The 57,671-nt window shown below is 49.2% G+C and carries 47 protein-coding genes, 1 tRNA gene, 1 other RNA gene, 2 pseudogenes and 1 riboswitch (1 of these 52 running past the window's edge); of the genes and pseudogenes, 22 read left to right on the top strand and 29 right to left on the bottom strand.

What is annotated here, in order from left to right:
* The 6 genes from ABO04_RS10170 to ABO04_RS10150 form a co-directional block, all read left to right on the top strand.
* On the top strand, window positions 1–682 hold the 3' portion of the coding sequence (locus ABO04_RS10170) for a porin (RefSeq protein WP_160810559.1). Its footprint begins 695 nt before the window's first position; the window shows 682 of its 1,377 coding nt (coding positions 696–1,377); its start codon lies off the left edge, out of view; it ends in the stop codon at window positions 680–682.
* A gap of 669 nt (window positions 683–1,351) precedes the next feature.
* The gene (locus ABO04_RS12335) at window positions 1,352–1,570 is read left to right on the top strand and encodes a pirin family protein (RefSeq protein WP_345853517.1); all 219 of its coding nucleotides are present in this window, start codon (window positions 1,352–1,354) and stop codon (window positions 1,568–1,570) included.
* Between the two features lie 93 nt (window positions 1,571–1,663).
* Complete coding sequence (locus tag ABO04_RS12330; RefSeq protein WP_345853398.1) at window positions 1,664–1,894, top strand: hypothetical protein; 231 nt, start codon at window positions 1,664–1,666, stop codon at window positions 1,892–1,894.
* Between the two features lie 40 nt (window positions 1,895–1,934).
* Window positions 1,935–2,201 (top strand): hypothetical protein, encoded by a 267-nt coding sequence (locus tag ABO04_RS10160; RefSeq protein WP_160810558.1) that lies wholly within the window; start codon window positions 1,935–1,937, stop codon window positions 2,199–2,201.
* A gap of 80 nt (window positions 2,202–2,281) precedes the next feature.
* Window positions 2,282–2,512 carry a hypothetical protein gene (locus ABO04_RS10155; RefSeq protein WP_160810557.1) on the top strand — a complete coding sequence of 77 codons (231 nt, stop codon included), beginning with the start codon at window positions 2,282–2,284 and terminating at the stop codon, window positions 2,510–2,512.
* Between the two features lie 436 nt (window positions 2,513–2,948).
* Window positions 2,949–4,127, top strand: coding sequence for an alginate export family protein (locus ABO04_RS10150; protein ID WP_160810556.1), 1,179 nt, complete (start codon window positions 2,949–2,951; stop codon window positions 4,125–4,127).
* A 67-nt stretch (window positions 4,128–4,194) separates the two neighbouring features.
* On the opposite strand, the pseudogene ABO04_RS10145 reads toward ABO04_RS10150, so the two are convergent.
* The 5 genes and pseudogenes from ABO04_RS10145 to ABO04_RS10125 all read right to left on the bottom strand — a co-directional run.
* Window positions 4,195–4,602: pseudogene (locus ABO04_RS10145) on the bottom strand (transposase); the annotation flags it as partial.
* A 113-nt stretch (window positions 4,603–4,715) separates the two neighbouring features.
* Window positions 4,716–6,182 carry an efflux transporter outer membrane subunit gene (locus tag ABO04_RS10140; RefSeq protein ID WP_160810555.1) on the bottom strand — a complete coding sequence of 489 codons (1,467 nt, stop codon included), beginning with the start codon at window positions 6,180–6,182 and terminating at the stop codon, window positions 4,716–4,718.
* A 14-nt stretch (window positions 6,183–6,196) separates the two neighbouring features.
* Window positions 6,197–9,376, bottom strand: a complete 3,180-nt coding sequence (locus ABO04_RS10135; RefSeq protein WP_160810554.1) for an efflux RND transporter permease subunit — start codon at window positions 9,374–9,376, stop codon at window positions 6,197–6,199.
* Window positions 9,373–12,510 (bottom strand): efflux RND transporter permease subunit, encoded by a 3,138-nt coding sequence (locus tag ABO04_RS10130; RefSeq protein WP_160810553.1) that lies wholly within the window; start codon window positions 12,508–12,510, stop codon window positions 9,373–9,375. The genes ABO04_RS10135 and ABO04_RS10130 overlap by 4 nt, the downstream gene beginning before the upstream one ends.
* Window positions 12,511–12,533: 23 nt before the next feature.
* Complete coding sequence (locus ABO04_RS10125) at window positions 12,534–13,757, bottom strand: efflux RND transporter periplasmic adaptor subunit (RefSeq protein ID WP_160810552.1); 1,224 nt, start codon at window positions 13,755–13,757, stop codon at window positions 12,534–12,536.
* A 342-nt stretch (window positions 13,758–14,099) separates the two neighbouring features.
* Here ABO04_RS10125 and ABO04_RS10120 point away from each other — a divergent pair, with 342 nt between their 5' ends.
* Together ABO04_RS10120 and ABO04_RS10115 are read left to right on the top strand one after the other, a co-directional pair.
* Window positions 14,100–14,636, top strand: coding sequence for an EscU/YscU/HrcU family type III secretion system export apparatus switch protein (locus tag ABO04_RS10120; protein ID WP_240141520.1), 537 nt, complete (start codon window positions 14,100–14,102; stop codon window positions 14,634–14,636).
* 7 nt (window positions 14,637–14,643) lie between these two features.
* The gene (locus ABO04_RS10115) at window positions 14,644–15,354 is read left to right on the top strand and encodes an RNA polymerase sigma factor FliA (protein ID WP_160810551.1); all 711 of its coding nucleotides are present in this window, start codon (window positions 14,644–14,646) and stop codon (window positions 15,352–15,354) included.
* A 76-nt stretch (window positions 15,355–15,430) separates the two neighbouring features.
* Here the strand turns inward: ABO04_RS10115 and ABO04_RS10110 are convergent, their stop codons facing one another.
* Window positions 15,431–16,903, bottom strand: a complete 1,473-nt coding sequence (locus tag ABO04_RS10110) for a helix-turn-helix transcriptional regulator (RefSeq protein WP_205012783.1) — start codon at window positions 16,901–16,903, stop codon at window positions 15,431–15,433.
* 308 nt (window positions 16,904–17,211) lie between these two features.
* Between ABO04_RS10110 and ABO04_RS10105 the strand changes: the two genes are divergently transcribed.
* Window positions 17,212–17,589, top strand: a complete 378-nt coding sequence (locus tag ABO04_RS10105) for a BON domain-containing protein (protein WP_160810550.1) — start codon at window positions 17,212–17,214, stop codon at window positions 17,587–17,589.
* A gap of 66 nt (window positions 17,590–17,655) precedes the next feature.
* Here ABO04_RS10105 and ABO04_RS10100 read toward each other — a convergent pair whose 3' ends face one another.
* The 8 genes and pseudogenes from ABO04_RS10100 to rnpB all read right to left on the bottom strand — a co-directional run bounded on the left by ABO04_RS10100 (window position 17,656) and on the right by rnpB (window position 24,953).
* A complete protein-coding gene (locus ABO04_RS10100) occupies window positions 17,656–18,825 on the bottom strand; it encodes an NADH:flavin oxidoreductase/NADH oxidase (protein WP_160810549.1) in 1,170 nt (389 codons plus the stop codon).
* 194 nt (window positions 18,826–19,019) lie between these two features.
* The gene (locus ABO04_RS10095) at window positions 19,020–20,288 is read right to left on the bottom strand and encodes a pectin acetylesterase-family hydrolase (RefSeq protein WP_160810548.1); all 1,269 of its coding nucleotides are present in this window, start codon (window positions 20,286–20,288) and stop codon (window positions 19,020–19,022) included.
* Window positions 20,289–20,433: 145 nt separating this feature from the next.
* Complete coding sequence (locus ABO04_RS10090) at window positions 20,434–20,571, bottom strand: hypothetical protein (RefSeq protein ID WP_160810547.1); 138 nt, start codon at window positions 20,569–20,571, stop codon at window positions 20,434–20,436.
* 229 nt (window positions 20,572–20,800) lie between these two features.
* A complete protein-coding gene (locus ABO04_RS10085) occupies window positions 20,801–22,612 on the bottom strand; it encodes an alpha/beta fold hydrolase (protein WP_240141519.1) in 1,812 nt (603 codons plus the stop codon).
* A 179-nt stretch (window positions 22,613–22,791) separates the two neighbouring features.
* Window positions 22,792–23,844, bottom strand: a complete 1,053-nt coding sequence (locus tag ABO04_RS10080; protein ID WP_160810545.1) for a DUF4105 domain-containing protein — start codon at window positions 23,842–23,844, stop codon at window positions 22,792–22,794.
* A 21-nt stretch (window positions 23,845–23,865) separates the two neighbouring features.
* Window positions 23,866–24,114, bottom strand: a complete 249-nt coding sequence (locus ABO04_RS11810) for a hypothetical protein (RefSeq protein WP_164504337.1) — start codon at window positions 24,112–24,114, stop codon at window positions 23,866–23,868.
* A pseudogene (locus tag ABO04_RS10075) lies at window positions 24,066–24,194 on the bottom strand (hypothetical protein); the annotation flags it as partial. The gene ABO04_RS11810 and the pseudogene ABO04_RS10075, both read right to left, overlap by 49 nt.
* A 470-nt stretch (window positions 24,195–24,664) precedes the next feature.
* Window positions 24,665–24,953, bottom strand: an RNA gene (gene rnpB, locus ABO04_RS10070) — RNase P RNA component class A.
* Between the two features lie 456 nt (window positions 24,954–25,409).
* Between rnpB and ABO04_RS10065 the strand changes: the two genes are divergently transcribed.
* A complete protein-coding gene (locus tag ABO04_RS10065) occupies window positions 25,410–26,297 on the top strand; it encodes a DUF6733 family protein (protein ID WP_160810543.1) in 888 nt (295 codons plus the stop codon).
* A 44-nt stretch (window positions 26,298–26,341) separates the two neighbouring features.
* Here ABO04_RS10065 and ABO04_RS10060 read toward each other — a convergent pair whose 3' ends face one another.
* Window positions 26,342–26,704, bottom strand: a complete 363-nt coding sequence (locus tag ABO04_RS10060; RefSeq protein ID WP_160810542.1) for a hypothetical protein — start codon at window positions 26,702–26,704, stop codon at window positions 26,342–26,344.
* 413 nt (window positions 26,705–27,117) lie between these two features.
* Window positions 27,118–28,512 (bottom strand): cysteine--tRNA ligase, encoded by a 1,395-nt coding sequence (gene cysS, locus ABO04_RS10055; protein WP_160810541.1) that lies wholly within the window; start codon window positions 28,510–28,512, stop codon window positions 27,118–27,120.
* A 196-nt stretch (window positions 28,513–28,708) separates the two neighbouring features.
* Here cysS and ABO04_RS10050 point away from each other — a divergent pair, with 196 nt between their 5' ends.
* The 3 genes from ABO04_RS10050 (at window position 28,709) to ABO04_RS10040 (ending at window position 30,302) form a co-directional block, all read left to right on the top strand.
* Window positions 28,709–29,263, top strand: a complete 555-nt coding sequence (locus tag ABO04_RS10050; protein ID WP_240141530.1) for a peptidylprolyl isomerase — start codon at window positions 28,709–28,711, stop codon at window positions 29,261–29,263.
* 18 nt (window positions 29,264–29,281) lie between these two features.
* Entirely contained in the window at window positions 29,282–29,773 is a 492-nt protein-coding gene (locus ABO04_RS10045; RefSeq protein ID WP_160810539.1) for a peptidylprolyl isomerase, read from the top strand.
* A 76-nt stretch (window positions 29,774–29,849) separates the two neighbouring features.
* A complete protein-coding gene (locus ABO04_RS10040) occupies window positions 29,850–30,302 on the top strand; it encodes a rhodanese-like domain-containing protein (protein WP_160810538.1) in 453 nt (150 codons plus the stop codon).
* On the opposite strand, the gene ABO04_RS10035 is transcribed toward ABO04_RS10040, so the two are convergent.
* Entirely contained in the window at window positions 30,303–31,124 is an 822-nt protein-coding gene (locus ABO04_RS10035; RefSeq protein ID WP_160810537.1) for an undecaprenyl-diphosphate phosphatase, read from the bottom strand. It lies immediately after the preceding gene.
* A 59-nt stretch (window positions 31,125–31,183) separates the two neighbouring features.
* Window positions 31,184–33,082, bottom strand: coding sequence for a phosphomethylpyrimidine synthase ThiC (gene thiC / locus ABO04_RS10030; RefSeq protein WP_160810536.1), 1,899 nt, complete (start codon window positions 33,080–33,082; stop codon window positions 31,184–31,186).
* A 36-nt stretch (window positions 33,083–33,118) separates the two neighbouring features.
* Window positions 33,119–33,225, bottom strand: a riboswitch (TPP riboswitch).
* Between the two features lie 69 nt (window positions 33,226–33,294).
* Here thiC and ABO04_RS10025 point away from each other — a divergent pair.
* Together ABO04_RS10025 and ABO04_RS10020 are read left to right on the top strand one after the other, a co-directional pair.
* Complete coding sequence (locus tag ABO04_RS10025; RefSeq protein WP_160810535.1) at window positions 33,295–33,951, top strand: protein-L-isoaspartate O-methyltransferase; 657 nt, start codon at window positions 33,295–33,297, stop codon at window positions 33,949–33,951.
* Window positions 33,952–34,049: 98 nt separating this feature from the next.
* On the top strand, window positions 34,050–35,372 hold the full coding sequence (locus tag ABO04_RS10020) for a TolC family outer membrane protein (RefSeq protein ID WP_160810534.1): 1,323 nt from the start codon (window positions 34,050–34,052) through the stop codon (window positions 35,370–35,372).
* A gap of 33 nt (window positions 35,373–35,405) precedes the next feature.
* Here ABO04_RS10020 and ABO04_RS10015 read toward each other — a convergent pair whose 3' ends face one another.
* The 10 genes from ABO04_RS10015 to groES all read right to left on the bottom strand — a co-directional run bounded on the left by ABO04_RS10015 (window position 35,406) and on the right by groES (window position 48,906).
* Window positions 35,406–37,859: an ATP-binding protein gene (locus ABO04_RS10015; protein ID WP_160810533.1), complete on the bottom strand. Its 2,454-nt coding sequence runs from the start codon at window positions 37,857–37,859 to the stop codon at window positions 35,406–35,408.
* Between the two features lie 561 nt (window positions 37,860–38,420).
* The gene (locus ABO04_RS10010) at window positions 38,421–39,635 is read right to left on the bottom strand and encodes an alanine--glyoxylate aminotransferase family protein (RefSeq protein WP_160810532.1); all 1,215 of its coding nucleotides are present in this window, start codon (window positions 39,633–39,635) and stop codon (window positions 38,421–38,423) included.
* Between the two features lie 275 nt (window positions 39,636–39,910).
* The gene (gene lon / locus ABO04_RS10005; RefSeq protein WP_160810531.1) at window positions 39,911–42,337 is read right to left on the bottom strand and encodes an endopeptidase La; all 2,427 of its coding nucleotides are present in this window, start codon (window positions 42,335–42,337) and stop codon (window positions 39,911–39,913) included.
* Between the two features lie 105 nt (window positions 42,338–42,442).
* Window positions 42,443–43,726: an ATP-dependent Clp protease ATP-binding subunit ClpX gene (clpX, locus tag ABO04_RS10000; RefSeq protein WP_160810530.1), complete on the bottom strand. Its 1,284-nt coding sequence runs from the start codon at window positions 43,724–43,726 to the stop codon at window positions 42,443–42,445.
* A 58-nt stretch (window positions 43,727–43,784) separates the two neighbouring features.
* Window positions 43,785–44,429 (bottom strand): ATP-dependent Clp endopeptidase proteolytic subunit ClpP, encoded by a 645-nt coding sequence (gene clpP, locus ABO04_RS09995; protein WP_160810529.1) that lies wholly within the window; start codon window positions 44,427–44,429, stop codon window positions 43,785–43,787.
* Window positions 44,413–45,729 (bottom strand): trigger factor, encoded by a 1,317-nt coding sequence (gene tig / locus ABO04_RS09990; protein WP_160810528.1) that lies wholly within the window; start codon window positions 45,727–45,729, stop codon window positions 44,413–44,415. Before tig ends, clpP begins: the two co-directional genes overlap by 17 nt.
* Before the next feature lie 84 nt (window positions 45,730–45,813).
* Window positions 45,814–45,899 (bottom strand) — tRNA-Leu (locus tag ABO04_RS09985).
* A 125-nt stretch (window positions 45,900–46,024) separates the two neighbouring features.
* Complete coding sequence (locus ABO04_RS09980) at window positions 46,025–46,807, bottom strand: SDR family oxidoreductase (protein WP_240141518.1); 783 nt, start codon at window positions 46,805–46,807, stop codon at window positions 46,025–46,027.
* A 119-nt stretch (window positions 46,808–46,926) separates the two neighbouring features.
* Window positions 46,927–48,570, bottom strand: a complete 1,644-nt coding sequence (groL, locus tag ABO04_RS09975) for a chaperonin GroEL (protein WP_160810527.1) — start codon at window positions 48,568–48,570, stop codon at window positions 46,927–46,929.
* Between the two features lie 45 nt (window positions 48,571–48,615).
* Window positions 48,616–48,906, bottom strand: coding sequence for a co-chaperone GroES (gene groES / locus ABO04_RS09970; RefSeq protein ID WP_160810526.1), 291 nt, complete (start codon window positions 48,904–48,906; stop codon window positions 48,616–48,618).
* Between the two features lie 170 nt (window positions 48,907–49,076).
* Here groES and bioA point away from each other — a divergent pair, with 170 nt between their 5' ends.
* Window positions 49,077–50,387, top strand: a complete 1,311-nt coding sequence (gene bioA / locus ABO04_RS09965; RefSeq protein ID WP_160810525.1) for an adenosylmethionine--8-amino-7-oxononanoate transaminase — start codon at window positions 49,077–49,079, stop codon at window positions 50,385–50,387.
* A 6-nt stretch (window positions 50,388–50,393) separates the two neighbouring features.
* On the top strand, window positions 50,394–51,803 hold the full coding sequence (locus tag ABO04_RS09960; RefSeq protein WP_160810524.1) for an MBL fold metallo-hydrolase: 1,410 nt from the start codon (window positions 50,394–50,396) through the stop codon (window positions 51,801–51,803).
* 44 nt (window positions 51,804–51,847) lie between these two features.
* Here the strand turns inward: ABO04_RS09960 and ABO04_RS09955 are convergent, their stop codons facing one another.
* Window positions 51,848–52,156, bottom strand: a complete 309-nt coding sequence (locus ABO04_RS09955) for a cytochrome c (RefSeq protein WP_160810523.1) — start codon at window positions 52,154–52,156, stop codon at window positions 51,848–51,850.
* Window positions 52,157–52,314: 158 nt separating this feature from the next.
* Here ABO04_RS09955 and xth point away from each other — a divergent pair, with 158 nt between their 5' ends.
* From xth to ABO04_RS11940, 5 genes are all read left to right on the top strand, one after another.
* Window positions 52,315–53,079, top strand: coding sequence for an exodeoxyribonuclease III (gene xth, locus ABO04_RS09950; protein ID WP_160810522.1), 765 nt, complete (start codon window positions 52,315–52,317; stop codon window positions 53,077–53,079).
* Between the two features lie 152 nt (window positions 53,080–53,231).
* A complete protein-coding gene (gene ald / locus ABO04_RS09945) occupies window positions 53,232–54,344 on the top strand; it encodes an alanine dehydrogenase (protein ID WP_160810521.1) in 1,113 nt (370 codons plus the stop codon).
* Window positions 54,345–54,802: 458 nt separating this feature from the next.
* Complete coding sequence (locus tag ABO04_RS09940; protein ID WP_345853514.1) at window positions 54,803–55,276, top strand: CreA family protein; 474 nt, start codon at window positions 54,803–54,805, stop codon at window positions 55,274–55,276.
* A gap of 399 nt (window positions 55,277–55,675) precedes the next feature.
* A complete protein-coding gene (locus ABO04_RS09935; RefSeq protein WP_240141516.1) occupies window positions 55,676–57,130 on the top strand; it encodes a dicarboxylate/amino acid:cation symporter in 1,455 nt (484 codons plus the stop codon).
* A gap of 314 nt (window positions 57,131–57,444) precedes the next feature.
* On the top strand, window positions 57,445–57,671 hold a 227-nt coding region (locus ABO04_RS11940), incomplete at its 3' end, for a hypothetical protein (RefSeq protein WP_205012782.1).

Here is a 57,671-nt window from a genome sequence, read left to right as displayed (position 1 = left end):
CAGTTTGGATGAAAGCTGGGGAACCAGTGCTCGTGCGACGTTTGCACCAATCAATGAAGAGACGAGGATTATCCATCTGGGTGTGGCGGGAAACTATCGTGAGCCAAGTGGCAATGAAGGGACATTCGGAGGCGTCACCGGCACGAAGTTTAGCTATGAAACCGCACATATGACCGATCTTTTCCCAATTAATCGCACCGTACACGATATTAAGGATGTCAAGATGCTGGGCCTGGAGGCCAGCGGCGTCTATGGTCCGTTCAGCGCTGGAGGCGAATATACGCACAGCTGGATCGGACGCAAGAATGGTGTAGATTCACTGAGCTTCAACGGTTGGTACGGAGAAGCCGCATGGACGCTTACCGGCGAATCGCGCAAATACAAGGATGGAAAATTTTACAAAGTGGAACCCAGAAAAAACTTCAGCTTATCTAATGGCGGATGGGGCGCTTGGGAATTAGCGGTGCGAGTTGGCGGACTAGACATGAATGACGGTGCTTTCAAGGGGGGTGAAATGAAAAACTTTACTGCTGCCCTTAACTGGTACGTTAACAGTAATATTCGTTTCATGTTCAATTATGACAGGATACTGGATATCAAGGATTCTCCGCTGGTAACAGCCAGTGGCGGCAAACCGGATGGCCTCAACACCTTTATGTTCCGGAGCCAAGTAATGTTCTGATTCTCGTCAAGTGTAGAACGTAACATCAGCAATATTCTGTTTCCAGCATGCTGCTGACGCACTAAAAAACGTTGGTGATCAAGCGATCTGCTGCCTACGCGGCAGATCGACTACCAAGACCATGCCTGTGTAGATACTCCTGAAAATCCTGTTTGTCTCTCTGACCGCAGACCATTATCGAGCTTCCGGGTAACCCGTAACTTAAAGGGTATCCATGACACGCACTCAAATTTCCGCTACCGCTTCCAGGGTCCTTTTCGCCAGCCAACCTATAGCAGCCGATTATGGTCCTGCAACCTGCGCCCAATTCAAGGCAGTTATTCGCACCAGGCAAAATGATGTACGATGAAAACGGTCAATTGTTCAACGAAGTCTTTCCCCACAGCTACGCAATGAAAAATGTGGCATTCAAGGACTGTAAACAGGTTCGTGCGGAACAGTCCGCAGCTTCCTGTAACACCAATATATCAGTGTAATCCACCGCATGATTACTCTGCGCAAATCTGAGGAATGCGGTCGGTCAACACATGGCGGCTGGCTGCAAAGCGCCCATAGCTTTTCCTTCGGGGACTACTTCGAATCAAGTACCAGGGCCATGGCAACCTGCTCGTCATCAATGACGACACGGTGGCCGGTGGCCGCGGTTTTGGTACCCATGGCCATCGCGACATGGAGATCATCAGCTACGTCCTGGAGAGAGAACTGGCACACAAGGACAGCATGGGCAACGGGGAGGCAAGCGCTATAAACAGCGGCGTTATCCGCCCCGGCGATGTGCAGCGCATGAGTGCGGGTACTGGCGTCATGCATAGTGAGTTTAACAACCTGAAAGATCGCAGCACGCGCTTTCTTCAAATCTGGATCAAGCCAAAGTTCATAGGTATTTGACCTGGCTACGAGCAGAAGCACTTCGATCAGGAACAACGCCGTGGCAAGCTGGTTTTGATCGCTTCGCACACTGGTGAAAACGGTTCCGTTAGTATGAATGCGGACGCTGCCATCTTCGCCGGCTTGTTTGATAATGCCGAAACGACGACCCGGAAATTGAATACAGGTCGCCTGATCTATGTGCATCTGGCTCGCGGCAAACTAACTGTCAATGGGCACGACCTGAAAGAAGGTGATGGTGCGTTATTGGAAGATGAAACAGAATTGCGTCTGACAAATGGGCATAAAGCTGAAGTGTTGGTGTTCGACCTTGTAAAGATGTAAACGGAAAACATCCAACTTAATCTTCTCAATCGTTCTATATATGAAATTACAAGAGTTGAATAAGGTGTTGTTCGACCCGAGCGACGCTGTTGTTTTGCTGCTTGATCATCAGACAGGACTCTTTCAGATCGTCAATGACGTCCCTGTAAGTGTATTGCGAGCGAATACGGTGGCACTTGCCAAGATTGCCGAGCAGGCCATAATCCCAATTATCTACACTGCGTCGGAACCCGATGGCCCTAATGGACCGATCATGGAAGAGTTGCCCGGTGCAGCACGCAAGTTTTTGCCAGGGACAACAAGCTGAGTCGAGATGAGGTACTGAGCCTTTTCACTATTGGCAGCGCGTGATTCTCTCAGGAAGAGGAGATCTTGTTGCTGGAATCGGTGCTTACAGCCACCGGCGGCAATATTGTCCATGTGTCTCAAGAGTTTACGCAGTATGCACCTGCTGCCCTGCTCTCTGTCAGCCCGGCATGGTCCCCCGCGGTGTCTTTTGAGGCCATGCTCAAGAGTGATGGTACTCTACTGGAGGAAACGAGATGGACGAACGGTCTGGCCAATGAACTGAAAAGCAGTCTGGGGATGTTAGATGATCAGCGATGTGCTGCGGAGTAGGAGAGAGAGTCGAAATGAGCCAATATCAGATTGCTGTTGTGACTGGAAGCCTTCGCTGGGATCATTCAACCAGCAAACTGGCTGATGCTCTGATAAAACTTGGCTCACTGGAATTCGCATTCAGACCATGCGCATGGATGGGTATCTCAGGACGCTGTGAATGTCGATGAGCAAAGCGGTTTTCGAGGGGGCTAGGTGCTCTTGCTGGGCAATATGAGTACCTGCCGTCTTTCCTTTGCTTGACAAGCTGGTGGCGCCGTTCATCCTGAAATGCATTGCCATGTTTAGAATGGCAAAGTGCGTACGCACGAGCCTGGCCATTGCGTTGCTGGCAGCTATGATGCCTGCGGCCGATTATAAATCCTTGCGATTCGAGGAAGACTGGGGGTGAATCTGTAACGAAGTCGGCCCCAAGTGCTGGCGCCTCAGCGAGGCCGTGACCTTGACCTTTGGTGGTGACGCGCGAGTACGCGCGCAGGGCTACTGGCCAGACAATTTCGGGATCGGGAGCGGCAATGATGGTTATACCCTGTTCCGGGGTCTTGCGCATGGTGACGTGCGGGTCGGGAAACACATCCAGATGTTCGTGCAATTTGGGGCGTACGACGAAATCAGTCGATCCGGGGGACCCGTCAGCACGGATCAGAGTCTCCCTGACTTGCAACAAGGTTTCCTCGCATGGAATGGCGAGAAGCTTTCCCTTCGCGCCGGCCGGCAGGAAATGACGCTGGGTACTTCCCGTCTGATCGCGGCACGGGATAGTCCCAATATTCGTCGCGCCTTCGACGGTGTACGCGCCATCTGGAAACAGGAATCGACTCGGGTAGACGTATTCGCCTTTCGCCCGGTTCTCAATAAATCTGGTGCCTTTGACGACACCTGGGATAAATCCGAGAGCCTATTAGGTGTGTATGCCACTCTGGCCCCTGCACGGTTGGCTCCCTTCAAGGCTGATCTTTACTGGTTTGGCTATAAAAGGGATGAGGCCATTTTTGCAGCAGCTGAAGGACGGGAATCCCGGCATTCGTTCGGTACGCGGCTTTTTGGTTCCATAAAGGGCTGGGACTGGAATGCCGAAGCTGTACTTCAGACCGGCCATATTGGCGATCGGTCCATCTTTGCCTGGACGATCGCGTCTGACACCGGTTTTACGTTCGATGGCGTTCCCTGGTCGCCCAGGCTCGGCCTGAAAGCGAATATCGCCAGCGGTGACGGAAATCCCGCAGACGGCAAGCTTCGTACTTTTAATCTGCTCTATCCCAATACCACCTACTTCAGTGAAGCGTCACTGCTCTCGCCAGCCAATATCATGGACCTGCAACCGACCTTGACGCTCAGGCCCGTCCGCGGGCTAACATTTGTTCTGAGTTGGAATTTTCTGTGGAAACACCAGAAAGAAGATGCGGTATACACTTCCTCACCCCCAGTGATACCTGAAACAATCGGAACCGGCAGGTATATCGGGGATCAGATCAAACTGGAAGGAAGTTACCGTCTCAACCCGCAATGGGAAGTCCGCGCTGCCGCGGTCCATTTTCGGGTGGGCAGCGCCCTGACCCAGGCGGGCGGCACCGATGTGAGCTTTCTCATGACCAGTCTGGCGTTTCGCTGGTAAACGCTGATAGAGCAAGTGATCTGCCCCGATTATGCCGACAGTAACTGTATAAAGATTTGATTGAATCAAGAAGATTGACGAGGAAATTGGAGAAGGAGCGTATGCTCGATCTGGCAGAGATTTCGAAGACTGCTTCGACAGGGAACAGCGGCGCAGAATGGCTTTCTCGAACTCAGTACGAGGCACAGGCTTCATGTTTTTCTTGAGAGGAGTGATGCGTTGAATGTCTTGCCGGGCCAGTGTCTCAGTAAGCCGGTGAGAAATGTAGCCCTTAGCGGCAACCAACTGGCCGAACAACCCCTGGCAGAGGTCAGGTATGGACTACGGACGTCGACATTGCTCGCAGTGAGCCGCAGACGGATCAGCACCTTTGGAGTTGATAATAGCGTGGAGCTTGAATCCGTAGACAGCCCATCGAGGTTTTTCCGCGTCTGGCACGGTCTGCAAAAAACAGATGGCCGGCGATTCACCGCGAGCCAGAAACGCTCGCGTATCAGGTTCTGTCGATCTCGTTCCACGGTGGCTAGTGAATTCCACCGCTGGCCACGCCGATCTAGTAACAGGATTTCTCCAATCCAGTACTAACTGCTAAAACAGGTTACTTACATCGTTATGTGGCGATTTCTTATCAATATCCAGCACAGGTAACCAGTGTCCCCCTATGGCTTGGATCAACGCGACGGCTGCTGCCTGTTGATTGATTACTGCCTGGATTTGCGCTTGCTGGGCGTTTAATGCTGTGGTCTGTGCAATAATTACCTGAGAATAATCAACCATTCCGCTCAGGTACTGGTTGTTGATGATGGTCTTGGCATGGGCAGCCGCATCCGCTGCTTCCTTCTGGCTGTGTGTGACATCAGCGAGCACGCGTGTTGCAGCCAGATTATCCTCAACCTGTTGGAAAGCACTGAGGACGGTCTGTCGGTAAAGAGCAACGGTTTGATCAAACAGTGCTTTTGCCTGAAGGACTTGTCCCCGACGCGCACCAAAATCCAGTAAGGTTTCAACCCCACTTAAACCAAAAGACCACAGGCCGGTGGAAGCCTTGAAAAGCTGATCCATTACGCTGGTGGTTGTTCTGACGCCTGCCGTGAGCGTAACTTGTGGGAAATAAGCTGCACGTTGAATACCTATATTGGCATTGGCAGCAGCTACCCGGCGCTCGGCAGCAGCAATGTCGGGACGACGTTGCAGAAGTGTTGCCGGTAGTGTTGCTGGTACATCCGGTACAACGGGTTGCCAGGCTTCAGGCGTTAAAGTGAAGGTTGAGGGATTTTCTCCAGTTAATACAGCAATCGCATGCTCCAGTACTGCGCGCTGGCGATCAAGATCCTGTCGCAAGGCAAGTGCGTTACTCAGTGAGGTTTGTGCTTGAAAAACATCTGAACGTGCGACTACGCCGACTTCATACTTATTGGAAGCAATGCTGAGCGCACGTCGATAATCCTGAATAATCTGATCAAGCAGTGTGCGCTGGGCATCAATTCCGCGCAGCTGAATATAATTGGCAGCCAGTTCCCCCTGCGCAGACAGAGCGGCATTGATCAAATCCCCTTCACTGGCGGCTTCACCTGCTTCTGCCTGCGATACGGCATTGCTCAGTTTTCCCCAGAGATCCGGTTCCCAGCTTGCGCCAATGCCAAACATGTAATTGGATGAAGCAGAGAGCGCACCACCCGCGCCTGAAACGAAACCACCACTGCCGGATGAGGAGCCGACAAAAGGAGTCGAGCGGGATCGGCTGCCGGTCAGACTGATCAGAGGAAAAAGTGTAGCCCGTTGTGTAATAACGAGAGCACGCGCTGCCTGATAGGCGGCACGATAAGAGGCAACATTCTGATTCGTGACAATTACTTTGGATTCCAGCTCATTGAGAACGGGATCATTGAACAGTCGCCACCATTCTCCACGCGCGACTGCATCGGATGGTTCTGCCGCTGCCCAGCCGGGTGCTTCCTTATAGTTCACCGGCAGGGTAATGGCAGGTGAGTGATATTTCGGAGCCAGGTTACAGCCGGCTAGAAACAGAACAAATAGCAGCAGAACGGGTTTCATGCAGTACTCATTATTTAAAAAGGTACGGACGTATCATTGTGTCGGGTGAGATGTCGTTCGTAGGCTCCGCGTCGACGGAAGCGATCAAGTGTCAGATAGACGACAGGTGTAGTCAGCAATGTCAGAATCTGGCTGGCAACCAGCCCGCCAAAAATAGCGATACCCAGTGGTCGGCGCAGTTCTGAACCATCGCCAAAACCAAGAGCAAGTGGCAACGCACCCAACGCCGCTGCCAGTGTAGTCATCAGAATCGGGCGGAATCGCAGCAAAGAAGCTTCTCGCACAGCAGCAAGCGGACTTAACCCGCTGCGTTCTGCCTCCAGCGCAAAGTCGATAATCAGGATTGCGTTCTTTTTTACAATTCCTATCAGCAAAATAATCCCGATGAGGGCGATGATGTCAAACTGCCCGCCAGTTACCATTAGTGCAATCATGGCACCGACCCCGGCTGAGGGGAGCGTGGAAAGTGTAGTGAGCGGATGGATCAGGCTTTCATACAGTATGCCCAGCACGACATAAATAGTAACCAGTGCAGCCAGAATCAGAAGCGGCATACTGGCCGTTGTTTCCTCAAAAACTCTGGCGGTTCCGCTGAATCCTCCATGGACAGTGGTGGGCAGAGCCAGGCTGGCCTGGACTTCTTCGATTTTACTGGCTGCTGCTCCGAGTGATTTTCCGGGAGGAAGATTGAAAGAAAGCGTGGCTGAGGGTTCGCCATCAGAATGGTTGATGGATGTACTGGCCGAACCGGTTGACCAGCGGGCAAAAGCAGAAAGTGGAACCATTGTTTTGGCTGTTGTACTGACTGCACTGCCAAGGGCAGTAGCCGAGCCACCACTGGCCGTGCCACCTGTGCTGGCGGAAGGGGCTTCTTCACTGGTTGTTGTCACTGGCAGGTAAATATTGTCGAGTGCATCCGGTGAATTGCGGAACGGGCTTGGAACTTCCATGACGATATAATACTGGTTAAGACCTGAATAGATGCGGGCGACCTGGCGTTGCCCAAAAGCATTATACAAAGCCCCATCAATAGACTGCATTGAAACTCCCAGACGAGCAGCGGTATCGCGATTTACTTCTACAAAAACACTAGAACCTGCATCCAGTTGGTCAATATCGACATCGACCAGCGTATCGCGATGCTGTTTCAGTGCATCCACCAGTTGCTGTCCGACAGTTCTCAGTGTCTCGGTATCATCCGCCTTCAAGACATACTGATAGGTGCTGGTAGTCTGACGTCCTCCAACCCGGAGATCCTGGGTTGGATTGAGGAAAACACTCATACCTTCAACCTGGCTCAGTTTGGGACGAAGACGGGCGATAACGACCGAAGCTGGCGGGCGCTGCAATCTGGGTTTGAGTGTTACATAAAGAAAACCGCTACCCGGGCGCCGTCCCCCCGAGACGGCAATGACAGCTGCCACCGCTGGATCATCTTTGACAGTATTGGCAACCTGGGTCAGTTTGTCTTGAAGTTTATCGAAAGAGATACTTTGATCAACCCGTATGCCCCCCATAATACCGCCCGTGTCCTGTCCTGGAAAAAATCCCTTGGGCGCAATCATAATGAGATAAATGTTGAGTACTACTGCACCTGCTAACAGCATCAGTACTGTTTTGCGGTGTGCGAGCGCCCAGTCGAGCACACCCTCATACCAGGCTTGCATCCAGTCGAAGCTGCGTTGTGCCAGGCGCATAATTTTTCCCTGATCTGTTTCTTTGCCAAGGCAGCGTGCAGCCAGCACGGGTGTGATGGTGAGTGAAACGATCAGACTGATGACGACTGCCACAGTCATGGTGAGCGAGAATTCCCTGAATAACCGTCCCACCAGCCCCCCCATAAAAATGAGTGGGACAAATACAGCAATCAGGCTGAGTGAAATGGAAAGGACGGTGAAGCCGACTTCACGTGCACCTGCCAGTGCGGCCTGGAAGGGTGCTACGCCCTTTTCGATGTGACGACTGATGTTCTCTACTACCACGATCGCATCATCCACAACAAAGCCGGTAGCAACCGTGAGTGCCATTAATGACAGATTATCAAGAGAGTAACCGGCAAGGTACATCACCGCGAAGGTGCCCAGCAATGAAGTGATCACAGCGGCTGCCGGAATCAGCGTAGCGCGCCAGCTTCTGAGGAACAGACTGACTACCAGTATTACAAGGAGCGTGGCGATCAGTAATGTGATTTCCACCTCATGCAGCGATGAGCGAATGGTAAGAGTACGATCCGAGACGATATCCAGATGGATATCGGGAGGCATGGTGGCGCGCAGGGCGGGAATTTGAGCTTTGAGTGCATCCACCACCTGAACAATATTGGCCCCGGGTTGACGTCTGATCAGAACGGGTATTGCCTTGCTGCCGTTATACAAACCCATGGTGTAGATATCTTCCGGGCCATCGACAACCTCGGCTACATCAGACAGCCGTACCGCGGCGCCATTGCGCCAGGCGATAACGATGTCGCGATAGTCAGCAGCCTGCAGTCCGGGTTGATTCAAATAAATCTGCCAGCTCTGATTACCGGAATCTACCGTACCACGCGGACGATTGGCGCTTTCTGACTGAAGGGCGGTACGAATATCTTCCAGCGTAATACCATAACGGGAAAGCGCCAGCGGATTGACTTCCACCCGTACCGCAGGTAAGGCAGCGCCACCCAGTTCGACATTCCCCACGCCCTGTACCTGCAGCAATCTTTGCTGAACGACGGTTGAAACCTGATCATAGATTTCGGATGGGTTACGCGTTGGGGAGCTGAGAACAAGAATCAGAATTGGTGATTCAGCCGGGTTGAATTTACGGTAACTGGGATTGGTTTTAAGTGTGGCGGGCAGATCAGCGCGCGAAGCATTAATTGCTGCCTGAACGTCGCGTGCCGCGCCGTCAATATCGCGAGACAGATCGAACTGCAATGTGATTTGAGTCGAACCGGTAGTGGAACTGGAAGTCATTTCGCTTATCCCGGCGATAAGACCAAGACGACGTTCCAGGGGAGAGGCCACACTCGATGCCATGGTAGATGGGCTGGCACCAGGAAGATTTGCCTCTACCATAATTGTTGGAAAATCAACCTGTGGTAACGCTGCTACCGGCAGCTTGAAAAATGCACTGATTCCGGCCAGTATCAAACCGAGCGTAAGCAGAAAGGTACCTACCGGACGGCGAATAAAGGGTGCGGAAATATTCACGAGACGTCATCCCGAATGGGGACGCGATTCGGCTGTTGTCTGCGTTCTTTCCAGTTTTCCAGCACGAGAAAAATAACCGGAGTCGTAAATAAAGTCAGTATTTGACTCAACAGCAGGCCACCCCCAATGGCAATACCCAGCGGCTGGCGTAACTCATGTCCGGTACCACCGCCGAAGATCAGCGGCAGTGCAGCAAACAAAGCAGCAAAGGTGGTCATCATAATCGGGCGAAAACGCAACAATGCAGCCTGGCGGATAGCATGATGACTGTCGGCCTGTTCATAGCGCATGGCATCAAGCGCAAAATCGATCATCATGATTGCGTTTTTTTTCACAATCCCGATCAGTAATACGATACCAATGATACCAATGACACCCAGCCCCGACCCCGTTAACCACAAACCCAGCAACGCACCGATTCCTGCCGGTGGCAGGGTGGACAGGATGGTGATCGGATGAATAAAACTTTCGTAAAGAACCCCCAGCACGATATAGACAACGCCAATGGCCGCCAGAATCAGCCACAATGTATTACCGAGAGAGGATTTAAACGCGCTGGCCGCGCCGGAGAAGCGGGTCGTCAGAGCGACAGGAATGCCAATTGTCTGTTCTGCCCGTTCGATCGCTTCCACTGCGCTTTCCAGTGAGACACCCGGCGCCGGATCAAAACCAATGATTGCTGCCGGGAATTGATCTTCCCGTGAGATAACCAGGGGCACCGCACCGGTGCGAATCGTTGCGAGCGTAGACAAGGGGATATTGGTTCCGTCAGGTAGTGGAATCTGCAGTATCCCCAGTGATTGCGGATCGGTAATGAATCCGGGCATTGCTTCCAGGATGACGCGATTCTGACTCGACTGAGTATAGATGGTGGAAATAATGCGCTGTCCAAACGCATCATACAGTGCGTTATCGATGGCAAGCACGCTGAGACCCAGACGGCTGGCGGTATCGCGATTGATATCAACCGTGACGGAACGACCGCCTGAAAACAGGCTGGAAGTGATATTACGTACGTGTGGATCTTTGTGAAGCACTGTCACCAGCTTTTCTCCCCACTGTGTAACCTGATTTTCATTCGCGCCCTGCAGGGAAAATCGATAGGTATTGATCCCAGTTGAGGTATCAATGGTCAGATCCTGTACGGGGCGGAAATGGACTTGCACACCCGCAATATTGGCGGTTGCCCGTTCAAGATTAAGCAATACCGATGCCAGGCTGGCGCGTTCCCCATGGGGCCTGAGATTGACGAGCATGCGTCCCTGGGAAAGCGCGGGGTTTTGTCCATCCACACCAATCGAGGAGCTGAGGCTGGCGACGGCTGGTTCGGTTAATAATGCGCGGGCCACCTGTTGTTGCAGTTCCGCCATGCGCTGAAAACCGATATCCTGTCTGACGGAAGTGGTGACGGCGATTTGTCCTGTATCCTGTTCCGGAAACAGATTTTTGGGGATCAATACATAGAGCAGGATGGTGATTACCAGCGTTGCGGCAAACACCAGCAATGTCAGCGTGCGGTGTGCCATGACCCAATCGAGTGCTGTGGCGTAATGCTTGGATAACCACTCGAACCACCGGTGCGTCAACTCTACAATGTAGTGTCCGCGTTCTTCCTCATGTGACCGCAGCCAACGGGCAGACAGCATCGGTACCAGTGTCAGTGCAATTACTGCTGACAGCAGGATGGTGACTGCCAGTGTGATGGCAAATTCTCGAAACAGACGACCGACCACATCTTCCATGAAAAGCAACGGAATCAACACGGCTACCAGGCTGATGGTCAGCGAAATGATAGTAAAGCCGATTTCGCCGGCACCTTTTAGCGCAGCCTCAAAGGGGCGCATCCCGTTTTCGATATGACGGGCGATATTCTCCAGCACAACGATGGCATCATCCACTACGAAACCGGAAGCAATCGTAAGCGCCATCAGCGTCAGATTATTAACGGAGAAATTGAGAAAATACATGGTGGTAAAGGCACCAATCAGGGAAAGGGGTACGGAGACACTGGCAATAACCGTTGCACGCACAGATCCCAGAAACAGGAAAATAACGAGCGTAACCAGAAAAACAGCGAGAATCAGTTCAAATTGCACATCTTTCACTGAGGCACGGATACCAGCAGTGCGATCAGTCAGCAATGTGACATGAACATCAGCAGGCAATTGCGCTTCGAGATCACGCACGACGGTCTTGATCATATCCACCGTGCTGATGACATTGGCGCCAGGTTGCCGTTGTACATCGAGAATGACGGCCGGAGTGTCATTCATCCAGGCTGCCAGGCGAACATTCTCGGTTGCCTCGATGACATTAGCGACATCACTTAACCGGATCGGCGCGCCACTGGCAAAACCGATGACGAGGTTGCGATAGCTGTCAGCATTTATCAGCTGGTCGTTGACATCAATTGTCCAGTTTTTGCTGTCGCCATTGATGTTGCCTTTGGCGGCATTCACATTGGCGTTATTAATCACAGTCCGCAAGCGCTCAAGTGATAAACCACGTGCGGCCAGCGCGGCGATATTGACCTGGATACGTATGGCCGGTCTTTGTCCGGACATCATGGAAACCAGACCCACGCCGGATATTTGCGAGATCTTGTTGGAAAATTGTCGCTCGATGATGCCCTGCACTTCGCCCGGGGGCCGGGTATCCGAGGTGATGCCCAGGCTCAGGATTGGTGCGTCTGCAGGATTGACTTTGGCATAAACAGGTGGCGTAGGGAGTGCGTTCGGAAGCAGCGTACTCGCTACATTGATCGCTGCCTGAACTTCCTGTTCGGCAATGTCGAGCGCAAGATCGAGACGAAATTGCAGGGTAATGACCGATACACCGGAAGAAGATGTGGAAGTCATACGCACGAGGCCGGGCATTTGTCCGAACTGCCTTTCCAGCGGGGAGGTAACAGTTAGCGCCATCACATCCGGGCTGGCCCCCGGATAAAGGGTGGTGACCTGGATGGTCGGAAAATCGACTTCCGGCAGGGAAGACAAGGGAAGAAAACGGTAAGCGATGAGGCCGCCCAACAGCAGCGTGATCATCAGCAGACTGGTCGCAACCGGACGAAAGATAAAAAGACGTGACGGCCCACCGGGAAGTGAGGCCATTGCTTTTTCTGTATCACTATTCATGAATGCTGATCTGCGGATTCAGATTAATGGGGATCGTCCTGATGCGATTTGTCATCATCCGGATTCCTGTTTTCCGTCAGGCGAACAGGCGAACCTTCTTCAAGCCCGTCTGCGCCATCGGTCACAACGATTGCCCCAGCTGCCAGACCGGATGTGATGGCAATCTGTCCATCAGCACTGGGGCCAATCGTTACCGGAGTCAACCTGACTGTATTGTCCGGCTGGACGACAAAGACGAAATCTCCCGGCACTCCGTGCCGAACGGCGCTGACGGGAACAGTGACAGCATCATGCAGTGTGGTGACAAGCAGGGAAATATTGACAAACTGACCCGGAAAGAGTGTGTTGTTTTCATTATCAAAACGTGCCTTGGCACGCACAGTGCCCGTTGTTGTGTCCACTTGATTATCGAAAGCCAGAAAACGTCCTTCGGCCAGTATCTTATTGTCGTTCTGATCCAGCGCTAGTACCAGCAGACCAGCACCACTATCGGCTTGGTGGCCAATGATGGAAAGCTGGGTTTGCGGCAGAAAAAAACTAACATCGATTGGATCGAGCTGGGTGATGACGACAATACCATTGGTATCGGATGGGGTCAGATAATTGCCGATATCCACCTGGCGGATACCAACTCGGCCATCAATGGGGGATTTGATCGCAGTATATTCAAGATTGAGCTCAGCTGTACCAATGGCTGCCCGGTCAGCCGCGACGGTTCCAGTTAACTGACGAACCAGTGCGCGCTGGGTATCAACTTGCTGGCTGGCGATAGAATCCTGACTCAGCAATGTTTCATAACGTGTGAGATCAAGCCTGGCGACTGCAAGCTGAGCCTCATCACGAGCCAGATCAGCTCTGGCCTGCGCCAGTGCCAGCCGATAGGGACGCGGATCGATCTGTGCGAGCATTTGTCCTGCCCGTATCATCTGGCCTTCCTGGAACATCAGCTTGAACAGTACACCGGAAAGTTGCGAACGAACTGTTGCCGTAACCAGAGGCTGTACCGTGCCAAGTGCCGTTGCCATTACGGGCATATCGGTACGGATAGCGGATGCAGTGCCAACAATTGCAGCGGGGCGGGTATGTGTGCTTCCGGCATTACGATCTATCAGACGATAGACCACGGGAGCAATAGCCGCCAGTATGAAAATAATGAGAAGCGTGTTGCGCAGCAAATGCTTGTTTGTGTGTTTTGAGGAAGCATCATCGATCTCGGAAATAACCTCATTTTTATTTTCTGTGGACATACGATTTTGTAAGGACTTCTAAAAATTTTTTTCAGGCGAGCCGTAGTGTTTACGGTGCCTATAAAAAAAGAGAGGTTTGTGCCACCCCTCTTTAAACAGCAGAGTAATGAAAAGTCTATCATTTTTCTCCCGAGATCCCTCAAACATCGTCCTGCCAGAAAGGAAGCCTGCTCGGATACGGATGATACATCCCGGATCGACTATACAAAACATGATTCGTTCGGCAGTGATGGCGCCTTCCCTGCGCTCTGCCGTTAATTAACAACCCAAATCTCTGTTTGTTTGCCGCATCGCTTTTCGGATGAGTGCGGATAATTTCGGTTCATCGAGAGGAATTCCGCTATGGCAGACGATAACGATCTTGAACGCACTGAACCGGCCTCACCTAGACAACGTTTGGGGAAAGCCAGAGAAGAAGGGCCGGTAGCACATTCACACGAGTTCACCACATTTACTGTATTGGTTGCCGCTTCTGGCAGCTTGTGGGTAATTGGTTCGATCATCATTCAGAAATTGTCTGCTGTTTTGGAAAGTGGCCTGCGGATAGAACAGGCGGTTGCCTTCAATTCAGCACTATTGCTGCCCCCCATGTTGAGCGGATGGCTGTTCAGCTCCAAGGCACTGTTCCCGGATTTTAAACGCCTCAACCCGGCCAATGGATTTAAAAGGATATTTTCATCACGCGGATTGATTGAACCGCTCAAGACAATCGTCAAGGCAGTCATCATTGGGGGTGTTGCCACCCATGATCTGGGATCACAAACAGGATGTACTCGATCTGATTGGTATGCCGCTGGATGCCGGGTTGACCAGCATGGGCCGATTGGTCAACCTGATCTTTCTGTTGATTGTCAGTGCCATGCTCCTTTTATGGTGTGAGTAACCTATGTATACAGAAGCGGGAATTATTGACAAAGACCAGTTTGTTACCGAATTTACACCGCTGGTCAAGCGGATTGCCTACCACATGATGGCCAGGCTGCCAGCCAGCGTTCAGGTTGATGATCTCATCCAGGCAGGCATGATTGGGCTGCTGGATGCCATTAATCGTTACGAGGGCTCCTACGGACGCCAGTTTGAAAGCTATGCTGCCCAGCGTATCCGTGGCTCAATTCTGGATGAACTGAGGGAAGCGGACTGGTTGCCACGCAGCCTGCGCCGAAAAATGCGTCAGATTGAAACGGCTATGCGTGCACTGGAGCAGCGTCTTGGCCGTCTACCCGGTGAACAGGAAATCGCAAATGAGCTCAACCTGCCACTGGCTGAATATCAGGAAATGCTGCAGGAAGCAGGTGGTGGACAATTGATCTATTACGAGGATTTTCAGGACGGTGAAGAAGATCATTTTCTCGATCACCTGTGTGGCAATCAAAGCAACGAGCCGCTGGATCAACTGCTGGAGAAAAATCTGAGGGAGTTGCTGGTCGCTGCCATCGAAAAACTGCCTGTCAAGGAAAAGCTGGTCATGGGCATGTATTACGAGCAGGAAATGAATCTGCGTGAAATCGGCAAAGTGCTGGGCGTTAGTGAATCACGCATCTGCCAGTTGCATACTCAGGCCATCTCTCGCTTGCGAACCCGTTTGCGGGATAAATAATGGGATACCTGCATATCAAACCAAACAAACAGGAATATGTTTTTTCCGAAAAAAGCGGAAAAATTTTCTGCTTACATCAATAGCTGGCCAGCCCGCGTTCGCGCCCCCAGACAACCGCAGCGCTTCGACGGTGAACGCCAATTTTGTCATATACTGCTGCAACATGGTTACGCACCGTATTGCGCGACAACTTCAATGCGGTCGCAATGTCGGCATCGCTTTTACCCTGACAGATCAGGTTCAGCACTTCTCTCTCTCTCGCCGTTAGAATCGAAAGCGCCGGCTTTGCGTTGGTTACTCCGGAATGACGCACTTGGGCCAGTTTTTCCATCACAGTCTGACTGAACCAGGATGCGTCCTGCATGACCGCATCAATGGCAGTAATCCATTCAACTTCAGTACGTTTGCGATCCGTGATGTCTTCAAATACACATAACACGCACGCATCATCATCAATTGTGACAGGCTCTGCCGAGATCAGTGTATCCAGCGTGATACTACCCGATCCACGCAGCGACACTTCGTGGTTGCGAATACTGCCTCCCTTATGCAGTTCATCGCGTATGACTTTCAGTATCCCCGCATCTTCCCACAAATCAATTTTAGCTGCGGCCTTACCCTGAATTTCCTTGCTACCGTATCCTGTAACGGATTCAAAAGCGGCGTTAACAGCAACCACGTGCCATGCTGGCTCGACACAAACCATCATCGGGGTCGGTACCAGGTCGAATGCCTTGAAAAAATCCTCTTCGCTGCGTTTCAGCAATTCCTTAGTCTGCTTGCATGTACTCAGATCGATAAAGGTAAACATCATGTACACTTCATCAGCAACCTCGATGGGCTGCCCGGCTACCACTACAGATTTGTCGTTTCCCCCCTGTACCCGCAAAACTGCCTCTTGTTGCGTAATGGGTTCACCTTGCTGCAGGGACTGGATGGCCTGTTCGCGATATTCAGCTTCGCGCAGCACATCCAGTTCATACAGTGATTTGTTAACGACCTGATCACTGTTATACCCCGTCATTTTCAGGAAACCACCGTTCACTTTGACATATCGGGTATCCGACAACCGGCACACCACCGCAGGTGCGGGATTGACTGCGAAAGCCCGCTCAAAGTGCTCTTCTGCACTGGCTTGTTCGGTCTCGTCCCGGATCAGAACGGCCACAGCCTCGACCGTATCATGCTCGCCTGTGAACGGCACACTGCGCATCACCAGCACACGACGAAAATCGGTGTCTTCCCGGCGTAAGGTCAGCTCCACCCTGACATTATCAAATTCCTCACCCGAGGCAGCACGCGCCACCGGATATTGTCTGGCAGTAAGTTTATGGTGATTCAGGTACATTAGCGCAAAGCGCTTATGGTACCGGGCAATAGTCGCACCGAGCTCTGCAAGCTGCTCACAACCATGCATGGCAAGTGCAGCCTTGTTGGCCCATGTAATCTTGCCATTCGGGTCGACCAGAAGAACGCCCTCAACCAGATGCGAGATAAGTTGCTGGAGCTGCTCTCGGCTGGTATCCGGCTCGTTCCGTGTCATATCCATATACATTCCTTCAAAGCAAATTTCTCTACCGGAGTCTGAGGTTTTACACTCAATCACGAAATGATAATGGTATAGAAGTACTATATCATTCAGTAAATTTGAGTCTTACGTGCCTGAATAGTGCCATGCTCTAATGAGCGCGGTTGATCGATAAAGGATCGCTGGTTATTCCGTGCAGGCATCCGGTAGTCACACGCGGCAAAAGTATGACAGGCAGGTAGCCTGATTAGAGGCACAGTTGACTTGTGCATGTGCCGAACACTACAGATCAACTCTACTTTCGATAAAACGGGACAAGGAGAACCATCATGAAAATCAAAATCTTGCTTTCTACCATTGCAGTAATGGCTATGTTGCCTTTCAATGCTGGTGTAGCAACAGCACAACAATATCCGGAAGCACCTCAATATCCGGAAGCACCTGCTGGTGGCAACGAATCTCCGGAGAGCAGTCAGCTATTAGGCGATACGTTGATTACAACCAAAGTCAAGGCGGAGCTGGCCATCACCGAAGATATCAAAAGTGGTGATATAGCAGTTCAGACAATCGATGGGGTCGTTATACTCACCGGGACGCAACCAAACGAAATGTTAATCAGAAAGGCCGAGGCAATCGCCATGAGCGTCCAGGGGGTCAAGAAAGTAGATAGCTCCGGGCTGGTAGTAAATACCACCACAGCTGATTAGGGAATCCCTTCAGAAGACTGGCAGGGGTTCGCTGCTGTGCGGAGGATAATCGTGTAATTTTCAGGATTACTTCGCTCGCCGACTGACAGCGTAGCCATAGGGTGTTGGCCAGGAAGGCTCTGTGCCAAGTTCATGTTCTGCTTTGAGCGCCCAGTACGGTTCCCGGAGCAATTCACGCCCGATGAATACCAGATCGGCGTCTCCGCCGGTTATGATCTCATCGGCATGGCGGGGTTCGGTGATCAGCCCGACTGCGCCGGTCATGATGTCTGCGTCATCACGGATTCTTCGTGCAAATGGAACCTGGTACCCTTTGCTTACCGGGACACGTGCTTTCGGCACCAGGGCGCCGGAGGAGACGTCGATGAGATCTACGCCAATATCTTTCAGATGCTGGCATAAAACCACCGATTGCTCGATATCCCAGCCTCCATCGGCCCAGTCGGTTGCTGATATGCGCACGAACAGCGGCAAGTCCTGAGGCAGCAACTGGCGCAGACACCTGGCGACCCGCAGCAGGAGGCGCATCCGGTTTTCCAGGCTCCCGCCGTAGCGATCTGTCCGATGGTTACTCAGGGGCGAGAGGAACTCATGCAACAGGTAGCCGTGAGCTGCATGAATCTCGATCATCTGGAATCCGGCCGCCAGGGCTCGGCGAGCAGCGGCCTCAAAGTTGGATACAATCTCATTGATACCGGCTTCATCAAGAGCGATCGGTACCGGATCACCCTCGTTGAACGGAATCGGGCTGGGACCGATAACAGGCCAGCCCCCTTTTTCGGGTGTCTTGAGACTGGCTCCCCCAATCCAGGGGGACTCACAACTGGCCTTCCGGCCGGCGTGGGCCAGTTGAATGCCGGCAATAGCTCCCTGGGAGCGAATGAACCGGGTGATACGTGCCAGCGGTTCGACATGTTGCTCACCCCAGATGCCCAGATCACCAGGAGCGATTCGGCCATCCCGGCTGACGGCCGTAGCTTCAACCACCACCAGCGCCACTCCGCCGACAGCCCGACTGCCAAGATGAACCAGATGCCAGTCATTGGCCACCCCCTCTTCTGCGACATACTGACACATAGGGGACATCACGATCCGGTTGCGAAGCGTGATTCCCCGGAGCGTCAGCGGACTGAGCAGATCGATTTCCGGGACTTCCCGGTCGTGCTCAGTACCAGCCGGACAGCCATGGTTTACAGTATGTGACGTTTGATCATCGGTTGAACGAGGCTCATTCATTGTGCGATCTCCGTATCAAGAAAATATAACAAGTTTCGCGATCTGATCTCGGGCATGCATCCTTACAAATACTTGGGATCGCAATAGAAGTTTTCGTGCAGCCTGCCCTCCCTGACCATACACTCAACGTGTGTTCTACACTAATACTCGATTATTGCTGGCAAGCGCACGAATCCCAGACGCATGTACTACATTTATTTAGCTTCAGAAGGAGGCGCACAATCGCCCTCACAGATCAGACTTGGCAGGCTTTGATTCCTGCCATTGGTATTCAAATGCGCCACCCAATCCGCAAGGAAGGTATTTCCCGCACTGTGCTCCTGGTAAAAGTAACCCGGTATCGGCTTGAACATATCAACTAACCCCATATGAAACATACCGGCACCAATATAGTAATGAATGTTTTTGTTTAAGGCCATTGTGCGCAATGATTCGCGCATTTTACGATGCCATTCCTGCCAAACTGCTGGAGAAACCTTGCTCCACTCATCCGGATTGATCGACCCGGCATCTGTTTGCTGCATTATGTTTAGAAATAACACCTGCACGCCATCCCAGGCGGTTGTATAGTGCGCAAACTGACTCGTATGGAAATGATTCGCCATACCAGTCAAAATTTCCTGATAAAACACTTCAGCATCGAATGAGTTTAACTGGCCAATGCCTGGTGTTACGGATGTCAATGTACCCTCAACTCCCCACGGGCTATCCGTAGGCGCAAAAACCAGATCAATAAACCCCTGGGTGAAGATTCCCGCACCCGCATCAGCCAGAAAACTAAACTTTGTCTCTGGTGGAAAAAGACTGTGTAAACGAGGGAAATGCAATAGTGCACCATAGGATCCTACACTGGAACCAGCTATCATCACATGCTTAGCGTAGTATTTTCTGTTAAAAGAATTCCTGATCCATTCCCTGACTGCCATGAAATTATCGAATCCCCGATGCTGAACCACGATCTGGTTGCCGGTATTCGCATCTCTGTACTGCATGTCACGCGAACCAAGATGCGCATCACCAGTACAAGACGGAATAAAAACAATATTCCACTCCCGAACGGGGTTATCTCCTGGCGTCAAATCCATAATGCCGCCCGCTATTTCCGGCGAATTTTCCTGTTCAATGTCTGGGTTATAAACCGGACGCTCGCCGACCACCAAGGAAGTCAAGCAGGTTGCACTATTCCAGCATGCCCCGCCACCATTGAAATAGATCAATGTCTTATCCTTTCGGATACCCTCTCTGAAATAGAAATGAAAAGGCTGATTGGGCATTCCCATTTCATCCGGCAAATAGCTGAATGCGCAGCCTGGTTTGATATTTCTATTTTGACCATTATTATCTATTACGGTCATTGTTGTACTTGGAACTTCTATTTTTTGCCAGCCTTCAGCAGCTGCGTTATAAGCGCACGAACACAATACTAAGACGATGAATCTCAGTAATTTATCAGAAGTATTCATTTTTTCTCTCCGCTAATTCGAAAATGCATACTACATGCATAATGGACACATGCCAGTCAAACCAACAGCAGAATTGTTTTATAAAGTCTGCTTTGTCAGATTATTTCAGCCGATTTCTCGGCGGTGAGCTGATGCTGTTACCACATCATTGACGAATAACATCGGCCATTGCTTGCGCTCCCATTTTTATACCTGGCTTCCTGTACAGCTCCAGCATCGTCAAGCCAGTCTCTGTCTGTTTGAGTGTTTCGATGATCTGATTATTCGTGAACCGTGGCTTCATCTCGTAGAACTCTTCAATAAGAAAATTCTACTTCTGATTACACCTCTTTGGGGGCGAATTGTCTTGTGATGACCGGTTGTTTATGATGGCTATCAGTGGTTGCCTTGTACTTCTTATGGTGTCTTACTCGCATCTCCGTTTTTTACATCAGGCTCTGAAGAGCTTCCCCGAGCTTCTCAAAAATGAGAGCTGGATGAACTGTGTGTCAGCACCTGTAACCGGAACTATGTTACGGACGCTGACGATGCTGCTCTATGTCCTCATGAAGAATCCTGCGTATTTCCAAGATGGCGGCAGCGGTTTCCTGAACGCTATGGCCCGAGACAATCACCTTTTCAGATGCGGCCCCCGGCAGATGAGAGCTTGCATAAGGCACCAACCCATCGTCCGTCTTTTCCAAAGGGCCCTTAGCGTTCAACCGGGCGATGATGGAGTGATAAGGCACGTGTCGGGAAATGGGTAATGTTGCAGCAGCTTTGACGAAGGGATCTTGCTGATCGAGGTTGTCAATGCTGGTGGGTATGGTTTTCAACAGTTCACTCACGTTCGCAGGCCCAGCATAAGCAGACTGGACGGCACCGCCCATATTCTTCAGCATCGTCAGCGGTAGACGGATCAGCCCCGACAGCCACCTCACTATGCGTTGTCCTGCCACTGCCGTGCCACGGTGCGGCGCAGCGATAAATATGACACGCCCAACTTCCGGTAATGGCTCAAACCGTAAGATTGGATCTATATGATCGCGAGCGCTTGTGGTCCCGTTTGCGTCGACGTTGGGAACATTCAGCGCCCAATTCCAGAGTTGTTCGTCGGCGGAAGACACCAATAAGCGGCTGATCATGCCGCCCATACTGTGGCCGATCACAACAACTCCCTGAGAAGCTGCAGTTTGACCTGAAGGGTCGACACTGGCAAGTACGTCTTCAAACAATCGTCGGATGGCAGCATGGTTGAGAACAACGGGCATGTTGGTTGGGTAATAGACTTGCCAGATCTGGAACGCTCTGCGCAAATCTTCATCACCAAGAATTTCATTAGCGACATTCACCCACGCTTCCGGACTGCTGGCCAAACCATGAAGCATCAGGATAATCCGACGATCAGGATCGAACGGCTGCATCATGTACAAATGTGGCCGATCTATACCACGATCACGGCCAAGCAGGCTTCGAAGTGACTGCTCATTAAACCCAGAACGAGCGAGCCATACTCCGTAGCCAGCTGTATAGTTTCCCGCCAGGGGGATACGCTCCCCGTGTAGCCTGAGTTCACTCTCGACCAGCGGGTCATGCACGCTGACGTGGACTTCCTGACGCTGAAGCAGATCTTCAAGATCTTCGCTGTCAAAGCGAAACAGCACGGTCAAATTGGGTGACGGCATCTCACTCCATCTGGGGACTCGATGCCGATACCCTCGGCGTCCACGCGATTCATTCTCATGCCTGCTCTCCGAATGAGTGACTTCCAATGGATGGTTGTCCAACACTGCTACCAATTCCGCTCCAAAACCATCCCGCCGATAAACGCTGCGCAAGCCCTTGAATGACAAGGACGACGCCGGCAACAACTCCTGTGGCATGGAAGCATTCTCGGGCAAACGGACCTTCATTTTGACATGTAATGTCCAGTTACCAATGCGTACAGTGGAATGGCGCTGGTTGATTACCCCCGACTCTTCTGTGCGATTTTTGAACAGCAACGTCACCGCTTGCTGAACAGAGTAGTTATACCAATCCCTAACCTGAGTTTGCCTATCCTCAAGTGCGCGTTCACCAGGTGCACGAGAAGTGAAAAACAGATAAGCGTACGCATAGCGGGTGGCTTCCATCCACGCACCAAAGCTCGCCACAGGATGCAATTGTGAATCCGGGGACTCAGCGATGCGGATTGCCTCCTGCAGCCAAAGTTCTGCAAGAGTCGAGAGGCGTCGTTCTTCTGAAATGCCCGAGGCTTCCGATAACGCTGCCATACATGCAGGAACAGATGTCGATGCGCAGGAGTTCAGATCCAGCCCGGTTACATGGATAGTTTGCTCGGTCATAGCACTTAGTTCTCCTGTGGCGAGAATGTCTCCACGTTGCTGAGCGACATATTCTTCCGGCTCTATTGGATGGATGGAAACTGACGGTTGGAACTCGCTCAGAATGGAGCAACCGTCCAAGCTCACCGTTATGACGGTGATAAGAAGCAATCGATTCAGTAAATGCTTGAAGGTATAAATCATGGTGCGAAGTTGGAACTCGGAAGGGGTATCCCAGGCACGTTCTTTCGAATAGCTCTGGAAAATTGCTCAGGGGTACCATCAAACTGCCGGGCCCGCGTCGTGATGTTTCCTCTAGCCACCAGTGTAGAGAAATTCTCTCCAGAGGTAAGCCCCTGTTGGTCGTAGGCGTACTCGGCAAAGTATCCAGATAATAAGAGTCGATAATCTATCGGCAGGCCCGGCGCAAATTGACGGGCAAGATCAAAAACAATGGTCGTGCAGTTGCTGGTTAAGGTGTTATAGAAACGAGGTCCCTGACGGATATCGTTAGCCGTTCGTAAATACCCCAGTAATGCACTACGCAGCTCGGTTGGACCAAGCGCCAAGCGGTAAAGGAAGACATCCTCGCCTCTGGCATTGGTTCGCACTCTCACGATGTCATTCTCATCTGCCGCGATCAACACCATCTCGTACTGGCGAAAAAAACCCGCAATCGCCGAGAAGGCTTCATGGCGCTCCTTACGGATCTCTAGAGAAAACACCAGTTGCTGCCCGTCCGAGAACCCGAATGAAATAAGGGTGTGCGCTATAGCAGGCCCCATCCAGTACGACAGGAAAAGGTCTGCAGACTCAAGTTGAGAAAGATTGTACTCACGCGTATCCCAGCGGGCTGTATAGTCGGTTTCGCTGCGCCAGTCGAAGTTACGCACGTTATGCAACGTCAATCGGTCTCCGTCAACCTCGACCTCAAGTAAGCGTGAAACGTCGTCTGCCCAGAGCCTCTCGTGAGAGGGAGTCACAGACTGCCACCAAAGCAGCAACAGCACTATCGCGCAGGCCATTACCACGTAAATTTTCAGGCGAGCACGCTGCCACGGGGCCACTGTTGCAGCTATGCCAAGTCCGCACCAAACCAACAATGCCGGGATACGCCAAGGCGGCGCGGCCTGAAACCATAATGCAAGTGTTCCCCACCCTACTATCAGGACGGTCAGAAACGCAACACCTGTGCGCACAGCATGCCGCGCGAGCCTGGTCGCACGAGACGAATCACCCTGGTCTTGTGGCATACACTCTCACGGTTCAAGAATTCATTTACTCGACACGTCCGGCTTTATCATTGCTATTCCCAGACTGTTGCTCCACGATGTGTCAAACGGGTGGTACCAGTTGAGCGGGGTTTGGCGCCAGCGGCTGTCGGATTTGACTCCTGCTTGAACAATACGAAGTGACATGTTGTTGAAAAAGATATCAAAAGGGTCATTCTTGATGGTTTTCTCCCTGTTTTTGTTCAATTTTCTGTTTGAAGACGTAATGAGGTCATGCGTTTCAGATTCCACGCCAGGCAAACCAGCGTCCGTTCTCCTTTGACCTTATCCAGACTCCACAGTGAGAATTGCCGAAATCCAATTACAGATTTGGGGATACCAAACACGGGTTCTACGGTTTGTTTGTGCAGTGGGTACATTTACATCCTGCCTGGCCTTTCAGTGTGTGTGCCATGCGTTTGCCGGGCTGGGGTTATCCGGCAAGGCAAGAAGTTCGGTGAACCGTTCAAACGGGCTGGGGTGGTACAGCTCGCGCCCGATTGCCATCAGCGGTTCAATACCGTGTACTCGCAGGCTGCCGCATTGTCTGCGCTGTAAAAGCCGTTGTCGGTCAGTAAATATTTAACTTTCCCAAGTGCGGCCGTGCGGCCGATAACTGTGTCAGCTGATCTATCAAAGGGTAGAGCCTCCTCAATTTATGGGGTAGTTCACCTTTGTATATTGCTTTCTTATGACCATTTCTTCCCCCAGTTAAGATTACTCTCTCTTAATGGGAGTGTCTGGATCTATTGAACCACGTCACTTTCTCTTTGAAAGCTGGACTATAACTATACCGGTAACAGGGGGAAGCCGGCCGATAAGCCGGGTTCTGTCGTGGACAGTCATTCCTCTAGGCATACAGTTACCTGTGTGCTCAAGCGATCTACCCGCAGACTCGGCGAGCAGCGTCATCATCTGCCTATTTGATCTTGCTCCGGATGGAGGTTGCCGCGTTTCACCGTAACTTAATACGCTCGTCTCTGTGGCCCTGTTCCTCGCCTCACAGCGGCCGGCCGTTAACCGGCATCCTGCTCTGTGGAGCCCGGACTTTCCTCTCCCTGTTACCAGGCAGCGACTGTCTGGCTGGCTTCCTCGGCGATTTTAACAGAGTCGTAAACCAAGCTCATGTTAAAGAAAGGAAAATGTTTGCAGAAATGGATGATCAATCCATATCCAGCCGCAGATTATTTTTGAATAAGACTGATCGCATCGCAGTGCTAAACAGGAAAAGTTACGGCATTGGGAGCGTGATTGCAAATTCTCGGCTATATGAGGGCTGGACTAAATTTCAGCAGAAAAATCTTGACCCACTTTTTTAAATCAGTTATAAAAAATTTCATCCTGATGACAAGAGAGTAATTGTAGGGTGAAAAATGAAATTAACGAAACTCCGGGTTGGCCAATCTGACAGTTTATTAATTCATTAGTTCACGGATTGGTTATACACGGTCAATTATATTATTAATCGTTTTTCTGGATGAAGGCAGTGACGTTGTCTGATACGGAAAAACAACAATTTCAATTTTAATTGAGAAAGGTATTTACCAATGAAAAAGCAGATAGCGGGCTTGGTATTCTCGGGTCTGGCATGTACTGCAATAAATGTATCTGCCGAGGAAGACAGGGAGCTCAGGCAGAAAGTGGAAGCTCTGGAGGCAAAGATTGCTGATCTTGAAGGGCGTTCAAAAAATGAGGAACATGACGATAGCCATGGATTCGATAGCCATAAGTTTCATGGGGGCATAACCCTGAAACAGGACAATTTTTTCGGATTTCAGACTATCGTAGATGCAGGTTATGAAGTTGCTGACAATATTGATTTCATGTTCTACGCGTGGTTGTGGACCAATCCCAATTTCGGGAAAAGCAGCGTGGTAACAGTTGATAGCAGCGGTAATGAAAACAATGTGGGCGGACAGGGGCTCTGGACAGAGTTTGGTATTGGCCTAAATTTCAGGTTTTTTGACAATACGTTGAGTGTCAATCCTAATATCGGGATGCTAAACGGCTCGTTGTTGTCTTCCAGAGTCATCGGTAAGGATATTCGTGCTGGTGAAGGGGTTGTACCTAATCTGGTCGTTAATTACGATAATGATTACGTTACAGCAAACCTTTACGTTGCTTACTACCTGGCTACACGCGGTCCACGTGCAAGGGATTTTCTGCACAACTGGATCAGTGTCGGGGTAAAGCCTGCCTTGTTCGGTTTTGACAAGGTATTGCCGATCAATTCTGTCGGTATTCACTGGGAGCACCTTTGGGCAGCTAAAAATCGTATAGATAGCAGCCTGGAGGGAGTCGTGTATAACTGGGTGGGTCCTTACATCGAATTTGGTCTACCGAAAAATCTTGCTTTGCGTTTTGCGGGTGGATTTGATGTGAAGGATGATGTATCCAGTAATTTTTACCAGGCCAGTATTAAACTTGATTTTTGATAAAAACAATCTGCTGTTCCGTAACTCCATTTGCATCAATGGAGTTACGGAACAATTCCTGCCATTGTCATCAATAAATTATGCCGCCCTGTCACTGGTCTGCTGAGTGCGCGATCTGGTACAGATGACAGTTTCTTCCGCTTGTCATTTGGTTTAAGGGTAGCCAGCCAATATCCGCCAGTTACTGTTCTCTCACCTGCTTGCAATAATCGTTTGATCTGAATCCAGTCGTGAAAACGTTCTCCAGATATCAAAAAGCTCTGTTGTGCTAGATCGTTAAACGAAGCCCAACACTCTGTGCATGAAGACAGGCAGCGTGCGAATCCGTTTGCCTCCGATAAACGTGCTAATTCCTTTGTTTTATGCGGATATGCAAACAGGCAAATCGAAAATACGCTGTTGAGCATGATCGCCAGATTAAAGTCAGCCCGCCAGCAGCTAACAAAATCTGAAATTCATAAGAGGTTTTTCATCATGCTGGTAATTATTAGATATCTTATTGTCATTGTTTCCGTATTTGATGGGTTTGCTCTGGCAGGCAGCCATCTGTTCTTTTTCCCGATATTGTTGTGATAACAACACTGAGTCTGCTTGCTTATGGTATCTCTGGTTTTATTATGCTCATCCTGATTTTTGGCAGGATATATCACACCTGGATACTATTTTTCCTGACCAGTCATGAAGCGGTTGAGACACTGGTTGAATAGTTACCGAAGGATCACGATTTTAATTGATTGACCTGGATGCAGGTTGTGTCCGGTTGGATGATTTCAGTGGCACCATGCTTTATATCTGGCAAACCTTAATACAACACAGAGCATCACTCTCGTCGCCAGCTCGTTCCATGCGAACCGTCTTCCAAGATAATGCCTGCTTCCGCCAGTTGCTGGCGTAGCGCGTCTGCTTGTGCAAAATTCCTTTCCTTGCGCGCCTGCAATCGCTGCTGAATCATGCTTTCGATTTCTTCCGCTGAAAAGCCGTTGTCTTGCTGTTGCACCTGTTGCTGCAAATACTGTTGCGGTGATTGCTGTAACAGACCCAGTACGCCGCCCAAAGCCTTGAGTACGCTGGCGTAATGTGGATCACCCGTCCGATTTGCTTCGCTTGCCAGATCGAACAGCACCGCAATCGCTTCCGGTGTGTTGAAATCATCGTTCATCGCTGCCATGAAACGTTGGGCATAAACATTATTTGCCCAATCAATCACAACAATGGCTGCTTCAGAATCCTGGGATGGATGATTCTTCAACGCCGTATAAAGGCGTTCCAGTGCACTTCTGGCATCGTTGAGATGAGCATCTGAATAGTTGAGGGGGCTGCGATAGTGTGCACGTACAATGAAAAAACGAACAACTTCAGGCTGGTAACGGGTCAGCACTTCCCGTACAGTAAAAAAATTACCCAGTGATTTGGACATTTTTTCATTGTCCACCCGTACAAAACCATTGTGCATCCAGTAATTCACGTGGGGATGGCCATGTACACCTTCACTCTGGGCAATTTCATTTTCATGATGTGGAAATTGCAGATCCTGTCCCCCTCCATGGATGTCAAACTGCTCACCCAGATAATGTTCGCTCATGGCTGAGCATTCGATATGCCAGCCTGGGCGTCCTTTACCCCATGGTGAATCCCAACTGGGTTCATCGGGTTTGGCGGCTTTCCATAATACAAAATCCAGTGGATCTCGCTTATTGGTATCGATTTCTACACGCTCACCAGCACGCAGATCATCGAGCGATTTCCCGGAAAGCTTGCCATAATCAGGAAAACGCCGCACATCGTAAAACACATCTCCGTTACTGGCTACGTAGGCCAGCTCCTTGTTCAACAAGGATTCGATCATTGCAATCATGCTATCGATATATTCGGTTGCCCGCGGCTCGAAAGAAGGGCTGATGACGCCAAGGGTTGCTGCATCTTCTTCCATTGCCTGAATATAACGGGCGGTCAGCGCACTGAAAGGCTCATGATTTTCCAGCGCCCGGCGGATGATCTTGTCATCAACGTCGGTGATATTGCGGACATAAGTCACCTTGTAGCCCAAGGTTTGCAGCCAGCGCACTACACTGTCGAACACGACGAGCACGCGAGCATGTCCAAGATGACAATGATCATAGACGGTCATGCCGCACACATACATTTTGATTTCCCCGGGCGTGAGCGAGATAAATTCGCGTCTGGATCGAGTGAGCGTATCGTAGATTTTGAGCATTGGAGATGTATGCAGAGAGATAGTTGTGTGGAAGTGCTTGCTTTGTTGATAGAATTAGATCTTTTCTTTATAACCGTTCGCTGGGGAGCCAGGGGCAAAACCGTATGAGTATAACATAATGACAATCTTCTCCTTTGAGCAGCACCCGGTAAAAATGGCTGTCTCCGTGACACTATACCTTGCTTTGAGCCTGGCGATGTTGGCGACATCCGTTTTTGCGGCGAATCCCAGAGTTGAAATTAAAACCAATCTTGGCGCAATACAGGTGGAGCTCTATGCCGATCAGGCACCCAAAACAGTCGAGAATTTTTTGGGCTATGTGAATGATGGTTATTATACTGGCACGATTTTTCATCGGGTTATTGCCGGGTTCATGATTCAGGGAGGGGGATTCGATCAAAACTATACCCAGAAATCCACCCGCCAGCCGGTTGAGAATGAGGCGGCCAACAGACTTAAAAATACAATCGGCACTCTTGCAATGGCACGTACTAACGATCCACACTCTGCTTCATCACAGTTTTTCATCAATGTCGCCAATAACAACTTCCTGGACTATACCGCTTCTACCATGCAGGGATATGGTTATGCTGTCTTCGGTAAAGTCACGGCCGGTATGGATGTCGTCAAGAATATTGCCAATGCAGCCACTGGAGCAAATGGGCCTTTTAACAGAGATGTTCCGCAAAAAATGATAGTGATTGAAAGTATTAAGCTCCTTCCTGCTTCTGCTGATTCCGAAAATCCATAAACTTAAGGCAACCCCAAAATGGTTAAAATACATACAAATCACGGTGTAATTACTTTGGAACTCGACAGTGAGAAAACACCCGTTACTGTCGAAAATTTTCTGCGCTATGTCGATAGCGGACATTATGACAATACCCTGTTTCATCGTGTGATTGATGGTTTCATGATTCAAGGGGGCGGCTATGCCTCAGGAATGAAGGAAAAACCGACTCAGGCTTCTATTCAGAATGAAGCTGCACTGGGAGCTGGGAATGAAACCTATTCGATTGCCATGGCTCGTACTTCCGATGTGCATTCGGCCACTTCGCAATTTTTTATTAATGTTGCAAATAACAGCTTCCTGAATCACACCAGCATGACACCACAAGGTTTTGGTTATTGCGTGTTTGGCCGGGTAGTGGAAGGAAAAGAGGTAGTAGATGCGATCAAAAAGGTGAAAACCGGCCGCTTAGCCGGACATCAGGATGTACCGTTGGAAGATGTCATCATTGAGAAAGCAGAACGAGCTTGAGCAAAATCCAGATAAATAGCGCATCTGGCACAAAAAGGAATCTGGCCTGTATTTTATAAATGAACGTTCGGTAGAAATGATGGACATCACTAAAATTCTGGAAACAGCTCAAAATCGAGCAAAGGAGCTGGGGGTTTGCTACAAGGGTGCGCTGCTGCCATCAGAAGCATACAGGGTGCTGCAAGCCGTGCCGGAAGCCAGAATTGTGGATGTCCGTTGTCGGGCTGAACTGGATTGGGTTGGGCGTATTCCAGGGGCAATTGAAGTCGAGTTGCTGACTTACCCTGGAATGCAGTCTAATCCCGGCTTTCCGCATCAGCTTTCCGGGCAGGTTGCGGATGACGCCGTGCTTCTATTTATATGTCGTACCGGTGTACGATCGGACAAGGCGGCAACCCTCATGGGGCAATATGGTTTTACCAATTGCTACAATGTTCTGGAAGGTTTTGAGGGCGAGAAAGATGAAATCGGCCATCGTGGGCTAAAAAACGGATGGAAAGCTGCTGGTTTGCCGTGGATTCAAGGATGATTAGCCGGTAGACCAGTCGACTGCACCAAAATAAGCAGTCAACAATACGATCAGACCAAAACCAATCCGGTACCACGCAAATGGGGTAAAGTCATGATGGCTCACATAGCGGATAAACCCGCGTATTGCTATCAGTGCACTGAAAAAAGCGGCAGTAAACCCCACTGCAAACATTCCCAGATCGTTGCTATGCAAGAACTCCCGATGCTTATAAACATCATAAAACGTTGCTGCAAACATTACCGGGATTGCCAGAAAGAAAGAAAATTCCGCAGCGGTTTTGCGTGAGAGGCCAAAGAACAACCCACCGATAATCGTTGCACCAGAGCGGGATGTGCCCGGAATCAGTGCCAGGCATTGCGCACAGCCCACCTTCAGTGCGCGCTTCCAATCCATGTCATCGACTGTTTCTATTTCCACCCGGTGTTCCCGACGTTCGATCCACAGTATTAATATTCCGCCGATGATCAGTGCAATGGCGACTGGCATGGGATGAAACAAATAGTGTTTTATTGTTTCAATAAATAGCAAACCCAGGACTGCAGCCGGTAAAAAGGCAATAAGCAGGTTCATTACAAAACGGTTTGCCTGCCGGGTACCTAGATTTCGGATGACATTCATCAGGCGTTCCCGATATTCCCAGCAGACTGCTAGAATCGCCCCCAGTTGAATAGCTACAGTGAAAACCTTGGCTTTGTCATCGTTGAAATCAAGCAAATCTCCGGCGACTATCAAGTGCCCAGTGGATGAGATCGGTAAAAACTCGGTGAGCCCTTCAACAATACCAAGCAGAAATGCCTTGAGAAGAAACAGCCAATCCATAACTAATGAGTTCGTTTAATTTAGTTTAGTTGAGGCAAATGAAAAGTTATGGGAAAGCATCACAGTTTGCTGTAAAGCTCTCCGCCCTTTTCAATGAATTCATTTGCTTTCTGGGACATGCCTTCTTTCAGTGCCTCGGATTCAGAAATTCCCTGTTGCGCTGCATAGTCACGTACATCCTGAGTAATTTTCATCGAACAGAAATTAGGTCCGCACATGGAGCAGAAATGAGCAAGCTTGGCACCTTCCTGCGGCAGGGTTTCATCATGAAACTGTCTGGCCTTGTCCGGATCCAGACTTAGATTGAACTGGTCGTTCCAGCGGAATTCAAAACGTGCTTTGGACAGTGCGTTATCACGAATTTGTGCGCCAGGGTGCCCTTTGGCCAAATCAGCAGCATGTGCAGCGATTTTATAGGTAATGATTCCGTCCTTGACATCATCTTTGTCGGGCAGGCCAAGATGTTCCTTGGGTGTGACATAACACAGCATGGCGGTCCCGTACCAACCGATCATGGCAGCACCGATTGCTGAGGTAATGTGATCGTAACCAGGAGCAATATCGGTGGTGAGTGGCCCCAGCGTATAGAATGGTGCTTCATGACAATGTTCGAGTTGCAGATCCATGTTTTCCCGGATCAGATGCATGGGTACATGGCCAGGTCCTTCAATCATTGTCTGTATATCGTGTTTCCAGGCGATCTGTGTTAATTCACCCAGTGTCTTTAATTCCGCGATCTGAGCCTCATCATTGGCGTCGTAAATTGAGCCAGGACGCAATCCGTCTCCCAGCGAAAAGCTAACGTCGTAAGCCTTCATGATTTCGCAAATATTTTCGAAGTGCGTGTACAGGAAACTTTCCTGATGGTGTGCCAGACACCATTTGGCCATGATAGAGCCACCACGGGAGACAATACCGGTCATGCGTCTGGCTGTCATTGGTACGAAAGGCAAGCGTACTCCGGCGTGAATGGTGAAGTAGTCCACACCCTGTTCTGCCTGTTCGATCAGCGTATCGCGGAAAATTTCCCAAGTCAGCTCCTCAGCCTTGCCGTCTACTTTTTCCAGTGCCTGATAAATTGGCACTGTGCCGATTGGGACCGGGCTGTTGCGAATAATCCATTCACGTGTTTCGTGGATATTTTTTCCAGTGGAGAGATCCATGACGGTATCGCCGCCCCAGCGAATTGCCCAGGTCATTTTTTCTACTTCATCCTGAATACTGGAACCCAGCGCGGAATTACCGATATTGGCATTGATTTTGACCAGAAAATTGCGGCCGATAATCATTGGCTCTGCTTCCGGATGATTGATGTTGGCAGGAATAATGGCGCGTCCGCACGCAACTTCGCTACGCACAAATTCAGGAGTAATTCGTTCCTGAATGGCAGCACCAAAACCTTGTCCCGGGTGTTGCCGAACCAGCAGTTCATTTTTCGTCAGATCGGTTACATGTTCTCTGCACTGATTTTCCCGGAGTGCGATAAACTCCATCTCCGGTGTAATGATGCCGCGTCGGGCATAATGCATCTGGGTAACATTCACGCCATTTTTAGCACGACGAGCCGGCCGCTTGAGATTAAAGCGCATCGCTGCTAAAGCGGGATCCTGCAAGCGTCCCAGGCTGTAACTTGAGGATAATTCCGGGAGAACATCCGTATCTTCACGTTCTTCAATCCACTTTTCGCGCACGGGAGGCAGCCCGCGGCGGATATCTATATTGGCGTCAGGATCTGTGTAGGGACCAGAGGTATCGTAGACCCAGATGGGAGGATTTTTTTCGATTCCCCGGCTGGTAGTAGTGTCAGACTGGCTGATTTCCCGCATCGGTACCTGGATATCTGCACGGGAGCCTTGAATATAGATCTTGCGTGAATTCGGGAGAGGCTGTATTGCAGCCGTATCTACCCGTGCATTGTCGCTGGTGAATTTTTCCAATCTGGAAACAGGTGTTTTCATGCTATGCTCCTCAATCAAGAATGCCGCAAGGAGCGGGGAAATGGCTCCCGGCTTCCCTCCGGCGGCGTTATCCGCATCAGGTATTAAGGGACTATCTCACCGACATTCCGGTCTCCCGGAAATAAGGACCCCTAGCCAAAGCAGCCAAGCTAAAGTAAATATGGAATAATTGCAAGTCTGATTCTTTTATTGATAATAAAATTAAATAATCTATGACGAACCTCGAACAAAGTCGCTTCAATATGGTGGAACAGCAAGTCCGGACCTGGAATGTTCTCAATCAGGATGTGCTTGATTTGTTATATCAGATAAAGCGTGAAGAATTTGTGCCCGCGGCCTACCGTTTTATGGCATTCATGGATATGGAGATTCCGCTGGAGCATGATGCTGTAATGTTAACACCCAAAATGGAAGCGCGTATCCTGCAGGAACTGAACATCAATAAGACTGATAAAATTCTTGAGGTCGGTACCGGAACAGGCTATATGACTGCATTGCTGGCCAAACTTGGTGCGCATGTTTATAGCGTGGAAATCGTACCGGAGTTACACGCCATGGCTCGTATCAACCTGCAGGCACATGACATTACCAACATCACCCTTGAGCAGGGTGATGCAGCGCGTGGTTGGCCCGATCATGGTCCGTATGATGTAATTGTTTTGACAGCCTCTACGCCGATACTGCCCGAAGCATTTCAGCAAAGTCTGACGGCAGGAGGCCGACTATTTGCCATAATTGGTGAGGAACCTGTTATGGAGGCAATGTTGATAACCTGTATCACACCTGGTCATTATAGTTCGATTCGCTTGTTCGAAACCTGCACGGCACCATTCAGAAATGCGTTACAGCGCGAGCAGTTTCATTTTTAATCCTGCCCATTAGCTGCTTCATAAAAGCCAAGAGACTGATAGCTTCGGCGAAAATCATCAAGCCACAGAAATATGAAGATAATGAAATCAGCCAGTTAATGACGAAAAGTTTACGCAGTCTGGCTTGTCTGCTATATCTGAGCATGTTTTTTTGTATTCAGTTACAAGCCGCTGATCTGATGCAGATTTATCGTGAAGCTCTGGCAGAGGATGCGCAATACGGTGCAGCACGCGCTGCCTATGTGGCTGCGCAGGAACGGATGCCCCAAGGGAGGGCAGGATTGCTGCCTGATATCCGCCTGACTGGAATCGCTCAGAATCAGTATATCGAACCAAATGGCTTGCCAAGCAGGGAAATCAAGAACCGGGGGTTTACTGCGACGTTAACCCAACCAATCATTCGCTTCGAGAATTTCATTATTTATCAGCAATCAAAAAATGAAGTGGCGCAGGCGGATGCACAATTTATCATTTCAGCACAGGATTTGATTTTGCGGGTCGCACAAACTTATTTTGATGTACTTAAGGCAAAAATTGACCTTGAAGTAGTCGAATCCCAGAAGAAAGCGATTTATGAGCAGCTGGAACAAGCCAGGCGGAATTTTGAGGTGGGTGTTTCGACCATTGTCGATACGCATGAAGCCGAAGCGCGTTATGATTTAACCTTGTCGCAGGAGATTGCTGCCCGAAATAAACTGGAAATCAGCCAGCATGCACTAGAGGTTCTTATCAATCGTCTCCCGAATGATCTGCAGGATGCCAGTCTGGATAAGATTACTACCGATCCGCTTTCTTTGCCTTACTATAGTATGGATGAATGGGTCGGACTGGCAGAAGAACAAAATTTCCAGTTGAAAGTACAACGCATTGCTTATGAGATTTCAGAGCAGGATATTGACCGTGCCAAAGCTGGGCATTATCCGACGCTTGATCTGGTTGCGCAATACAGTGATCAGCATGGTGTTGGCGGTGCTTTTACCGGGCGGGGGCTGGATCTCGTTAGTAAATCGGTCGGATTACAATTGACGGTTCCTATTTTTCAGGGATTGTCAGTGCAGTCTCGAGTCAGGGAAGCGTTGGCCAACCGGGATAAAGCTCGTAAAGATATGGAAAATGTGCATCGCACGATCGCGCTGCAGGTTCGCCAGAATTATCTGAATGTGACCAATGGTATTGCCCAGATCAAGGCATTGAGGCAGGCATTAACATCCAGCCGCAGCCAGCTTGATTCGACTATGTTGGGTCAAGAAGTAGGTGTCCGGATGGAAATAGACGTACTCAATGCGCAGCAACAGTATTTTTCAGCTCGCAGGGATCTTGCTCAGGCTTATTATGATTATCTGATGGCCCGGCTCCAGCTTAAGGCTGAAGTGGGTGATCTGGATGAAGATGACCTGCTGGAAGTTAATGCACTGCTTTGATTTTCCTGTTTTTTAGGGAGTCTATCAAAAAGACTATCTGTCCGATTGTTCACTTGGTCGTTTAGAGGATATTTTTGTGCGCTGCGGTTGCTGATGGCAAGCCATGCGGTAAGCGCGCAACGTCTTTTGTGCATGACCCAGAACTGTATCCTGCGAGTAATTGATAATCTCGTGCGGTCCGACATCATTACTGATTCCGGCAGCAAAACCGGATAATAACTCCAGCCCATCATACATGTAGTCGATAGCGTAAATGTGGAACATTCCTTTGGATACCGCATCGATCACGCTATCATTCAGTATCAGGTGGCGACAATTACGATTCGGGATCAGCACACCTTGGGTACCATCCAGGCCGGCGGTTTCACAAACCCTGAAAAACCCCTCGATTTTTTCGTTGATGCCTCCCACCGGAAGCATTTCACCGAATTGATTGATCGCACCCGTGACCGCGATACTCTGTCTGAACGGCAATCCTGATAAGGCCGAAAGCAGCGCGTACAACTCTGCACACGAGGCGGAATCACCTTCCACGCCATAATATTCCTGTTCGAATACGATGGATGCGTTGAGTGCGAGTGGTGCATTGTGATGAAACAGGGCAGATAGAAAATTCTGCAGGATAAATACGCCTTTATCGTGAATCGGTCCAGACATACCGACCTCACGCTCAATATTGAGCAGGCCGTCTTCTCCGGCAAAGGTGTGCGCAGTGATGCGTGCAGGAATACCGAAGCTGTGATCTCCCAGCTCAATCAGACTCAAGCCGTTGATCTGCCCGATTTTTTCACCATATACGGAAATGACTACATCTCCATCAGCAATAGCCTCCTGTGCACATTGATCCGGGTAATTATGTCGCAGTGTTCGGGCTTGGCGGGCAGTTGTAACATCGCTCTCTTCAACAACAATGCCTCCGCGCGCCTTGCATTGCAGGGCGCTTTCTATAACCAGCATTTCTGTGTGGCTGAAGTTTGCGCTTAATCGTTTCTGATCTTCAGCGGTTCGGTGGCAGGTTTGCAGCACGCGGACGACTGCTTTCTGCGAAAAATGGGGCAGGCAAGCATGCTGACAAAGATGGGATATAAAAACAGACAGCATACGATAGGCTTGTGCACTGGCCAGGAATGAGGCTGCAAAATCAACTTTTACTCGAAATCTACGTGCCAGTTCCGGATTTTCTTCCTGAATTGCATAATATTGCTCCCGCGAGCCGATCAGAATGATTCTGACATCAATTTTTACAGATTCAGGTTCAATGGGTATGACTGGCGTTACTGCATTTGCTGTCCAGGATTCTTCGATTTGCAATATGTGGTTACGCAGAAAACGACAAGTTTTTTCCCACAAATAAGCATCTGTCAGCAGATCATCCAGATGCAGCATCAGGAAGCCGCCATGGGCCTTCAGTAAGCTGCCTGCACGGATACGCATGAAATCTGTAACCAGCATCCCTTCAACGGACTGGTAGCTGATGCTGCCAATCATGGATTTGAATGATGGATTGTCATCGATTACAACGGGCGCGCTGGTTGCATTCCGGTTGTCTACAACAATGTTTATCCGGTAGCGATTGAATAGTTCCTTTAGTGCTTCTGGGTTTTTTTCTTCACTGATGTTGTTTAATTGGAATATATCCAGGTTTTCGAGAATATCGTGCTTGATTCCGTTCAAGTACTGTTTAATCCGGGCATGATCCACAAAAGATTGATCTGACTTGTCCGATAGAATATCCAGCGCCTGATTCAGCAGCGGTTCGATCCAATTCCGGCAGAATGCAGTGAGCTCTTCATCACGTTTTTGTTCAAGGATGCGAATTTTCTGGAGATAAGATGTAATTTCATTGCGTAGTGTTTGTTCATCCTGTTCGAGGATCGCTCTCTGATCTCTTGGCAGCGTTAAAATTTCTTCTTCTGTCAATGGTTTTCCGGACTCATTTAAAAGCGTAAAAACCAGCTGGCCTGATTCACGCCGAATCGCAAATCTCAATGCTTCTGCATATGTATTCAGCTTTTCAAAATGACTGCCTTCTTCCAGTTTGAAACGATTTTCGATACCTTCCGTCTCTGCCTTGAAATCATCTCCGTTCAGGCGCTCGGGTATTTCCTGCAGTAAGTAACTCATGGATGCTGCAAGTTGCTGTCGTAACCAGTCGCCTTTACCTGCGGGTAAGCGTAATGCCAGAGGGCGTTCTGGTACATCGAAATTGTGTACATAGCATAGATCAGGTGGTACCGGCTTGCCTGCGGCAACTTCCGTCATCGCCTGCCGCAGCAGGGATGATCTGCCACTGCCCGTTTCTCCCAATACAAACAGGTTATAGTCCAGGTGCTCCATTTCGAGCCCGAAATAAGCTGCCTGTCTGGCACGCTCCTGACCGATCCAGTCAAGTGGCTGATTAATCAGAGCAGATGTATCCGGGAATTCCAGAGAGCCGGGATCAATCGTTAAACTGAGTGCACCCGGCTCTAATCGGGTTATTGGCATGTCTTCGATTCTTGAGGATTGGAAGTAATTTGAAAATTATCCGGCATGCTCAATATTGTTCGATACCGGAAACAGATAAAAATAACGTGCTTTAGGCAGGATAAGTGGACAGTATTTCGAGGTTTTTATCGATGTCAGCAGTGTTGCCCAAGTGTGTTATAACTCAGTCATCTCATGGCGCTGGGGTAATATTTTATATACTGTCAAAGAAAACTTTGAAATGTGGATGATGATCATCAGGCGTATTCCTGACATTATGTCAACAAGTACACCGACAGCGGGATGATATGAAGTGCATGAAAAATGCTTTGCAACAATGAATGGTGACACACCGGCTTGTTTTCATCGAAAAATCTGATGGCTGGAGATGGAGCAAACGCGAACAAAACGGTTATCCCAAATAATCCATTAAATGACACCCGATGCTTGCCTGGTGTCTATGGACTTCTCTCAAGCAATCAAACTGTCTCATACTCGAATGAATTATTGGAGTTTATCTTTCGCTGGATCCGGGTAAATGTCCCCGGATCCAGTAGACTGTTGGATCAGCTATCTGTCTACCTATACAGCGGGATTGTTTGCGTAATATTGGTGTGCGGCAGATGATGCCGCGCCCTTATTGACTTTCATGCCCAGATCGGCCAGCACATGTTCCAGTGCATCCAGACAGAATATGACATTTTCCAGCTTACTTGAGTTACCCATCAGACCGATACGCCAGATTTTTCCGGCAAAATCCCCTAAACCGGCACCGATTTCCAGATTGTAATCAGCCAGGAGTTTGCGACGCACTTCTTTTTCATCTACACCTGCTGGGACATGCACAGAATTCAGTTGTGGCAGACGATATGCTTCATCCACGACATATCCGATACCCAGAGTTTCCAGACCGGCTTTTAGTGCTTTATGATTACGATGATGCCGCGCCCAGGAACGCTCCAGCCCTTCTTCGTACAAGATCACCAATGATTCATGCAGAGCGTATAGAGAGTTGGTTGGCGCAGTGTGATGATAGGTACGGGAAGCCCCCCAATAGCCGAGTAGTAAACTGATATCCATGAACCAACTGTGTACTTTTTCCGTACGATTTCTGACCAGATCTACTACTCTTTCTGAAAAACTGACAGGAGATAATCCTGGGGGACAGGACAAGCATTTCTGGCTACCGGAATAAATAGCATCAATATCCCATCCGTCCATATAAACCGGTGTTCCACCCAGTGACGTGACTGTATCCATAATTGTCAGACAATCATGCTTTCTTGCTATCTGGCCGATAGTCTTGGCATCTGATTGAACTCCCGTAGAAGTTTCGGCATGTACGAATGCCACAATCTTGGTATCTGGATTTTTCTTCAGCATATCTTCCACTTTTTGAGGATCAACCGGATCTCCCCATTTATCTTCTACCGCTAAGGGAATTCCGCCACAGCGTTCAACATTTTCAATCATCCGTCCGCCAAAGACACCATTCCTGCAAACAACAACTTTGTCTCCGGGCACAATCATGTTAACAAAACACATTTCCATTCCAACCGAACCTGGCCCGGAAACGGGGAAAGTCAGTAAATTGGTTGTCTGGAATACATACCGTAGCAAACCTTTCAATTCTTCCATCATTTCGGTGAAAACCGGGTCAAGGTGACCCAATGTCGGGCGAGCCATGGCAGATAAGACGCGCGAGTGTGTATCGGATGGTCCCGGGCCCAGCAGAGTACGTTGAGGCGGATAAAATGTGGTTATTTTTTTTTCTGGACGAAAGCTGTTAGTGGTCATGGATATTCCTAGTAAGTGTGAGTAAAAAATATTGTTTTTTGAATCCGGTTTCTATTTTTGCGTTTTTATTTTCTATTTTTGACCCCGAATCGGGATAAACAGCATCTTCCTTGGGATCTGTTCGAGATTTCGATCAAGAGAACAATGCAAGGCGAGACTGAGCGAAAGCGCAGAGCGTACTCAAATCAAGCAGGGATTTTATCAAGCGATCGTGAAATTTACTATTGCCTGTCCGTGGAAGGTAGCTTTAATAGCTTGTTAAAAGAAACACGCTATCAGTGTTTGATTGAAGGGGCTCTCGTAACGCTATCTTCAGATGTGGACGCAATGACTTGTCCAATGATTGCCGATGGCGGTATCGCATCAGGTTTATATTCCAAAGCAATTTCCAATACCTGGTCGATCCATTTTACAGGCTGGATATCCAACTTGCTTTTGATGTTTCCAGGGATTTCACTCAAATCCTTGACATTATCTTCCGGGATCAGAACCGTGCCTATCCCACCGCGATGAGCAGCCAGAAGCTTTTCTTTGAGCCCACCGATTGGAAGTATTTCGCCTCTAAGTGTAATTTCCCCGGTCATCGCAACGGATGCCCGCACAGGAACTCCGGTCAGAGCAGAAACCATTGCCAGACAGATACCAATACCTGCGCTTGGTCCGTCTTTAGGTGTGGCGCCTTCTGGCAGGTGAATATGAATATCATTTTTCAGGTAAAAATCATCTGATATCCCTAACACTATCGAGCGGCTCCGAACAACAGACAGGGCTGCCTGAATAGATTCTTGCATGACTTCACCCAGTTTGCCGGTTGTAATCGTTTTCCCCTTACCTGGCAGTACCACTGCTTCGATCCTCAATAACTCTCCACCCACCTCCGTCCAGGCCAATCCTGTGACTTGTCCAACCTGATTTTTTTCATCGGCCATACCATAAGAGTAGCGACGCACACCAAGATATTTATCAAGGTTGCGGGAGTTGATAATGGTTTTTTTCTCGTTCTTTTTGACCAGCAAGGTTTTGACAACTTTTCTGCAAATCTTGGATATTTCTCTTTCCATCGAACGTACTCCCGCTTCTCGGGTGTAGTAACGAACAATGTCGCGCAATGCAGATTCGGAAATGGATAACTCGCCTTCACTTAAACCGTGATCTTTCATTTGCTTGGGCAGAAGATATCGTTTTGCAATATTCAGTTTCTCGTCTTCGGTATAACCTGAAAGTCGGATGACTTCCATTCGGTCAAGAAGTGCGGGAGGAATGTTCAGTGTGTTTGCTGTAGCGACAAACATGACATCCGACAGATCATATTCCACTTCGATATAGTGATCAACAAATGTGTTATTTTGCTCTGGGTCAAGTACTTCGAGCAAAGCAGAAGAGGGATCGCCGCGGAAATCCATCCCCATTTTATCAACTTCATCCAGTAAAAACAGTGGGTTTTTGACACCGACTTTTGTTATGCTTTGTAGAATTTTGCCGGGCATGGAGCCTATGTAAGTTCGACGGTGTCCACGGATTTCGGCTTCATCGCGCATGCCTCCAAGAGACATGCGAACAAATTTACGGTTTGTAGCGCGGGCAATGGATCGACCCAGCGAAGTTTTGCCTACTCCAGGTGGGCCGACGAGGCACAGAATAGGCGCCTTGGATTTTGCAACTCGTTGTTGTACCGCGAGGTATTCAACAATTCTTTCCTTTACCTTTTCCAGGCCGTAATGATCTTCATCCAGGATCGATTCAGCAGTTTTTAATTCTTTACTGATTTTGGTTTTCTGTTTCCAAGGTAGTGCTACCAGTGTATCAATATAATTGCGTACAACTGTTGCCTCAGCAGACATAGGAGACATCAAACGCAGTTTTTTCAGCTCGGATTCTGCCTTGGCCAATGCTTCTCTAGGCAGGGAAGCCAGTTTTATTTTTCTTTCAATCTCTTCAAGATCGGTACCATCTTCCCCTTCCCCCAATTCTTTCTGAATGGCCTTGACCTGTTCATTCAGATAGTAATCTCGCTGGCTTTTTTCCATCTGGCGCTTTACTCTGCCACGAATTCGCTTTTCCACCTGAAGGATATCCAGCTCGGCTTCCAGTAGCCCGAGCAGGCGTTCTAAGCGAGGCTGAATTTCAAAAATTTCCAGAATTTCCTGTTTTTGTTCCAATCTCAAGGGAAGATAGGCGGCGATCGTATCAGCCAATCGCCCTGCTTCATCAATTCCTGTCAGGGAAGCGAGAATTTCTGATGGAATTTTTTTATTTAATTTGACGTATTGATCAAATTGAGAAAGCAGTGCACGCCGCAATGCCTCAATTTCTGATGTATCAATTTCATTGATCTCAACTGAAACAGCTTTGCCTGAAAAGGAGGTTTCGGAGTCATTAAAACATTCGATCTCTGCTCGATAGCTTCCTTCCACCAGCACCTTGACTGTTCCGTCGGGGAGTTTCAGCATTTGCAAAATGCTTGAAACACAACAGACCTTGTAAAGATCCTGAGGAGAAGGATCATCTTTAGTGGCTGATTTTTGAGCGACTAACAGAATGTTTTTTCCAGCTTCTGTCGCAGCTTCTAAAGCTTTGATGGATTTGGGTCGCCCCACAAACAGCGGAATAACCATATGTGGAAAGACCACTACGTCACGTAGCGGGAGCAAAGGTAAATCTAACTCGTTTGATTCTTTAGTTTCGAGAGTATCCGATGTCATATCATTTGTATCCTGCAGAAAACATGGGGTGCAAAGGTATGGTAACACTGTTGAAAACAGATACTCATAATGCCCTAAGAAGCAAACCTTTAAAAGAACTTGTACTTATTTCAAACCTCTGGCCAATTTGGGTTTTTCGGCATAAATTATGATGGGTTGAAGATCATCATTGGTGGAGTTGCTTTCAATCACTACTTTGGAGACGTTCTCAATTGAAGGCAAATCATACATAATATCCAACAGTGTTTCTTCAAGGATGGAACGTAATCCTCGTGCTCCGGTTTTTCGTGCAAGTGCCTTCCTGGCAATTGCTACAAGCGCCTGCTCGCGGAACTCCAGTTCAACGCCCCCTTCCATACTGAATAGTTTGCCGTATTGTTTAACCAACGCATTCTTGGGTTCGACCAGAATTTGAATCAACGCTGCCTCGTTCAATTCACGTAGTGTTGCCACAACCGGTAAGCGTCCGATAAACTCTGGAATCAGACCGTATTTAATTAAATCTTCCGGCTCAATGTCATTCAGTATCTTGTTCAGTTCCTTGCGATCGTTCTGATTGATGACATCTGCGCCAAAGCCTATGCCACTTTTTTCAGAGCGTGCACGTATGATTTTGTCAATACCATCAAATGCTCCGCCGCAAATGAACAGTATATTTGTGGTATCAATCTGGATAAATTCCTGGTTGGGATGTTTGCGCCCACCTTGAGGAGGTACCAGAGCGGTTGTGCCCTCAATTAGTTTGAGTAGTGCCTGCTGTACACCTTCTCCCGAGACATCCCGGGTGATGGAGGGATTGTCTGATTTACGCGAGATTTTATCTATTTCGTCGATGTACACAATTCCGCGCTGAGCTTTTTCAACATCGTGGTTACTTGCCTGCAGCAGCTTCTGAATAATGTTTTCTACATCTTCACCAACATATCCTGCTTCCGTTAGTGTTGTTGCATCGGCAATAACGAACGGGACATCCAGCAATCTTGCCAGTGTCTGCGCCAGTAAAGTCTTGCCGGATCCGGTCGGTCCTATCAGTAGTATGTTGCTTTTGGCAAGCTCAATATCATCGCTACCATTATTAATTTTTGATAGATTTCTTAATCGTTTGTAGTGGTTGTAAACAGCGACAGACAGTATTTTTTTCGCGGATTCCTGTCCGATGACATATTGATCCAGGGTTTCACAAATTTCATGTGGGGTTGGCAAGCTTGTTTTAGATAACTTGGCAGTTTCATCAACCTGAATTTCTTCACGAATGATGTCATTACAAAGATCGATACACTCATCGCAAATGAATACAGATGGTCCGGCGATTAACTTCCTGACCTCTCGCTGACTTTTTCCGCAAAAAGAACAATACAAAAGTTTTTCGTCATTTGTTTTTTCAGACATTATCCCACCCCACAATCGTCATACGAATACTGCTCTTGTTCAGCAAGAGCAATTTATATTACTCCTGTTTCACTTTTCTGCTCGTTAACACTGCATCCACCAAACCATATTTGACTGCAGCTTCTGCACCTAGAAAATTGTCACGATCAGTATCCTTCTCAATGGTCTTGATCGTCTGACTGGTATGTTTTGCCAGAATTTCATTTAAACGTCCTTTCAACGCCAGGATTTCCTTGGCGTGTATTTCTATGTCGGATGCTTGTCCCTGAAATCCTCCCAGCGGCTGGTGAATCATGACGCGTGAATTAGGCAGACAATAGCGCTTATCCTTGGCACCTGCAGTAAGCAGCAAGGCACCCATGCTGGCAGCTTGACCTATACAAAGTGTGCTGACATCCGGTTTAATGAATTGCATCGTGTCGTATACAGCCAGTCCTGCTGTGACAAGCCCGCCGGGAGAATTGATATATAAGGAAATATCTTTTTCTGAATTTTCAGACTCTAAAAACAAAAGCTGTGCTATTACCAGGTTGGCAGATGTTTCTGTAACCGGGCCCACCAGAAAAATGATTCTTTCTTTGAGCAACCTGGAATAAATGTCGTAGGCGCGCTCTCCTCGACCGCTGGACTCGATTACCATAGGAATCAGGCCCAAGCCTGTCGTATTCAATTCGTTTTTCTCCCAATCAAGCATTGGTTGCATGTGAATAACCCATTAATTCATCAAAGGTAACATTTTGATCAACGATATTGGCTTTGTCCAGTATCCATGATACGGCGTTATCCTCCAAGACAAGCGGCTCTATTTCCTTGAGCCGTTCAGGAGAGGTGTAGTGCCACTTGACAACCTGTTCGGGGTTCTCATAACTTTGGGCATGTTCCTCAATAAAACTTTTGATTTGCTCGGGTTTTACACCCAGCTCATGTTCTTCAATCAGTTTGGATAAAACAAGTCCCAGCCTGACACGTTGTTCAGCCTTTTCCAGAAAGGCATCTCTTTGCAGACTCGGGTCTTTATGAAGACCACGTGCTGCCCGGGTGCTTTGTATTTCTTCAATCAACCGATCTGCCTCTTGCTGAACCAGAGTCCTTGGAACCTGTACTGAAACCTTGTCCAGCAGGGATTGCATGACTTGTTCCTTGAGTTTCGCCCGGATGCGCTGGGTAGTTTCACGCTGAAGATTGGCTTTGATTTCCGAATGCATTTTTTCGATGTTGCCATCCTCAACACCCAGTAACTTAGCGAATTCACTGTCAATATTCGGTAATTCGGGGGCTTCAACGCGATTGAGCTGGATTGTAAAGACTACTTTCTTTCCAGCGACCTCCTTGCCTGAGTAGTCTTCAGGAAAAATCATGTCAAACGTTTTTTCCTGTCCTGTACCCATACCCAGGATCGATGCCTCGAAATCTTCCAGAAGACGCCCCTCCCCAAGAATGACGTTGAAGTCCTTTGCCTGGCCGCCAGCGAAATTCTTTCCATCCAGAGATCCCTGGTAATGGATGTTGACCCGGTCACCTGTTTGTGCCAAACGATCTACTGACGTATAGCTTGTCCTCTGTTTGCGTAAAATGTCCAGTGTTTTCTGGATTTCCGCATCACCGATTTGTAAAACGGGCTTGTTTATCGTAATCGAACTTAAATCACCTAGCTCGATATCAGGATAGGTTTCAAAGGTTGCATGGAATTCATAGCTTGAATTATCTGTTCCGGAATTTCGAGATTCAAAGTTTGGAACACCAGCAATACGATAGTTTTCTTGACTGATACGCTCGCTAAACTGTTGTTGCAACAATTCTCCCAGAACTTCATGCTCAACCTGATGGCCATATTGCTGGGCCACGATCTTTATTGGAACCTTGCCTGGACGAAATCCTTGAATCTTGATTTTTGGAGCCAGGCGCTTCAGGCGTTGGCCCACTTCGGCTTCAACTTTTTCCCGTGAAACAGAAAGTTCAATATTGCGTTCCAGTGGATTGGAGACTTTCCCTTGTATTTGCATCTATTTCCCTGAGCGGATACGTAACATTTCGATTAATCAAATGGTATGATCTTGCCGGAGTGATCTGAATATTTCTTGCTCCTGTGGTGCGAAAGGGGGGACTCGAACCCCCACACCTCATCGGCGCCAGAACCTAAATCTGGTGCGTCTACCAATTCCGCCACTTTCGCGCGCCGGTCGTTCAAAAGGCAACAGGATCAGAATTCCTAAAACAATTTTTGCTTACACAGCCATGGCGCAGCTTGTTTTGCAGCGAATCACACCACACCCTTTTATGACCAGATTATACTCTCTTCTAACTGTCAGGACAGATTTCCTGTCCATTGTGCAGTGATTCCTTCTGGCAATTGAAAGTTTTTCCAGTTACTCCACGACTATTTGGCCCCATCAAAAAGAGGTAGGTTTCCATCAGATCTTCCGGTTTGGGTAGCAAGCGATTATTGTTTCCTGGGTGGGTTTTTGTCCGTTGTGGCGTGTCTACGGCACCAGGAATCAGCGCGTTAATGCGCAAATTGGGATAAATCTCCCATTCTTCGGCCTGAATCCTGACCAGTGCACTTATACCGGCCTTTGCTACTGCAAAAGCACCCCAGTAAGCTGCGGGTACCTGTCCGTGAGTATCTCCTGTCATAATCACGCTGGCATCAGAAGCGGCCTTGAGTAATGGAAAACAGGCGCGAGTCAGCAGTGCAGGTATGAGAAGATTGACCTGTAGAGTGGTTTGCCAGTGCTCAAGCGTATGGAACTCAAGCGGCATTGGGCCGTTGATCCAAGCGACATTGTGCAAAATGCCATCCAGTTGGCCGATTTGGGAGTGAATCGCCTCAGTCAGCTTCGTAATGTCAGCTTCAGTAACCTGCTCGAAATCGAATGGCAAAATGATGGCTGATGCCTTGCCAAGTGCTTCGATTTCATCATACACCCGCTCAAGTTTTCCAGCTTTACGCCCATGCAGGATGACTGTGGCGCCATACTCAGCGAAAGTGAGTGCTGCTGTGCGCCCAATGCCCTGTCCTGCACCTGTGACTAGGATCACCCGATCCGCAAGCAAATTCCGGTTATCCGAATAAGTTTTCAAAGTATTCCACTATGGTTATTTCGGCACGATCGATGAAAATCAAAAACCACAACGTCCGGTTTTTGCATTCCGATCCGTTGTGGCTTGTTATTGTTAACAGATAGACTGATTCGGATCGATTACATGTCCATACCGCCCATACCGCCCATGCCGCCCATACCAGCACCTGCTCCGGGTGCATCTTCTTTGGGAAGCTCCGCAACCATTGCATCCGTCGTCAGAATCAATCCTGCAACTGATGAAGCATTCTGCAGTGCGGAGCGAGTTACTTTGGTCGGATCCAGTACACCCATGGCTACCAGATCGCCATATTCACCTGTTGCGGCATTGTAACCAAAGTTACCTTGACCTTCTTTGACTTTATTGACGACCACGGAAGCTTCGTCACCGCAATTGGTTACGATCTGACGCAGCGGTTCTTCCAGTGCACGCAGAACGATCTTGATGCCGGAGTCCTGATCGTGGTTTTCACCTTTGGTCTTGCTCACAGCATCAATTGTACGCAGCAGGGCGACGCCACCCCCGGGGATAATACCTTCCTCAACCGCAGCGCGTGTTGCATGAAAAGCATCTTCAACGCGGGCTTTCTTTTCCTTCATTTCCACTTCGGTGGCAGCGCCCACCTTGATCAGGGCCACTCCTCCTGCCAGCTTGGCCACGCGTTCCTGAAGCTTCTCGCGATCATAGTCGCTGCTTGCTTCTTCAATTTGCTTGCGGATCTGTGTAACGCGCGCTTCAATGGTTTTGGTATCACCAGCACCATCAATAATGGTGGTATTTTCCTTGCCGACTTCAATGCGCTTGGCCTGACCGAGATCTTCCAGTCTGGTTTTTTCCAGGGATAATCCGACTTCTTCAGCAATAACGGTACCACCCGTCAGGATCGCAATATCTTCCAACATGGCCTTGCGACGATCACCGAAACCAGGTGCCTTGACTGCACAGGTTTTGAGAATGCCGCGAATATTGTTGACCACCAGCGTGGCCAGCGCTTCACCATCAACGTCCTCAGCAATGATCAGCAGAGGTTTGCCGGCTTTTGCCACTTGCTCCAGTATTGGCAACAGATCACGAATATTGGATATTTTTTTGTCATGCAACAGAATGAACGGACTTTCAAGTGCTGCAATCTGTTTTTCAGCGCTGCTGACAAAATAGGGAGAGAGATAGCCGCGATCAAACTGCATGCCTTCCACGACATCCAGTTCATTCTCCAGGCCGGAACCATCTTCAACGGTAATGACACCTTCCTTGCCGACTTTATCCATTGCTTCTGCAATGATTTTGCCGATTTCAGTGTCGGAGTTGGCGGAAATGCTGCCAACCTGAGCAATTTCCTTGCTGGTGGAGCAAGGCTTGGACAATTTTCTTAATTCTTCTACCGCAACAGTCACTGCCTTTTCAATTCCGCGCTTCAGATCCATTGGATTCATTCCGGCGGCGACGTAGCGCATGCCTTCTTTGACGATAGCTTGCGCCAGAACGGTTGCAGTCGTCGTGCCATCTCCAGCAGTATCCGAGGTTTTGCTGGCAACCTCTTTGACCATTTGGGCGCCCATGTTTTCGAACTTGTCTTTCAGTTCAATTTCCTTTGCAACCGACACGCCATCCTTGGTAATGGTTGGGGCGCCGTACGAGCGTTCCAGTACAACATTACGGCCTTTGGGGCCGAGGGTCACCTTGACTGCATCTGCCAGTACATTTACACCAGCGATTACGGCGCTGCGCGCTGCATCTCCAAATCTTACTTCTTTAGCTGCCATATCTTTTCTCCTGATTTCAGTTGGTTATTCAACGATCTATTAGTATTAACCTTCAATCACACCCATGATGTCTTCTTCACGCATGACCAGGAACTCTTCGCCCTTGATTTTTACAGCCTGGCCGGCATATTTGCCGAAGAGTACTTTGTCGCCGGTCTTGACTTCCAGCGCACGGACTTTACCGTCTTCGCCAATCTTTCCCTTACCTACGGCGATGATCTCACCTTGATCCGGTTTTTCTGCAGCGGTATCAGGAATGACAATGCCGGATGCAGTCTTGCGTTCTTCTTCCAGTCGTTTAACAATTACACGATCATGCAAAGGGCGAATATTCATAGTCCTTTTCTCCTACAATGGTTAGAAAAAAATAAAAAGTCCATCAATAATAATTTGAATCTGGCTAAGCAAGTCTTATCAACGCGCTTTAAGCCTCACGACAACCCGTTATTAGCACTCAATGCGGTTGAGTGCTAATAATAGAGGCTATCATAAGGAATTTCAAGACAGTGAACGATAAAAATATCTCTTTACACAGCTACCAGGCTGTCTGGCATCCCTGTACCCAGATGAAGCATCACGAAGTGTTTCCGCCTGTATGCATTACTAGGGGGGAGGGTGTGTGGTTGTATGGCGCGGATGGCAAGCGCTACCTGGATACCATCAGCTCCTGGTGGGTCAATTTGTTCGGACATTGTAACCCCCGCATCAATGCTGCAATTATTGATCAATTGGGTAAGCTGGAGCATGTTATGCTGGCCGGACTGGTTCATGAGCCTGTAGCGAGACTGTCAGAACGATTGAGTGCGATAACGCCAGGCGATCTGAGTCATTGCTTTTATGCCAGTGATGGTGCGTCAGCCAATGAGATCGCGCTCAAAATGAGTTTTCACTACTGGCAGCAAAGCGGTTTCTCCAATAAGACCCAATTCATCAGTCTGCAAAATGGTTACCATGGAGAAACCCTGGGAGCATTGTCAGTCACGGATGTCCCGCTTTTCAGACAGATTTATGCGCCGTTGTTACGTCCTGCGCATCCGGTTCCCACGCCTGACTGGCGCTTTGCTGAAGCAGGAACAACGCCGGAAATCCATGCGTTGCAGGCTGCCGCCGCACTGGAGAGTTATCTTGCGGAGCATCATGTCAGTATAGCGGCCCTGATTCTGGAGCCGCTTATTCAGGGAGCAGGTGGGATGGGCATGTACCACCCGGTCTATTTGCAACGTGCACGGGAAATTTGTGATACCTACCAGATACATTTAATCGCGGATGAAATTGCTGTTGGATTCGGTCGGACCGGTACTCTGTTTGCGTGTGAGCAGGCTGCCATTACGCCAGATTTCATGTGTCTTGCCAAAGGATTGAGTGGAGGCTATTTACCCTTGTCGGTGGTGATGACTAATGACACGATCTATCGTGCATTTTATCGTGATGAAACCAGTCAGGCCTTTCTCCATTCCCATTCTCATTCCGGTAATATTCTTGCCTGTCGGGCAGCACTGGCTGCACTTGATATCCTGGAGCAGGATCATGTGATCGAAACAAATCGTAAAAAAGCTGACTTTCTGAATCAGTGTTTGCAGCCTGTCCGGGAACATCCGGATGTCAGAGATTTTCGCAACTGCGGCATGATCTGGGCGTTTGAAGTGGCTGACCCTCGGCCAGGTTTTACACATCGCTTTGCGCAAAAGGGGCTGGAGCGGCAGCTTTTGATACGCCCTTTGGGAAACACGGTCTACATCATGCCGCCATATATCATTAATGAGGAGGAAATGGAACTGATGACCCAAGGCATTCTGCGCATTCTCAATGAGCTGTAAGCAGTTATGCAGATTACCTTTCTGGGCGGGGCAGGGGAAGTAACGGGATCATGCTACTTGATTGAAACGAAGGATGTGCGCTTCCTGGTGGATTGCGGCATGTTCCAGGGCGGGCGGGATGCAGGTCGTAAAAATTTTGCTGCAATCGACTTCAATCCGGAATCAATCGATTTTGTTTTGCTGACCCATGCCCATGTGGATCATTCCGGGTTATTGCCGCGCCTGAGCGTGCTTGGGTTCAGAGGATCCGTCTACATGACTCGAGCCACGGCAGATCTGCTTTCAATCATGTTGAGAGACAGTGCTCACATTCAGGAAAAAGAAGCGGAGTGGCATGCAAAAACGGCGTTACGTAATAAGAAACGTTCGCTGCGTTATGAAAGTGTACCGCTTTACACTGTTACCCAGGCGGAAACGTTTCTCAAGCAAATGCGAGGTATTGATTACGATGAAATGTGCCAGCCACACCTATCGGTGCAGTGTCGTTTCCGTGATGCCGGGCATATTATTGGATCAGCCGTTATCGAGGTTTGGCTGAAATCCGGTACCAGGCAGAAAAAAATTGTTTTCTCGGGCGATCTGGGACAGCCAGGTCATCCCATCGTACGCGATCCAGTATTTATCAAAGAGGCTGATTATCTGCTGATTGAATCTACTTATGGCAACCGCTGTCATCGCAGTATGCAAGACACGCGCGATGAGATGGTGGAAATTATCTGTCAAACGCTGATCCATAAACGCGGCAATATTATCGTGCCGGCTTTTGCCGTCGGGCGTACTCAGGATTTGTTATTTCTGCTGGCAGATCTGCAATGTCAGGGGCGCTTGGGAGCGATGGATATTTACGTGGATTCACCCATGGCACTGGCAGCTACAGAAATCACGCTCAGGCATAGGGAATTATTTGATAGGGAAACAATCGACATCATGAACTGGCACAGCCAGCATAACAAAAACCTGCGGATTCATTTCGTACGGGAAGTTGAGGATTCAATCCGACTCAATTATATGAAATCCGGTGCAGTTGTTATTTCTGCCAGTGGCATGTGTGAGGCTGGACGCATCAAATATCACCTGAAGTATAATTTGCCCAGACCGGAATGCAGCATATTATTCACCGGTTTTCAGGCGGCAGGCACGTTGGGGCGCAGGCTGGTGGATGGTGTCAGAAATGTTCGTATTTTGGGTGAACAAATCCCTGTGCGTGCATCTATTCATACAGTTGGCGGGCTTTCTGCTCATGCAGACCAAGAAAACCTGCTTGACTGGCTAAGAGGATTCAGCCGCCCCCCGCAAAAAACTTTTATTGTTCATGGCGAACCAGGTAACGCTGAGGCTTTTGCCCATGCAATCCGAGAACAGCTGCAGTGGCCTGTGAGTATTCCTCGGCGCATGGCTTCTGAGCGACTGGGCTGATTCTATCTCCGGCTGAAAGTAGAATCAGCATCCGCAGCGGTCGATTATTTGGTTTTACTGTTTTCCAGAATAAATTCCGCCAGACGTTGTGCCGGTTCACCCGTAATATTCGGGAAAGCAGTCATCGTCATGCCGCCTTTTTGGACTTTCTCGATAATTGCTTCCTTGGTATTCATCTTGGCACTCAGGAGCATGACGTTACCGTTTGTTTCCGGTTTGTGACATTTGGTGCAGCTGGCGAAAAAAATATCTTCGCCACTGGCAGTTTCTGCCGGGGTGTAAGTATCAGTCTTCGCACATCCCGTCAGTCCGATTGCTGCAGAAATCACCAATAATCCGATCGTTTCGTTCATTTTTCTCTCCATTTGACAAGGGCCGTTATTATAGCTGCTATCCGCCCTGATTGAATCATTGCTGCAAGCTCATGTGGTGTGCTTGTAAAATACCATTTTTAGCCCGGTTGCTCTGTAGTAGCCGAAAATACTCCCCTTCCATTACTACGGACTGGATCATGAAAATCGCTACCTGGAATGTGAATTCGCTTAAAGTCCGATTGCAGCAGGTAATCGACTGGCTGAACGTTAACCAGCCGGATGTCCTCTGTCTGCAGGAAACCAAACTGCAGGATGAATTTTTTCCGCTGGATGCCATTGCACAGACGGGCTATCAGCCGATCTACACCGGCCAGAAAACATATAACGGCGTTGCACTGTTGGGTAAGGAGGCAGGGGAAGATGTATGCGCAGCTTTGCCCGGCCTGGATGATCCGCAGAAAAGGCTGATTGCAGCAACCTATGGCGATTTACGTATTATCTGTGTATATGTGCCGAACGGAGAGCGCGTCGATTCTGAAAAATATGCCTATAAACTGGAATGGCTGTCGATGCTGAACGTTTTTCTACAACAGCAACGAGCGCGCTACGGCAGGGTGGCATTGCTGGGAGATTTCAATATTGCACCGGAAGATCGTGATGTTTATGATCCTGAAGCCTGGCGGGGGCAAGTGTTGTGTAGTGAGGCCGAGCGACAGGCTTTTCGCGGATTGCTGGATACCGGATTTGTAGACAGTTTTCACTTGTTCGAACAGCCGGAAAAAATATATACCTGGTGGGATTACCGTATGATGGCCTTCCGCCGGAACAGGGGGCTGCGTATTGATCATATCTTGCTGAGTCACGAAACAGCGGACAGGTGTGCTGCCTGGCAAGTGGACAAAGCACCCAGGAAACTGGAGCGGCCATCAGATCATGCACCGGTATGGGTGGAGCTGGCGTAAGCGACAAGTATAAGAATTCTGTGTGTGATTTCATTCCCAAATTAAAAATAACATGAAGGCGAGCCGCAGACAGTATAAGTAATGCGGCAAGGTGAAGCCGACAAAGCCAACTTTGATGTAGAGATGGGATAACAAGCCTGGGGGAGGCGCGAATGATTATTGGATTGCCCAAAGAGACAAAAGAGGACGAGTACCGGGTCGGGCTCACTCCGGGCAGCGTGCATACACTGGTTGAACGGGGACACCAGGTTCTGGTTGAGATCGGGGCGGGTATCGGCAGCCTTATTTCCGATCAGGATTATCGGGAAGCCGGGGCAACAATTGTCATGCACGCTGCGGATGCCTGGGCAGCCGAACTGGTTGTCAAGGTAAAAGAACCAACCGAGGCGGAATATCAATATCTGCGAAAAGATTTGTTGTTGTTTGCCTATCTGCATCTGGCTTCGAACAGAATCTTGACAGAAAAACTGCTCGCTAGCGGTATCAGCGCAATTGCCTATGAAACCGTACAAGTGGCATCCGGCGCATTACCATTGTTGACACCCATGAGCGAGGTGGCTGGGCGAATGGCTGTGCAGATTGGTGCAACCTATCTACTGAAAACACAAGGGGGCCGGGGTGTGTTGATGGGTGGCGTACCAGGCGTTGCGCCCGCCAACGTGGTTATTCTGGGCGCGGGTGTTGTAGGTACCAATGCTGCGGTTGTTGCTACTGGCATGGGGGCGATGGTTACAGTGCTGGATATCAATCATGATCGTTTAAAAGCGCTGGATGACCGTTTTTCCGGGCGATTGCAAACTCGGTATTGTGATGCAGTCAACGTCCGCCAGGCAGTTTACGAGGCAGATCTCGTCATCGGCGCAGTATTGATCCCCGGCGGACGTTCGCCCTGGTTGGTAACCCGGGAAATGTTGCCGAAAATGCACGCCGGTTCAGTGATTGTCGATGTGGCGGTCGATCAAGGCGGATGTGTGGAAACAACCTGGCCGACCACACACAGTCATCCCGTTTTTGAAGTCGATGGCGTGCTGCATTATTGTGTGACGAACATGCCAGGAGCGGTTCCGCGTACCAGCACCTTTGCACTGAACAATCAGACTATCAGCTATGTCGTCTGCCTGGCAGATGGAGGGCTGGCATCCCTGCAGAACAATCAGGCGCTGATGAATGGTCTGAATATCCATCATGGCCAAGTGATGCATTCAGCAGTGGCCGAGGTTTTCGGCTTACCCTATACGTCTCCGCTCGATGTGCTGGTTGCCTGATTATGTTTTCATAAAGGACCGCCTGCAGCACTTTGAATAATGCCCCAGATGTTATTCCGTCATCCTGTATGGAAGCGCTTGAGAGAGGTACAATAACAGGAATGCCTATGCCAATCGTGGAAAAATCCAATGACGCTACTCTCAAAAGCAAAAAGCTGATCAATGCTGTTCCCGGATGCGCAAGATTTATGCAGAGTATCCACTTCTGTGGGTTACAGGGCTGAACCTGATCGAAGATTTGCCATAGAAAGACGTAGGCTTACCAAGTGATAAAAACTACCCTGGTAAAGGGATAGTACCTCTGATTATCGGTTGTCTATCATTCAAAAGTTTCGGCCGCAACCAATTCGTCTGAAAGCTATAATCCTGATTGTCATAGCGTCATTGTCAAAAACAGGAGAGATTTCATGAAACGGCATACAAGGAGAAGAATCAGCCCGATCACTTTGTCAGGCTGGATAAAACGCGGGGGGCTGATCTGGATGGCAGCTGTTATTGGTATCTATTCATTACCCTCTCTGGCAGAAAGTATCGGTAGTGTATCAACCCGGTTCAAGTTGTTGGGTGCCAACGATAAAATCGTGGTGGAGGCGTTTGATGATCCGGAGGTGGCGGGTGCGACATGCTATTTGAGTCGGGCAAAAACGGGTGGAATAAGTGGTACGGTGGGGGTGGCCGAAGACAGATCAGAGGCTTCCATTGCCTGCCGCCAGACAGGGCCGATTGTATTGTCGGAGAAGATAAAAAATGGTAAGTCAGATGGAGATGAAGTATTCAAGAAGAGCACCTCGCTGCTGTTTAAAACATTACAGGTAGTACGATTCTACGATGCCAAACGGAATGTGTTGATCTATCTGAGTTATAGTGATCGCGTCATTGAAGGCTCACCACAAAACAGTATATCCGTAATTCCGGTTATGCCTTGGCATTAATCCATTTTATGAATAAATTATCTTCGCGCCTATCGAAGGGATAGTTTGCAACCGTTATGTGATCCGGAAAAAGACTTTTTTATCAGTATTTCCAGATTCTGTTTACACGCTACACGCATCAATTCGTTGTTGCAGCTGTGTGAACTGCATTCTCTGTTTTCCACAAAAGCGTCGGATCTGGCCCGGTGAGCGTGGGCCTGCTGACGATTGAGCAGCGAGTTTGTTCATTAATCAGATCATTTGGCCAGTCACGCGTCTGTTGTGCAGCTCTTGGACTTCTTCATTGGCTGGTTCCTCACAAAAGAGGCGTTTTATATTGAGCGTACTGCATGATCAGAGTGGCGATCACTCTTGGCGCGCAGCAGCTTCATCTGCCCATAACGTTTGATCTCCAGGGGATTGATTGCACTGACCTTGTGTCTGGCTTCATGGTCAGGTATGGGCGGGCAGTTTGCGGCAGCATACGATGCATCTGGTAAGGTGCAATCGATGGGCCCCTTTGCTTCCAAAAACTGTTCGTGTGAGAACGATGATATGCTGGCGTCTATGGTGTCTTCCCGACGTGAACAATCTTTAAGCCAATCCATCGGTGCCCTGATCGCCCAGCATTTGTGGGCAAAAATTCTGCTGGGGATGGCGCTGGGCACCCTCACGGGTCTTGCATTATCTCCTGGTGGTCTGGCATTGCTGGAAAACGATACGGTGCTCACGGCAGTGGAGTGGATTGCGCTGCCCGGGGTCATTTTTCTGGAAATGCTCAAAATGGTGGTCATTCCGCTGATTGTCTGCTCTATTGCGCTCGGTATTCTGACCAGCGGCTCTCCATCTCAATTGAAGCGAATGGGAGGATTCATCGTGCCGTACTTCGTTATCACTTCTTTTGTTGCCGTAGGAATTGGTCTTGCCATTGCGCTCGTCATTCAGCCGGGATATGCGGTCGGCACCAGTATGGATGCGCTGGTGGCTGGCATGACAGTTGACGGTGGCATGAAAATATTCGACGATCTGACGGTTCCGCAACGCATTGTCAACCTCATCCCCTCCAATTTCATTGAAGCAGCCATGCAGACGGATATGCTCAAAGTCGTAATTGGTGCGATTTTTCTCGGTGTGGCGGCATTGACAATCCCGCGCGAAATCACAAAGCCGTTCGAGGATTTATGCTTATTCGGACAAGTGGCGGCAATGAAGATCATCAGCTGGGCCATGGCACTGGCACCCTATGCTGTATTCGGTCTGATGGTCGATGCTATGGCACGATTGGGCTTTGATGCGCTGGCTGCGATTGGTTGGTACATGGGGTGTGTATTACTGGGACTTGTGATCATCCTCTGCTTGTATCTGTTCGGCGTGGCTGTTTTCGGTCATCATTCACCACTCGAATTTCTACGCGCGATACGGGATGTGCAATTGCTGGCTTTTTCCACTTCCAGCTCGGCTGCCGTTATGCCTTTATCCATTCGTGCAGCTGAAGAAAATCTCGGTATCAGGGAAGATATCAGTCGTTTTGTTATTCCTATTGGTACGACGATCAATATGGATGGCACTGGGCTGTATCAGGCAGTAGCCGCTATTTTCCTGTGCCAGATATTTAAGGTGGATCTGAGTTTTACAGAAATGATCCTGCTGTTATGCACTACGGTCGGTGCTTCGATTGGTACACCGGCCACACCGGGTGTCGGTATTGCCGTGCTGGCCACTATTTTATCGGGCATCGGCGTGCCATCTGCTGGAATCGGCATCATTCTGGGTGTCGATCGCATTCTCGATATGTGCCGCACGGCCATTAATGTTACCGGTGATCTGACTGCTGTCGTCATCGTGGATAAATGGATGACAGGAAGGCCTGTTTAGAGAGCCAGTGAAAAATTACCTGCGCTGTCATTTCTGCATTGAAAGTCGGCGAAAAGCGGAGTTTGTGCGTAATAAATGAGCATTGTGAGCCGACTTTCGTCTTGAATTTGCCTCGCTGACATTTTTCAGGGGTTCCTTAGCTTGTTCAGAATCGCGCTGAAGGGCATACTTCCTTTTTTATCTGCGCTTGCCAGCTCTTTGCTGTTGCCTGTTTATCTTATTACAGTCGAGCCAGCTTGATGGTAAGCGTTTATCATCGAGTGGCATGTCTTGACTAAGTTTTGATGAGGAAGTAGTCTTGGCGGCTGAGTATTATGGCAGTGAGGATAACTGGTTACCTGAGAGGGCTTGAGGTAGCGGATTATTATTTTGATTACTGGGAATACCGACAGGTAGTGGAGGAGAGAGATGAGATTAGGGGAGTGGATAAAGGGGGTCATGCTGTGTGCGGGTATGATGTTATGTGGTTACACATATGCGGACATATCGACGGTACCGGACGAAACGCGTATGACGTCTTCTGCTTGAAAAAAAAAAAAGA

The sequence above is a fragment of the Nitrosomonas sp. HPC101 genome (assembly GCF_009833125.1).
Taxonomy (GTDB): Bacteria; Pseudomonadota; Gammaproteobacteria; order Burkholderiales; family Nitrosomonadaceae; genus Nitrosomonas.
This window is presented reverse-complemented; position numbering and strand designations above follow the sequence as displayed.

Bases quoted from the DNA above. Each gene is read 5' to 3' on its own strand.
- lon (WP_160810531.1), bottom strand. From the start codon at position 42,337: ATGACATCGGATACTCTCGAAACTAAAGAATCAAACGAGTTAGATTTA.
- ABO04_RS10015 (WP_160810533.1), bottom strand. From the start codon at position 37,859: ATGCCAATAACCCGATTAGAGCCGGGTGCACTCAGTTTAACGATTGAT.
- ABO04_RS10045 (WP_160810539.1), top strand. From the start codon at position 29,282: ATGGTTAAAATACATACAAATCACGGTGTAATTACTTTGGAACTCGAC.
- ABO04_RS10090 (WP_160810547.1), bottom strand. From the start codon at position 20,571: ATGAAGCCACGGTTCACGAATAATCAGATCATCGAAACACTCAAACAG.
- ABO04_RS10125 (WP_160810552.1), bottom strand. From the start codon at position 13,757: ATGTCCACAGAAAATAAAAATGAGGTTATTTCCGAGATCGATGATGCT.
- groES (WP_160810526.1), bottom strand. From the start codon at position 48,906: ATGAATATTCGCCCTTTGCATGATCGTGTAATTGTTAAACGACTGGAA.
- ABO04_RS10065 (WP_160810543.1), top strand. From the start codon at position 25,410: ATGAAAAAGCAGATAGCGGGCTTGGTATTCTCGGGTCTGGCATGTACT.
- ald (WP_160810521.1), top strand. From the start codon at position 53,232: ATGATTATTGGATTGCCCAAAGAGACAAAAGAGGACGAGTACCGGGTC.
- ABO04_RS10140 (WP_160810555.1), bottom strand. From the start codon at position 6,182: ATGAAACCCGTTCTGCTGCTATTTGTTCTGTTTCTAGCCGGCTGTAAC.
- ABO04_RS10110 (WP_205012783.1), bottom strand. From the start codon at position 16,903: ATGGATATGACACGGAACGAGCCGGATACCAGCCGAGAGCAGCTCCAG.
- ABO04_RS10100 (WP_160810549.1), bottom strand. From the start codon at position 18,825: ATGAATGAGCCTCGTTCAACCGATGATCAAACGTCACATACTGTAAAC.
- ABO04_RS10160 (WP_160810558.1), top strand. From the start codon at position 1,935: ATGAAATTACAAGAGTTGAATAAGGTGTTGTTCGACCCGAGCGACGCT.
- ABO04_RS10115 (WP_160810551.1), top strand. From the start codon at position 14,644: ATGTATACAGAAGCGGGAATTATTGACAAAGACCAGTTTGTTACCGAA.
- ABO04_RS10120 (WP_240141520.1), top strand. From the start codon at position 14,100: ATGGCAGACGATAACGATCTTGAACGCACTGAACCGGCCTCACCTAGA.
- ABO04_RS10050 (WP_240141530.1), top strand. From the start codon at position 28,709: ATGTTGGCGACATCCGTTTTTGCGGCGAATCCCAGAGTTGAAATTAAA.
- ABO04_RS10085 (WP_240141519.1), bottom strand. From the start codon at position 22,612: ATGACCGAGCAAACTATCCATGTAACCGGGCTGGATCTGAACTCCTGC.
- ABO04_RS09960 (WP_160810524.1), top strand. From the start codon at position 50,394: ATGCAGATTACCTTTCTGGGCGGGGCAGGGGAAGTAACGGGATCATGC.
- thiC (WP_160810536.1), bottom strand. From the start codon at position 33,082: ATGAAAACACCTGTTTCCAGATTGGAAAAATTCACCAGCGACAATGCA.
- ABO04_RS10080 (WP_160810545.1), bottom strand. From the start codon at position 23,844: ATGCCACAAGACCAGGGTGATTCGTCTCGTGCGACCAGGCTCGCGCGG.
- ABO04_RS10095 (WP_160810548.1), bottom strand. From the start codon at position 20,288: ATGAATACTTCTGATAAATTACTGAGATTCATCGTCTTAGTATTGTGT.
- cysS (WP_160810541.1), bottom strand. From the start codon at position 28,512: ATGCTCAAAATCTACGATACGCTCACTCGATCCAGACGCGAATTTATC.
- ABO04_RS09955 (WP_160810523.1), bottom strand. From the start codon at position 52,156: ATGAACGAAACGATCGGATTATTGGTGATTTCTGCAGCAATCGGACTG.
- ABO04_RS12335 (WP_345853517.1), top strand. From the start codon at position 1,352: ATGGAGATCATCAGCTACGTCCTGGAGAGAGAACTGGCACACAAGGAC.
- ABO04_RS10010 (WP_160810532.1), bottom strand. From the start codon at position 39,635: ATGACCACTAACAGCTTTCGTCCAGAAAAAAAAATAACCACATTTTAT.
- ABO04_RS10130 (WP_160810553.1), bottom strand. From the start codon at position 12,510: ATGAATAGTGATACAGAAAAAGCAATGGCCTCACTTCCCGGTGGGCCG.
- groL (WP_160810527.1), bottom strand. From the start codon at position 48,570: ATGGCAGCTAAAGAAGTAAGATTTGGAGATGCAGCGCGCAGCGCCGTA.
- ABO04_RS10035 (WP_160810537.1), bottom strand. From the start codon at position 31,124: ATGGATTGGCTGTTTCTTCTCAAGGCATTTCTGCTTGGTATTGTTGAA.
- ABO04_RS12330 (WP_345853398.1), top strand. From the start codon at position 1,664: ATGAATGCGGACGCTGCCATCTTCGCCGGCTTGTTTGATAATGCCGAA.
- ABO04_RS10020 (WP_160810534.1), top strand. From the start codon at position 34,050: ATGACGAAAAGTTTACGCAGTCTGGCTTGTCTGCTATATCTGAGCATG.
- ABO04_RS10105 (WP_160810550.1), top strand. From the start codon at position 17,212: ATGAAAATCAAAATCTTGCTTTCTACCATTGCAGTAATGGCTATGTTG.
- ABO04_RS10060 (WP_160810542.1), bottom strand. From the start codon at position 26,704: ATGCTCAACAGCGTATTTTCGATTTGCCTGTTTGCATATCCGCATAAA.
- ABO04_RS10040 (WP_160810538.1), top strand. From the start codon at position 29,850: ATGATGGACATCACTAAAATTCTGGAAACAGCTCAAAATCGAGCAAAG.
- clpX (WP_160810530.1), bottom strand. From the start codon at position 43,726: ATGTCTGAAAAAACAAATGACGAAAAACTTTTGTATTGTTCTTTTTGC.
- ABO04_RS10025 (WP_160810535.1), top strand. From the start codon at position 33,295: ATGACGAACCTCGAACAAAGTCGCTTCAATATGGTGGAACAGCAAGTC.
- clpP (WP_160810529.1), bottom strand. From the start codon at position 44,429: ATGCAACCAATGCTTGATTGGGAGAAAAACGAATTGAATACGACAGGC.
- xth (WP_160810522.1), top strand. From the start codon at position 52,315: ATGAAAATCGCTACCTGGAATGTGAATTCGCTTAAAGTCCGATTGCAG.
- tig (WP_160810528.1), bottom strand. From the start codon at position 45,729: ATGCAAATACAAGGGAAAGTCTCCAATCCACTGGAACGCAATATTGAA.